The following is a 57,671-nucleotide window of genomic DNA, read 5'->3' on the forward strand; positions in this document are numbered from 1 at the left end:
AATATTTGAAAATAAATTTTAGTGTGTTGTTTTTATATCCAATCATCAAATCGTTTACTTGGCGTCGGATTCTTCAGTATGTCACAAACAGGAACAAAATGCAAGTGATTTGTTTTTTACTCTAAACTAGCATAAACCCTAGCTCAGCTGCGACAAAGATTGACATTATACGTAGCTGTTAAAAATATTGCAAGGTCTTTACATGTAATAATACAAAAAAACCAAGCAATAAAACTATTAACGGCCCTGCAAGCCAAGTAAATTGTGCTCTACAGAAGTTTGTGCCTTTTTAGCAACGAGTTATTTTCGCAATCAACGTCGTGCTTGAATTATAGTTAGCAAGACCATTATCCAATCATGCTCACTTCTTTACTACCGTCCATTATTGTTACTAGTCGATAGGAAAATATTAGCAAACAATCGGCGCAACAATCATAGATATCCAGATACTACTTTGCCATTTCCCCTATCCGAGTAGTTCACTACCGTTGAGATTCAGTTTTTATTAAGGGGCAGTAAATCTAAAAACTCTTTGCGTAAATCCGAGTTTTTCAAAAAAGCACCGCGCATTACGCTATTGATCATTTTGGAATTCATATCCTTCACACCGCGCCACTGCATGCAAAAGTGATCCGCCTTCATGACAATGGCTAAGCCCTGAGGTTTCATCTTATCGTTCAGCAGATCGGCTAATTGCACAATTGCCTCTTCTTGAATTTGCGGGCGCCCCATTACCCAATTGGTGATACGAGCATATTTTGATAAGCCAATTAAATTCGAATTTGAATCGGGTAAAACGCCAATCCACACCTGGCCCATAATCGGGCAAAGATGATGTGAGCAAGCGCTACGCACCTGAATCGGCCCAATAATAATCAACTCACTGAGCTTTTCAATATTAGGAAACTCAGTAATTGGCGGCATCGAGTGATAGCGCCCCCCAAACACTTCGCGCACATACATTTTAGCGACTCGGCGCGCCGTCTCCTGCGTATTATGATCAGTATCAATATCAATGACTAGGCTTTTTAAGACCTCAGTCATTTTCTCCTCAACTTCCGCTTGCAACTGATCTAATTCACCCTCTTCAATAAAATCGGCGATATTATCATTTGCATTAAAACGAGCGCCGGCATGTTGTATGCGTTGTCTGATGATATTTGAAATATATTTAGAATCCGAGTCACTCATCGGAACCCCTTAAGCTAATCAATTCTTTAAACTTGGAGCCTCTATTGTATGATGCACAGCACGAATTAACAGCTTTTTTTGTTATTTAAACTAATTCAGCGCTGATCAACTATACGCATCATTGCCTTGCGCAAATAACCGATGATTATTAAGTTGAAGCTAGACACGAATAAAATCACACTCAATTAAAGGGTAGCTACTAGCATCAGGCAACTCATAATGCCACCATTCCGATTCGATTTCTTTGAAACCAGCGTGTAGCATAATAGCTAGCAAGATCAAACGATTTCGCTGTACCTCAAGGGACAACTCTGCAACATCATGATGAGAACGGTGACTCATATCATCAAATCCAGTCCCCATATCCAGTACTTGCCCGCTTTGATTATCAATTAAGGTGACATCAATCGCCGTACCGCGGCTATGATTGGAGCCGATTTCAGGTGGTACTATATACATAGGATCCGGTAAAGCTTGCCAGAGTTTGGCTTGAGCAGCTGGTGGTCGATAGCCATCATAAATCAATAAGGTATAGCCTGCCCGTTGCGCATGCTCTGCTGCTTTTTTAACTAAAGGCGCTACGTCTCGGTGAATTGCACAGACTGCATCCTGATAAATACGCTCATTGGTTAAATTATTTCTTGTCGCATACACCAGCTCCAACTTCACACCAAACTCAGTCTCCGTGATTTCGACTAAGGCTGGCGCTAAGCTGCGATGATGAGGTTGATTTTGTTGTATTGTACAGGCAGTGCTCATTGTCAATTCCCTTTTGACTTCCTCCCCTCCCTAAAGGGAGGGGATTCCTACAACTAGACGGTCAAGCCCGACCGCAAATCTTAGAGGTGGCTACCGCCTTGCAATTCACACCTTGCATCTAAGATTCTTATTTCAAACTAACCCTACCGTTAAGATTGTCTGTTGACACGAGCTAGTTTGAGAGTGTGTGTGGAATACCATCTACTAGCCAAAACACTGCGTACTCGCAATTTATACTTGTCTTAGCTGTTTTTTGTAGATGGTTTTGATTTAATAGCTGATTGATTGTAGCAACTTTTTCGCCTTATATCCACCCCCTGAAATGGGTGGTTTTACGGCGTCTGATGATAAAATAGCATCGCGACTCAAGGCGCTTGCAAACTTATCGATACGCTATCCGTGATTTGATTATTATCCACAGAGTAGCGTTAACTGTCATCGGCATTATTCCTTATTAATAAAAATAACCATCAGCTAATTGAGCGCCGATCAATCATATTAGCGGCATCTGCCAATCAATCGCCCTTTACCCTTCGCTTAAATAAATAAACGCCGGTAAATCACTAAAGACTACCGGCGTTTAAGTTAATGCCTTAATGGAGCACTGTATTAATCAATAAACACTCTGGCATTCATAAACATACGCATCCAAGGCGTCAGATCGCCACCGCTATCCTTAGGCCCCCACGACTTAGGTGCCCACGACATCATGGCGCTACGAACGACTCGCTCTGGATGCGGCATCATAATGGTAAAGCGACCGTCCTCGGTTGTCACCGCCGCAATGCCATTGATACTGCCATTTGGGTTAAATGGATAAGCCTCAGTAATCACGCCACTATTATTTACGTAGCGCAGTGCGGAAATGACATTATCCGAATCGCCCTGCTGGGTAAAGTTGGCGTAACCCTCACCATGTGAAATCACTATTGGCGCTTGTGTACCGGCCATATCCTTAAAGAAAATAGAATTGGAATCACTCACTTCAGCCATGACCAAACGAGCCTCATGACGAGCGGATTGGTTACGGGTAAAGCGCGGCCAATACTCCGCACCCGGAATGATATCGCTTAAGCTGGCCATCATCTGGCAGCCATTACACACACCAAGGGCAAAGACATCCTGACGATTAAAGAACTCCGTAAACTGATCCAATAGCTTAGGATTGTAACGAATCGTCTTAGACCAACCCTCACCCGCTCCCAACACATCACCATAGCTAAAACCGCCAGCAGCAACAAGACCCTGCAGCTCGGACAGATGGATACGATCTTCTAAAATATCCGTCATATGCACATCGTAAACGCTAAAGCCTGCCTGATGGAAAGCCCAAGCCATTTCGATCTGGCTATTAGAACCCTGCTCACGCACAATGGCTACCGCAGGGCGAGCTTTATTAATGTATGGTGAGGAGATATTTTCTTGTGGATCAAAATCTACTTTGGCATGTAGACCGACATCATTTGTGTCCTTCCAACGATCGAATTCAGCCTGCGCCGTGCGTGGATTTTCGCGTAGCTTAGCGATTTCATAACCCACTTCACTCCACGCAGTACCTAATTCTACACGTGGATACGACAAGATAAGCTCTCCATCACGGAATACCTCGATCGTATCCTTATCATTTAAGCTACCGATCGCATGGCTGCATAGTGATAAGCCGGCCTCACGCAATACCTGTAACACCTTATCGCGGTCCTCGGCACGTACCTGAATCACCGCGCCTAGCTCCTCATTGAATAGGGCCTTAACCGTGCTCTCATCACGCTGTACACGGACTTGCTCCGGGCGTATTTTATAATCACCCCAATCCTGCACCGCACCGTCAAAAGTCAACATATCCACATTAATTGACACACCGGTGTGACCAGCAAAAGCCATTTCAGCAATGGTCGCAAATAAACCACCGTCCGAACGGTCGTGATAAGCCAAAATCGCCCCTTCGTCTGCCAGACTACGAATCACGGCAAAGAAGGTACGCAGTTTGTCTGCATCCTCAATATCAGGTACTTCATTACCGAATTGACCGATACTATGCGATAAAACCGAGCCGCCTAAACGCTGCTTACCCTCGCCCAAATCAATCAGAATTAAAGACGTTGGCCCCTCATCGCTAACTAATTGCGGAGTCAATGTTTTGCGCACATCCTCTACCTGAGCAAAGGCGGTCACAATCAATGACACCGGTGCGATCACATCCTTTTCTAGCAGTTCAGTTGAATCCTCAGCCGCTTGCTCGCTCCAAGCCGTGCGCATTGACATCGAATCCTTGCCCACTGGAATCGAAATATCCAAGGCCTGACAAAACTCACTCGCAGCCTCTACCGCAGTGTAAAGGGCTGCATCCTGACCAGGGGTACCGCATGCTGCCATCCAGTTAGCTGATAGCTTCAGGCCGTCCAAATGCTTAATATCGGCTGCCGCAATATTGGTAATGGACTCGGCAATAGCCATACGGCTAGCAGCCGCACTGTCCACTATCGCTAGCGGTGTACGCTCACCCATGGACATGGCTTCACCATGGAAATGTTCAAAATCAGCCAAGGTCACAGCACAATCCGCAACCGGAATTTGCCACGGACCAACTAACTGGTCGCGTGCGGTTAAACCACCGACATTACGGTCACCAATGGTGATGATAAAAGACTTACTGGCTACCGTTGGATGACGCATAACCGCCAAAGCGACTTCGCGCAAGTCCAAATCAACGACATCAATTGGCTCGAGCACCAAAGGCTCACTCTTAACATCACGCTGCATTTTAGGCGGCTTGCCTAAAATCACATCAACCGGCACATCCACTGGGCGCAACTTGGTTGCGGGCGCTGAACTGGTGCTGCCCTCTTCACCTGGCAGACCCTCGCCCTCAACCACACGCAAAATACGCTCCTCTGTGGCAATACCAATCACCGCATAAGGGCAACGCTCACGTCGAGCAATTTCATCAAAGAGCGCTAAATTTTCAGGTGCACTCGCCATCACATAGCGCTCTTGTGACTCATTACTCCATATCTCGGCAGCAGACATCCCACTTTCTTCAAGCTGCACCCGCGCTAGATCAAAGATAGCGCCACGACCAGCGTCATTTACCAACTCTGGAAAGGCATTGGATAAACCACCTGCGCCCACGTCGTGTATAGCAATAATCGGGTTATTTTCAAGTAATTGCCAACACGCATTAATCACCTCTTGAGCACGACGTTCAATCTCAGGGTTACCACGCTGCACTGAATCAAAATCTAAAGACTCAGTATTAGTTCCAGCAGCCATACTGGAGGCGGCGCCACCACCCATACCGATGCGCATGCCAGGACCACCCAACTGAATCAACAAAGCACCGTCAGGGATCGGATCTTTAAAGCAAAGCTCTGCGTCAATACTACCCAAGCCACCGGCAATCATGATCGGCTTTTGATAACCCCAACGACGACCGCCGACGGTTTGCTCAAAAGTACGGAAATAACCGAGGATATTAGGGCGACCGAATTCGTTATTAAAGGCAGCGCCGCCTAAAGGGCCTTCAATCATAATATCTAAGGCAGAAGCAATACGACTCGGCTTACCGTGAGAATCCTTTTCCCACGATTCCGCTAAATTTTTCAGCTGTAAATTAGCCACGGTATAACCGGTTAAGCCGGCTTTAGGTTTAGCCCCACGACCGGTTGCGCCCTCGTCACGAATTTCACCACCGGCGCCGGTTGCCGCTCCCGGAAAAGGAGAAATAGCCGTCGGGTGATTATGCGTCTCCACCTTCATCAAGGTATGCGTAAGACGCTTTTTAGGCTGATAACAAAAACCGCCATCAGCACATTTTGTCGCAAAAAAACGTGTTGCTTCAGCACCTTCCATAATGGCGGCATTATCCGCATAAGCCACCACCGTACCACGGGGGTTATGCTTATGCGTATCACGAATCATGCCGAATAACGTCTTTTCTTTAGCCTCACCATCAATCGTCCAAGAGGCGTTAAAAATCTTATGACGGCAATGCTCACTATTGGCCTGGGCAAACATCATCAATTCCACGTCGGTAGGATTGCGATTTAAGCCGACAAAGGCATTAAGCAAATACTCCACCTCATCCTCAGATAAAGCTAAACCCCATTCGACATTGACTTTTTCCAATGCCGCTGCCCCCTCTTCTAAGATAGGCACAGTGCGCAAAGGCTTAGGTTCTAGATCTTGAAACAAGGTCTTGGCATCAAAATCATCACCAATTACCACCGTTTCCGTCATGCGATCATGGATCAGCTTAATAAATTGCTGCAATTTCTCAGGTGTTAAACCATTGCCAGTCCAAAAACTCTTTTCTGGCGTCACCACCATATGAATGCCACGCTCAATGCGTATAATGCTGTCAAGACCGCAATTATGGGCGATATCAGTGGCCTTAGAAGCCCAAGGAGAGATGGTACCCAAACGCGGGATAATGCGTAATTCCACATCATGCTTGGCAATTTGTGGCTCCAACACCTTCGCATCACGAGTTAATAGCTCTATAACGGCAGCTTGTTGCTCTGCAGATAATGGCTCCTCGCTATACACATAATGTTCAAAACGCGTAAAAATTTTATCAACCGCTAAACCTAAGGCTTTAACCTGCTCCTTAAGACGAGCTTTAGTCGATTCTGGTAGTGCAACTGCACCTGGGACAATCAAATAAGATGACACGTGATTTACCTAATCAAAGAAAAAGGAGTAAAAGCTCCTGGCTCACATAAAATGGTCATAACAGAGCGGCAGAAGCTTGGTAAAAACAATTAGCTGTATTTTAGCCTTTTTTGAGTGTTTACTGTAGGTTTCTCTTTTTACAAAAAAAATTGTAAAATTTTGTTAATCTAGGCGGAGAGCGGTCTTTGTTTTAACATTTAAAAAACACCAGACTACCATTTCATCTTAAAATTCAATCACTTAAGCTGATTTATTAACATCTATAAATGAGCTTAAGAAGAGTCGCTAAGTTATTAATAAATAAAGACATTTGATAAGTGTCTATGTATAATAGGAAGCTCTTACCCCTCAACAACACACCTTAATAAATATAGTTATGTTGACTTTGCACAAAACCTTCTTAGCTAAGCGAGCAGGCGCTGCCCTCTTGGCGCTTTGCTGCGGCTTCGGCGCCAGCAATGCATTAGCCCAAAATCTAAACGGCCTTAGCAATGCACCGGTTATCGGCCCCGTGGACAATGGCGGCGGTATTATCAACTCAGAAATCGCCTTGGTGGTCGGTCTCAATGACAATCAGGTACTGTATTCAAAAAATGCAGATGTAATTCGCCCGATTGCCTCAATCAGTAAACTACTGACGGCATTAGTCATCACGCGCTCAGGTCTACCACTAGATGAAAAAATCACTATCACCGCAGATGATATTGACCGTGTTAAGAAATCCAGCTCTCGCTTAAGTGTCGGCACTACCCTAAGTCGTCGCGAGATGCTGTTATTATCTTTAATGTCCTCCGAGAACCGCGCCGCACATGCCTTAGGTCGCACCTACCCCGGCGGTATGACGGCTTTTGTGAATGAGATGAACTCCGTCGCTCGTCAGCTCGGTATGACTCGTAGTCGCTTTGTGGAACCAACCGGCTTATCACCAATGAATGTTTCCACGCCCAATGACTTAGTCCGTTTGTTACGTGCAGTTGGCAAGGACAGCTTGATTAAACGCTTTTCAACCAGCGATGACTATAGTGTGATTACCAGTAACGGTCGCACGGAAAAGTATCGCAACACCAATCGCTTAGTTCGCAATAATGACTGGTCTATTCATATTTCCAAAACCGGTTATATCCGCGAGTCTGGTCAGAGCTTAGTGATGATCACCGAGTTTGAAAAACGTCCGGTAGCCGTCGTATTACTTAATGCCGAAGGGACATTAACCCGCTTTGCCGATGCCGTACGCGTGCGTCATGTCGTACAAAATGACTACCCGAGTTTATTTTAGCCTAGCGCTTAAGTCGCAAAGACAGTAAGAAGGCCTGCACTATCTGTGCAGGCCTTCTTACTATAAGCAGATAAAAATCAATTAATTAAGGCTTGATAGCGATTTTCAAAACACCGTCTTCCTGATTCATGAACATATCATAAGCCGCAACAATATCGTCCAATGGTCGCGTATGGGTAACTAAAGGCTCTAAATCGACCGCACCGGACTCAATCACGTTCAGTAGACGACGCATACGCTCCTTGCCGCCTGGGCATAACGCTGTTTTAATCGTATGATCTCCCAAACCAGCGGCAAAGGCATTAATCGGGATCACCACGTCTTCAGAGTAAACGCCTAAACTAGATAAGGTGCCACCCGGCTTGAGTACACGTAGCGCCTGCTCCCAAGTAGACTGCAAACCTAGACATTCGATACTAGAATCTACGCCGCGCCCCTTGGTCAACTTCATGATCTCATCAACCACGTCCACCTCTTTAAAGTTAAGCGTCACGTGAGCACCCATTTTTTTAGCAACTTCCAAACGATCGTTATTACCGTCAATGGCGATAATTAAGCTAGCACCGCGTAAACGCGCACCCGCAGTTGCACATAAACCAATAGGACCTTGGGCAAAAATAGCCACAAAATCACCGATTTTAATATTGGCATTTTCCGCACCGACAAAACCGGTCGACATAATATCGGGACACATTAATACCTGCTCATCAGCCAAACTATCTGGCACGGGGGCAAGATTAGCCTGCGCGTCAGGCACTAATACATACTCCGCCTGCGTGCCATCAATCCAGTTACCGAAACGCCAACCGGCAGTGGCCTTATAGCCATGGCAAGAGCAAGTACCGTCTTCTTTAATCCAAGAACCATCCTGCGAAGGGAAGCCGTCTTGTGAAGGATAAGAGGTAAAGGTCGGGCAAATAGCGCCAGCGATCACACGCTGCCCCTCTTCGTAACCCTGCACATTACTACCGAGCTTTTCAATAATACCCACCGGTTCGTGACCAATCGTTAAGCCCGATTTGACCGGATACTCACCCTTAAAAATATGAATATCGGTACCGCAAATCGTGGTGGTAGTAATGCGAAGTAAGGCGTCATTAGGTCCAACATCGGGGATAGGCTTATCCACTAGCTCAATACGTCCGGGGGCAATTAATGCTGCTGCTTTCATCATAGCCATAAAGTCTACTCCTTAATCGTAGATGTAGCAAAATACTTTAGATATAAAGTATCAAAATCGAGATAAAAGTTATAATATATCAATAAGTTAGGAAGTCTTTAAGCTGCAAAATCATGCTAACTGAAAAACACCAACTCAGTCAAGCATCAATTAATTCTAATTTACTAATATGTCAATCCGATGACGAAAGGATTGCTATCCTGCCTGAATATACTGTATATTTATACAGTATTTTAATATATCGTATAATCTTTAAAAAGTGATCGCTATGAAGCTGAGTTTCTTGGGAGAGAGTCTGACGCCAGAGTTGCTTAAGACCGTCCATCAACCCATACCACTATTTTTAGAGCGCATACCGGCGGGTTTCCCCTCGCCCGCCCAAGACTATCTGGAACAACATCTGGATCTTAATGAGCTTTGCATCAGCCATCCTGAGGCGACCTATTTTGTACGCTGCGAGGGTGATTCTATGATTGAGGCGGGGATTCATAGCGGTGATATTCTAGTGGTCGACCGTGCGCTTAATGCAGTACACGGTGATATTGTCATTGCCTCGGTCTATGGTGAGCTCACTGTCAAGGAGCTACGTTTACGTCCACAAGCCGGGTTATTTCCACGTAATCGTCAGTATCAACCGATCTTGCTCAAGGAGCCTGAAGCCTTGGAGTTATTCGGGGTAGTAACCTACGTTTTACATGCTTTGCGCCCTGCTCATGCCTAGTCCTACAGATACTACCCAGTGCCCGCTATTGCACGCTGAGCAAGTGTTTGCTTTGGTTGACTGCAATAGTTTCTACGCCAGCTGCGAAAAGCTATTCAGACCGGATTTACGCCATCGTCCTGTGGTGGTCCTGTCGAATAACGACGGTTGTGTGGTGGCTCGCTCTCCGGAGGCCAAGGAACTAGGTATCCCCATGGGAGCACCATTTTTTAAAGTAAAAGACTTTATTAAGCAACACCGCGTTAGTTTTTTTTCATCGAACTACGCCTTTTATGCCGATATCAGCCGGCGGGTGATGTCCTTACTGAGCGAAATGGCACCAGCCATTGAGGTGTATTCGATTGATGAAGCTTTTTTAGACCTATCCTCTGTGGCTGAGCTCCAGTCGATTGCGGATTTTAATCACTACGGACAGCGCATTCGTGAGCGCATTGATCAGTGGGTGGGGATACAGATCGGGATAGGCATTGCGCCCACTAAGACCCTAGCAAAGTTAGCAAATCACGCAGCCAAAAAGTATCCTGCAAGCCGCGGTGTCGTGACCTTATTGGCACCAGAACGCCGTGACAAGCTGTTAAAGCTCACGCCGGTGGAGGATGTTTGGGGCATTGGCAGACGCCTCTCACAGCAGTTATATCAACTCGGTATTAAAACGGCATGGGATTTAGCCTGTTTACATCCAGACTGGGTGCGGCAGCAGTTTTCCGTGGTATTAGAACGTACAGTACGTGAGCTTAATGGCGAGTCTTGCCTCCACCTAGAGGACATGCAAGCGAAAAAGCAGATTATCAGTAGTCGCAGCTTCGGTCGCAGCATCACTCAGCAAGAAGAAATGCAACAGGCGGTTAGCGAGTATACAGCACGGGCTGTCGCTAAGCTACGCCAAGAAAAGCAACAAGCCAAACAGCTGAGTGTATTTATTCAAACCAACCGCTATAAGCAAGAAACACGTTATTATTACAATAGTGCCGTTGGTGATTTGCTTTTAGCCAGTGATGACAGTAGAGAATTTATCACCTTGGCCTTGCGCCTACTACAACGGATTTGGCGTGATGGCTATCACTATTATAAAGCCGGTGTGATGCTCAGTGATTTTTATACAGCACAATACTATCAAACACAGTTGTTCGATGATGAGGTGCAAAATATACGCGGACGCTATTTGATGCAAACCATTGACCGCCTAAATCATCAGCTACCGGGAAGCATTCGCTTTGGCAGTCAAGGTCTTAGCCAAAACAACCGCACTTGGTCGATGCAACGTCGCTACCTCTCCCCTGCTTACACCACACGATGGCAAGACATCCCACGGGTGCGTTAGTTAAGTGCCTAGGATCTTGGATCCCAGGCACTGAAAGCGCACTCTATACATGCACCCTGTCAATATAGCAATAGCAGGCGGAGCCTTATATTATTCACCGATAAAGGCTGGGCTAGCACCGCTGTAGTTCATGAACTTAGTATGTTCACCCACAAAGGTTAAACGCACCGTGCCGATAGGACCGTTACGCTGCTTACCGATAATAATTTCAGCAACCCCCTTATCAGGTGAGTTTTCGTTATAAACCTCATCCCGATAAATAAAGATGATCACATCCGCATCCTGCTCAATTGCCCCGGACTCACGGAGATCAGACATAATAGGACGCTTATTGGGGCGACTTTCCAAACTACGGTTAAGCTGTGACAAGGCAATCACCGGACAATCCAGCTCGCGTGCGAGGCTTTTTAAGGAACGGCTAATCTCTGAAATCTCATTAGCACGGTTCTCATTGCGACTAAAGCCACTGCCCGACATTAATTGCAAATAGTCGACAACGATTAAGCCTAGACCACCATGCTTACGACTAAGGCGACGCGCACGGGCACGTAAATCGATAGGATTCAGACCAGGCGTTTCATCAATAAAGATTTGCGCATGCTGCAAACGATCCACGGCACGGGTTACCTTGACCCAATCCTCATTATTCAAGGTCCCCTTACGCATTCGTTGTTGGTCAATTTTGCCTACCGAACCCAACATCCGATGCGCTAATTGAGCCGCCCCCATCTCCATGGAAAAGACCAGCACCGGTTTTTTTTCAACCAAGGCCACATGCTCCACAATATTCATAGAAAAAGAGGTCTTACCCATGGCAGGACGACCCGCCACAATGGTTAAGTCGCCACCATGCAGACCGGCTGTTTTAGCGTCTAAATCAATAAAACCGGTAGGTGTACCAGTCACCTCCGAGTCACTACCGCGCTGCGACAACTCGGTCAAATTATTAATCACCTCCAGCATTGCATCGCTGATGGCCACGAACTCAGCGCTCTTTTTATTGCTATCCTCGGAAATACGGTAGATTTTGGCCTCAGACTCATCGAGAATCTCACGCGCTGAGCGACCCTGAGGATTTAAGGCGGCGGTCCCAATCTCATCCGAGGCACTTAATAAACGCCGCAGAATCGAACGCTCACGAACAATTTCTGCATAGGTGCGAATATTCGAAACCGATGGGGTATTTTGCGCTAAGGCATTTAAATACACTAAACCACCGACTTCCTTATCCGTACCTTCGAGCTTTAATGCATCGTAAACGGTCAAGACATCGGCCGGCCGATCCATACTGATTAGGTTTTGAATATGACGCCAAATAATGCGATGATGGTGTCGATAAAAATCATCCTCACCCAGCACATCACCAACCTGCTCATTAGCCAAGTTATTAAGTAATAAACCGCCTAAAACCGATTGTTCTGCTTCAATCGAATGCGGTGGTAAGCGCAAATTATCCAATTCATGATCAGGCTGGCTCGGCATACTCATCATCGCACTATCAATCGGCTCCGTTGCCGGCATCACATCGTGCTGCACCTCGACCATGGACATTGCCGTTGCATCCTCATAAAAGGGTTCGGCAAAAATATCCTCAGGCAAATCAACTCCCTGCGCTTCAACAGGATGCTCGGAATCGTCTATAAAGGGATGCTCAATATGCTTGGACATAGGCGTTAAAAAACTCGATGATTAAAAACCAAAATAGCAGTAACGATTATATCGCTACTGCTATTTTTATACAGATTAGTGTAATCTCAACTGAGATTGTAACTAGGCCATCTCACCAATCACGTTAACTGTGATGTTAGCAGCGATGTCTGCATATAAATGGATAGTTACAGGGTACTCACCTACTGCTTTTAACGCACCGTCCGGCATACGTACTTGACTTCTTTCCACCTCAAAACCAGCTTGTTCAAGTAAACGAGCGATATCGATATTGGTCACAGAACCGAATAAACGACCGTCAACACCCGCTTTTTGAGTAACGTCTAATTTGTAATCAGCTAGTTTATTAGCCAATGCTTCAGCAGCCGCCACGCGATCGGCCTGAGCCTTTTCAAGTTCGGCACGACGTGCTTCGAACTCCTTGATAGCAGCATCAGTAGCACGCTGCGCTTTACCCTGAGGGATTAAGTAGTTACGCGCATAACCATTGCGCACGCGAACCACATCACCTAATTGACCAACCTTACCGATGGTTTCTAATAAAATAACTTGCATCTTGCCACCCCTGATTATTTATGACTGTCAGTAAATGGTAACAACGCTAAGAAGCGCGCACGCTTGATCGCTGTATCTAACTGACGCTGGTAGTGTGCCTTCGTACCGGTTAAACGTGCTGGAATCACCTTGCCGGTTTCAGTAATGAAATCGCGTAAGGTATCGATATCTTTGTAATCGATTTGTTCTACACCTGCTGCTGTAAAGCGGCAGAATCTACGACGTTTAAATAATGGATTTTGCTGTGGAAAACGACTTTTTCTGTCTCTTCCTCTTCTTGCTTGTGCCATGCTAATTACCTATAAATATGGTTGGGATACTAATCCCGATATTCTTTAAAACTATACGATAATCGAATTGCTTGCTACGACTGTAAAGCGTTGAATATGCAGTATTAATCTGCGGGAGTCTTTGCGAGTACTATTTAAAAAGCCCTCAACTTCTATAAAACTACCCAATTCAAGTCTACTTAAAGCCTCGGCGACTTCGCCAATTGCTCTGGCTTCCAATTCAAAGTCTAACTGCCTTGGATGCGCTGCCTCTATCACTTCGGATTGGTGTCTCAATACTAAATCTAACACACTGAGACCGGCTGGCGTATAGCGCAATGGTTGAACCTCGCTCAGGAGAAGCCGTAATTGAACCCTATTCATGCTAGCGGCTTGTAGCTAATAGCAAACCGACAAACAAAGGAGCTTACTCCTCTGCTTCTTCCTCTTCGTCTTCGTCGACTTCTTCGAGCTCAACATCATCATCTGCAGCAGCGCTGTCGTCTGCAGCAGCGGATTTGCGAGCTTCATCACGCTCAACTGACTTCATCATGATCGATGGCTCAGTAATGGCCTTGTCAGTTTTGATGATGAGGTTACGTAGAATCGCATCGTTATAGCGGAAAGAATGCTCTAACTCATCTAACACGTCTAAACCGCACTCAATATTCATGCAAATATAGTGTGCTTTAACTAACTTCTGAATAGGGTAAGCTAATTGACGACGACCCCAGTCCTCTAGACGGTGGATTTTACCACCCTTTTCAGTAATCATGGCTTGATAACGCTCAACCATGGCCGGCACCTGCTCGCTCTGATCAGGGTGCACGATAAACACTACTTCATAGTGACGCATATTAACTCCTATGGATATTTAGTAAAGCCCCTATATGCAAAAAGCTTTACATAAAAAGCCCGTCTCTGATGAGGTGGTTTTAATCTTAAAACTTAGTGACCACTTCACTAAAAGATCGAGCAAGAAATCGATAATTATATAGATTTAATCGCTATATATCAAGCCCTTATGAGATAACCGCTTGATATCTGTGGCTTTTGTGTATTTTTTCAGCGACTGAGCGATGCTTAAGCACCGCCAACAGCCTTAGCGACATGATTCAGCCCTGCCCTCAAGCATGGCATAGGCCGAATGATTATGAATGGATTCGAAATTTTCCACCTCAACACGATAAGCGATCATGCCGGGCCATTGGTGTAGACGAAGTGCCACATCACGGATCAGATCCTCAACGAATTTCGGATTATCGTAGGAATACTCCGTCACATACTTTTCATCCGGACGCTTTAGTAACGCCCACAACTGACTCGAACCCTGCTCTTCGATGGCGCGAATTAAGTCATCTAATACATAGTCACTGCCTGCTTCTAAGCGGACCGTCACATGGGAACGCTGATTATGCGCTCCATAGTCGGAAATCGCTTTAGAACAAGGACACAGGCTCATGACTGGCACCACCACCTCGGTAATCAAGCGCACGCCGTCAGTGGTAGCGATAGCTGTCCACGTGACTTCATAATCCATCATGCTAGCCACACCACTAACTGGTGCTTTTTTAGTAATAAAGTAAGGGAAAATCACGCGAATTTCACCCTCCTCGGCATTTAAGAGGGGTAGCATTGCAGTCGCCATTTGCTTAAACAATGTCGCATCCATGCCCTGAGCGTGGTACTCATCAATCAAGCCCATAAAACGCGACATATGAGTGCCTTTTTCAGTAGCAGGCAATAACACCGTTGTTTCCCACATACCCACCGTAGCCAAAACATCCCCTTGGCCATTTTTTATTGTCAATGGATGCTTTACTTTGCGCACACCCACACGATCAATCTGGATACGTCGCAAATCCGTGCTGCCCTGCACATCAGGCATCACAGCAGCTGTTGATTCAGTTAATTTCATTTAATTCCTACAAATAAAAGCTAAGCAGCTATGTGCTGACACTAAGGCTTTAAAAGCTCAGCAAAGCGCTGTTCTACCGACTGTTCAATGCCCTTGGCATCTAACTGCAAGTCCGCACGCAAGGCGTTTTGCTCACCATGATCGATAAATAGGTCCGGATAGCCTAATTGCAAGACCGGTAAATTTATATCATGCTGATTAAGGAATTCTATCACCGCGCTGCCAGCACCCCCCATCAAAGCCCCTTCTTCTAGTGTGACAAAGGCTTGATGCGATTCAGCTAAGGCAAGCAGTAACTCCTCATCCAGTGGCTTAACAAAGCGCATATCAATCAAGCTAAGGTCATGCTTGGCAGCAACTTGCTGCGCCTCATGCAATAACGGACCAAAGGCGAGCAGCGCAATCCTTGACCCTTGGCGTCGCGTCACCGCCTTAGCAAGTGCGACGCACTGCAACTCATTCGTCGTCTCCGCACCAATCCCTGCTCCCCGCGGATAACGCACAGAGGCCGGCCCATCGTATTGATAACAGCTACTTAATAAAAGTCGGCACTCTGCCTCATCTGAAGGCGTCGCAATCACCATATTAGGAATACAACGCAAGTAAGCAATATCATAATTTCCCGCATGCGTAGCACCATCGGCACCGACGATACCGGCACGATCTAAAGCAAAGGTGACGTCCAGATTTTGCAAAGCCACATCATGAATTAACTGGTCATAGGCTCTTTGTAAAAAGGTAGAATAAATCGCCACCACTGGCTTTAAGCCCTCACAGGCTAAACCAGCGGCAAAAGTGACGGCGTGCTGCTCTGCAATGCCCACATCAAAATAACGCTCGGGAAAACGCTTTTCGAATTCGACTAAACCACTGCCCTCCCGCATCGCTGGCGTAATGCCGATGAGCCTCTGGTCGCTCGCCGCCATATCACAGAGCCACTGACCAAAGACCTGGGTAAAGGTCTGTTTACTAGGGGCAGTTGAGGCCTTGATCCCCTCGGAAGGATTAAATTTACCAGGACCGTGATAAAGCACAGGATCCTGCTCTGCTAGTCCGTAACCCTGCCCTTTTTTGGTAATCACATGCACAAACTGCAAGCCGCCTAAACGTCTGACATTATCCAATACTGGCAATAAAGCCCCTAGATCATGCCCATCAATGGGACCGATATAATTAAAACCGAATTCCTCAAATAAGGTATTGGCCCCCATGAAGCTTTTGGCCTGATCCTTGACATGCCCCTTAAAGCGACGAGCAAACTCCGCCATCGGCTCAGGCAACTGCTTAAGCACCACTTTGCTCATATCACTTGCCTCTTTATAAAATGGCAAGCCACTAGAAATCAAACGACTGAAATACTTATTTAGCGCACCCACCGGTGGCGAAATGGACATATCGTTATCATTTAGCACCACCAGCAAATTAATGTCACGCGTATCACCGGCATTATTCATCGCTTCAAACACCATGCCAGCGGTCATTGCACCATCACCAATCACGGCAATATGCTGTCGCTTAGTCAGACCCTGATTACGCGCTGCCACTGCCATGCCAAGGGCCGCCGAAATTGAGGTCGAGGAATGTGCCGTACCAAAGGCATCATACACTGATTCAGAACGCTTAGGAAAACCAGAAATGTGATGTTGCTGTCGAATAAAAGGTAATTCATCACGACGCCCGGTTAAGACCTTATGCGCATAAGCCTGATGCCCCACATCCCAAATCAAACGATCGTCGGGCGTGTTAAAAAGATAGTGTAAGGCAATGGTCAACTCCACCGTGCCTAAATTGGATGAAAGATGACCGCCGGTATTTGCGACCGACTCTAGGATATACTGACGCAACTCCTGCGCCAGCTCAGGTAATTGACAGCGATTAAGCCTTCTTAAATCATCCGGGGACTCAATTTTGCTTAAGAACTTATTCATAACAATCCCTAGCTTTGACGGTGAATAATCAAATCCGCTAAAGCTCTTAATCGCTCAGCACGTGATCCCAATGGACGGATCGCCTCCAACGCTTCATGATGCAGGGCTGCGGCATAGTCCTTGGCCTCTGACAAACCTAGCATGCTGACATAGGTGGGCTTATTATCCTGCTCATCCTTGCCAGCTGTCTTACCCAATACACTGGTATCAGCCGTCGCATCTAAAATATCATCCACCACCTGATACGCTAAACCCAACTTCTCGGCATAGCCTTTAAGCGCAGAATGATCCTCGTAATTGGTCGCTACGGTAATTGAACCCAAGAGCACACTCGCTTGAATCAAGGCGCCAGTCTTAAGCTGATGCATCAACTTAAGGCGCGCTTTGCTAATCTGCTGATCGACGGAAGCCAGATCCATATACTGACCACCCACCATACCGCGACTACCGGAAGCGATGGCTAACTGCTGCATCGCCTTAATCACTAGGGCTGGCGCCACTGGCATGGTAGCAATCACTTCAAAAGCAAGACTTTGTAGCGCATCACCCACTAATAAGGCATTCGCCTCACCGTATTTAACGTGGACGGTGGGCTTACCGCGACGTAACTCATCATCATCCATACAGGGCATATCATCATGCACTAGCGAATAGGCATGAATTAACTCTACCGCTGTAGCCGCTGCGATTAAGGCCTTTTTCGACTGCTCAACCTGCTCACTAGGATGCGCTACCTCACCGGCCGCCAACACTAAAGCCGCACGAATACGCTTACCGCCGGAGAGCGCAGCGTAACGCATCGCCTCGTGCAAGCCGGCCAGATAAGGACTCTCATCCACTACCGTCAAAGCCTGCTCCAAGGAGGACTCCATCGTCGGTACTACATACGCACTTAACCAATGGTCAAAGGATAACTCCTGACTCATTTACTCATCCTCACCGTCTTGCTCAGCTTGTGCTAAAGGTCTCAGCTGATTGTCCTGCAATACCTGAACCTGCAGCTGTGCATCATCCAGCTTCTGCTGACAAATACGACTTAGTAACATACCGCGCTCATAGGCTTTGAGCGCCTCATCTAGCGACAAGACTTGATTCTCCATCGATTGAACAATGGCCTGTAATTCCTTCATCGCCACTTCAAATTGCTCGGGCAATTCCTGCTGCTCAACGTGCAAAACTGATTTGTCCTCAGACACCTCAGCCTCCTAAAATTTCACTAATCCAACATTGTACGAAAATCCGTGCTTTTTGTCGCTATTTTTCAAAATTAGCAATGAACAATGGCTTAGATGATTAAAAAACCTTATAATTTTTGGTCTTATTTTTGCTTTTCAAACACAGCAATTTATCGACTCATGACCCTTGGTGAGTCGGTCTTCTTAATTTTCTTCTTATCATTCGGGGGGTTCTGATGAACGATAAAATCCGACAAGCTTCTCAACAGCTCATTGCCGAAGCCGATATTCCTGTTAATTACTATTTTGATGATGAGGTGTTTGCCAAGGAGCAAGAGCTTATCTTTAAAAATAGTGCTATTTATATTGCTAACGAATCCTATGTGCCCGAAAATGGTGACTGGTTCGCTTTAGCTCAAGATAATGCTGGACGCATCCTACTTCGTAATGGCGACCGTCTAGAGTTATTATCGAATGTCTGTCGTCATCGACAAGCCATTATGCTAGGTGGTCAGGCGGGTAATGTCACGGATCCCACCAACAATCGCGGTAATTTGAAAGCAACTGGCGGCAATATTGTCTGTCCACTACACCGCTGGACCTACGACAAATCGGGCCAGTTACTGGGCGCACCACACTTTAATGAGCAACCCAGCTGTAAAAACTTAAGTCGCTTTGAGTTTAAAAATGTCAATGGCATGCTTTATGAGGGACCGCGTGATCCCGGCGCCGATATGGCGGCACTACTTAGCCTAGAGGAGTTTGACTTCTCCGACTATCAATTCGACCATATGGAAGTCCACGAATGTAACTACAACTGGAAAACCTTCATTGAAGTGTATCTTGAAGATTACCATGTGGAGCCCTTTCATCCAGGTTTAGGTCAGTTTGTTACCTGCTCCGACTTGCGTTGGGACTATGGCGAGTTTTTCAGCTCGCAACGAGTCGGGGTACATCAAGCCCTAGCTAATCCAGGTTCGGCCGCCTACCAGCGTTGGCATGATGAGTTATTAGCGTTCCGTGGTGGCACCGCCCCCGATTTCGGTGCGATTTGGGTCACCTACTTCCCCACGCAAATGATTGAGTGATATCCACACGTTTTAGTACTGTCAACGCTCTACCCGGTGAGTCCACAAAAAACGCTTAATCTGGTGGAGTTTTACTATCCTGAAGAAATCCGTGCCTTCGAACGCGATTTTATTGAAGCACAAAAAGCCGCTTATATGGAAACCGCCATTGAAGATGATGAGATCGCTGAGCGCATGGATGCCGGTCGTCTAGCGCTGATGGAGCGCGGGGTGCAGGAATCAGGTCCCTATCAATCACCGATGGAAGATGGTATGCTCCACTTCCATCAGTGGTATAAAGGCATGATGCAGATAAAATAAGTCACTGCTAAGCCCATGCAATTTATCCGCATGGGCTTAGTTATGCTAGTGACTGCTATGCTAATGACCGGTTGCTACCGGCCGCTTCGGATCGCTAATCCACTCACTCCAAGAACCAGGATATAGCTTAGCCCCCTTGAGACCCGCTACCTCCATTGCCAGTAAATTATGACAAGCACTGATACCAGAGCCACATTGAGCCACTACCTCACTGGGCGGACGGACACCCAATAACTGACTAAACTCCTGGCGCAACACCTCAGCTGACTTAAACTGACCGTTTGCCTCCAAATTCTCGCTAAAAGGCCGATTCACTGCACCGGGGATATGCCCTGCCACGGCATCCATCTGCCCATCTTCGCCGCTAAAGCGTGCTGCTGCACGCGCATCTACCACTAAAAAGTCCTTGAGGCGAATATTAACCTCCACCTCATCCGCATTGACCCGACCACCGACCAAACGCGGTGCGTCTTGCCATTCAACGGCCGCCGCATACGCCACTGCGCCCTGCTCCAACTGCCCGCCGACCGCCTGCCAAGCAGCCATATCGCCATTTAACACCTGCACATGAGCACAACCAACCCAACGCAACATCCACCACAGACGCGCAGCAAAAATACCATTACTGCCATCATAAACAACATAGTGATCACTGGATTGCATACCACGACTTGCTAATAAGGCCGCAAACTCGGCGCGCTCGGGTAAGGGATGACGACCATTGGTGCCATTAGGACTTGCGGATAAATCCCTATCCACATCAAAAAACACGGCGCCCGGTAAATGCCCTTCTACATAGGCACGACGCCCCCACTGAGGATCCTGTAAACTGTGGCGTACATCAATCAGATGCACTTTGCTGGCATCACTTTTGCTGTCTAACAAGGTCTTTAAATCAGCGGCTGAAATCAAGGGGTTCATGGTGGTCTCCTTTAAAAATGGATTGCTCTTATCATTATTGCTTTAGTATAGACAAGATTATTCCAAAACACGCTAAAACAATGCGTCTCCTTAAGAATTACTCTCTCAATGCTTGCGAGGCACTCGCTTTACGAACGTTAAGCATGGTAGCCCATGCTGACAAAGCACCGGCGCCAATCACACCTAAAATACCGAGCCAAACCCACAGGTCCGGCACATCCTCCCAAAACAGCACCCCTAAAAAGACAGCAAAAACAATGGTCATATACTGCAGCACCGCTGATAAAATCGGTGAACCTGAACCATAAGCCTTAGTAATACAAAGCTGCCCCACCAAGCCGCTTAAGCCCACCACCAGCAAAGCGGCCCATGCCTGTGCTGAGAGCCCTTGCAGATCATTACGATCAAGCGAGACTAAACCAACGGTTGTCACCACCACCGCAAAATAAAAGACGGTCAACCAAGTCGATTCACCCAATTGCCCTAATGAACGCAGTTGCATCATTGCCACCGCTGCACATACCGCTGAGCCCAAACCCATCACAATCGCAATTAACTGGTCCTCAGAAAAACTCGGTCTCAATACCAAAAGCACACCGGCAAAGCCCAGCAGACAGGTAAACAAGCGAAACCAATCCCTTTTTCCCTCAACCCCCTTGATAAAGACCCATAAGCCTATAAATATAGAAGAAGAGTAGTTTAAGGTGGTCGCTGTTGCTAGTGGTAGCACCGTATAGCAGTAAAACACCAAGCTTAAGGCCGTCACGCCAAATAGATTACGCAAAAAGTGTAATCTATAGCTAAGCGGCTTTAGCGAATGCTTGGTAACCACTGCCCATACAAATATCAAGATCACGGAGGGCAGACCGCGGGCCACAATTGTCAGCGCTAAGGGCACCTGCAAACCACCGAGAAACTTAACCGCCGCCCCCATACAAGCAAACATCAACGATGCTAATAACATCCAAAAGGAATGCATAGAAAATCCTTAACAATAGCTAAAAGCTGACATTTAGATAACATTTGGTGCTTGCCATTGTGAAGCGTATGCACCTAAAATTTACGATTAATTTTATCCCTTTTCCTACCTATTAAAAGTGAAAATCCTATGATGCGAATCGTTTTATTTCTTGCAACAAACTTGGCAATTATTTTAGTGCTGTCAATTACGACTAGCCTCTTCGGTTTAAACCGTTGGATGTCTGAGCAGGGGATTGATTACACTGCCCTACTCATATTTGCCTTGATTGTCGGTTTTACTGGCTCGATTATTTCTCTACTGCTGAGTAAGCCCATGGCTAAAATGAGCACGCGGGCACGGGTCATCAATCCACAACAGCCAGCGAATCGCCAAGAGGCCTGGTTGGTGGAAACCGTAGCACAATTCGCCCAACGTGCTGGTATCGGTATGCCAGAAGTGGCGATTTATGAGGGCGCACCCAATGCTTTTGCCACCGGTGCTTTTAAAAACGATGCCCTGGTTGCCGTGTCCACTGGTTTATTACAAAGCATGGATGAGGAAGAGGTCGCCGCCGTACTAGGCCATGAGATTGCGCACGTGGCAAATGGCGATATGGTGACCATGACCCTGATTCAAGGGGTGGTAAATACCTTCGTCATCTTCTTAGCGCGAGTGGTGGGCTTCTTTATCGACCGTGCAGTCTTTAAGAATGACCGTGAAGGCACAGGTCCCGGTTATTTTATTACCGTGATTGTTTTAGAGCTTGTGTTTGGTCTATTGGCCTCAATTATCGTGGCCTGGTTCTCACGTCAACGTGAATTCAGAGCAGATGCGGGGGCAGCTCAATTGATGGGCACACCACGTTCCATGATCAAGGCCTTACAGCGCTTGCAGCAAATGCAAGAAGGTGAATTACCCAAAAACATTCAGGCCTTAGGCATTTCCAATCATGTCAAAATGGCAAATTTATTTGCCACGCACCCGCCATTAGCAGTGCGTATCCAAGCCTTAAGTAACTAATCAGTGCAAGCACCGTCTCAAATCAGATTAAGACGGTGCTTTTTAATCTACTAAAAGTCGCAACGGCGCTTACTGAACCCTAATTTCATCTCACAGCAATACCATCAACTGCCTGCCATTTACTCGGCATCACGCCAATTTTCACCCACCGCCACTTCAGCGATCAAAGGTACGCTGAGTTCAGCCACACCACTCATTAATTCGGGCAAGGCTTGACGCATTAAGTCTTTTTCAGCTTCGGGTACTTCCAAGACAAGTTCATCATGCACCTGCATGATCATTAAGCTCTTAAGCTTTTTCTCATCAATAAATTTTTGTACGGCAACCATTGCCATTTTAATTAAATCGGCCGCCGTGCCCTGCATTGGCGCATTAATGGCTTGACGCTCAGCATTGGCTCGACGCGGTCCCTTGGCGCCCTGAATTTCTTTAAACCAGAAACGTCGACCAAAAACGGTTTCTACATAGCCCTGCTCCAACGCTTCTTGTTTAATGCGCTCCATATAATCAGCAACGCCTGGATAGCGCGCAAAATAACGATCAATATAAAGCTTCGCTGCATCTCGGCTAATATCCAACGTTTTAGCCAAACCAAATACGCCCATACCATATATCAGCCCAAAGTTAATTGCTTTAGCTGAGCGACGCTGATCGGCAGTCACCTCATCGATACTAGCTAGCGAGAAAATCTCCGCTGCCGTACTGCGGTGAATATCTTGACCCTCCGCAAAGGCTTTGCGTAAGCCCTCGTCGCCAGAAATATGTGCCATCACGCGCAATTCGATTTGTGAATAATCCGCCGCCATTATCACCTTGCCCGGTTCTGCAATAAAAGCCCTGCGAATACGACGTCCTTCCTCGCTACGCACCGGAATATTTTGCAGATTTGGATCCGATGAGGAGAGACGTCCCGTTACCACGGAAGCTTGGGAATAACTCGTATGCACTCGTCCGGTCGCCGGCCAAATCATGGCGGGTAGCTTATCAGTATAAGTAGACTTCAATTTAGCAAGGCTACGATATTCAAGAATAAGTTTAGGGAGAGGATAGTCCTCGGCTAAGCGGTTAAGCGTTTCCTCATCGGTTGAGGGAGCACCCTTGGGTGTTTTTTTAATGACTGGCAAAGCCATTTTCTCGAAGAAAATCTCGCCCAGTTGCCGTGGTGAATTCAGATTAAAGGCTTCCCCCACCATCGCATGCGCTTCTTGTTCCAATTCATCAAGACGCTCAGCAAAGGCACGACTTTGTTCATTTAAGGATTTTTCATCAACCCTAACCCCATTACGCTCAATCGTGGTCAACACCGGGGAAACCTGCATTTCTAGCTCATAAATACGCTTAAAACCTGGCTCCGCCTCAATTAAGGGCAGCATCACCTGCATTAACTGTAAGGTTACATCTGCATCCTCACAGGCGTATTCGGCGGCCTTCTCGATCGCTACCTGATCAAAGCTAATGGCTGAGGCGCCCTTGCCACAAATCTGCTCATAGCTAATGCCACTGCGCCCTAAGTAACGCTGCATCAGCTCCTCCATGCCGACTCGCTTCGAGGAATCCAGCACATAGCCCATCAGCATGGTGTCATGCTGAATACCGCCTAATCGTACACCCTCATTTGCTAACACATGGGTGTCAAATTTGGCATTTTGCAACACCTTTTTAGCTTGCTCACTTTCTAGCCAAGGGCGCAGCTGTTCTAACACCCATGCTTTACTCAGTTGCTGCTGTTGCTCGTCCAACACCGAGCTTTGATGCCCGACCGGAATATACCAGGCCTGACCCGGCTTAACTGACATGGACAAGCCAACCAAGCGGGCAGCCATTGAGTAAAGACCATCGGTTTCCGTGTCCAAAGCCACTATCTCAGCCTGCTGAAGCACAGCACGCAAATCCTTTAGTTGTGCTTCAGTGGTGACGGTTTGATAGTCAATCACTGCTGGTGCTGCAGGCACCACATCAGCCTCAACCCTCGCATCCTGCGCCGGAATCGCTTCTGGATCACCAGTTAATTCACGTAACCAGGTGCGGAAACCGTATTTTTGAAAAATATCAATTAAAGTGGCTTTGTCCTGCGCCAAGGGACGGAGATCGTCCGGCGTATCAATGGCCTCCGGTAAATCGCAATCATCTTTAATCGTGACCAAGCGGCGCGTCATTTCAAAGGTGGGAATAAACTCACGCAAATTTTGGCCTACCACCCCCTTGATGTTATCGGCATGTGCGATGATACTATCCAAGGTACCGTATTCCTCAAGCCATTTAACAGCGGTTTTAGGACCTACCTTAGGTACCCCAGGGATATTATCTGAGGTGTCCCCCATCAACATTAAATAGTCGATGATCTGCTCCGGCTTGACACCATAACGCGCCTTGACTCCCTCAATATCCATCACCTGATTACTCATGGTATCAATTAAGGTGACGTGCTCATTCACTAGTTGCGCCATGTCCTTATCACTGGTGGAGATAATCGATTCAATGCCGTTATCCGTGGCTTTTTTGGCCAGGGTAGCAATCACATCGTCGGCCTCAACCCCCTCGACCGCAATCACCGTCCAACCCATGGCACGGATGGCATCGTGAATCGGTTTTATCTGAGAACGTAAATCATCGGGCATGGGTGGCCGATTACCTTTATACTCTTTATAGATATCGTCTCTAAAGGTTTTACCCTTAGCATCGAAGACGCAAGCCATATAATCAGGATTATAATCTTGATTTATCTTGCGCATCATATTCATGACGCCGTAGATTGCCCCGGTGGGCTCACCCAGGGCATTCCGTAGGTTCGGCATCGCAAAAAATGCGCGATATAAATAGCTTGAGCCATCAACAAGTAATAAGGTTTTTTTCATGTCCATCAATAAAGAAAATTTAACTGTAGACTCCGATCTTACAGTAGAAGATAAGGCTGAAAACGCTAAACAAGTCAGTCGCACGGAAATGAAGCAAGTCGAAGCTTCAAAAGCTGATACGGTCAATGGTCAGGTAGCTGAAATTTCTCAGGAGCTGGCGACCGCAGCACAACACCTACTGCATATCAATAAGGCCGTGAGTATTTTCGGCAGTGCACGCACAGCAAAAGACTCTTTGTACTATAACAAAACCATTGAGATCAGTAAATTGCTCGCTCAAGCGGGCTTCAGCATCATTTCTGGTGGTGGCCCGGGGGTGATGGAAGCGGCCAATAAGGGCTGTTTTGAAGCGGGTGGCCACAGCATCGGTCTCAATATCAAACTGCCGCATGAGCAGCATGATAACGTTTACCAGTCCGAAAGTCTTTATTTTAAATACTTTGTTTCCCGCAAAACCACCTTCTTTATGAATAGCGCAGCCTATATTATGATGCCGGGTGGCTTTGGTACCATGGATGAGGTATTTGAGACCTTAACCCTAATACAAACAGGCAAAGCGCATCGTGCGCCCATCGTTTTTGTAGGCAGTGAGTTCTGGCGCGGCCTTGTGGATTGGATTAAACAGCAACTACTGGCTAATGGCTACATCTCTGCACCTGATTTAGATTTATTTATTATTGAAGATGAGCCGGAGAAAATTGTCGCCTATATAGAAGACAGGTATGAAACATACTGCCAAAGTACGATCTGCTTTGGCTTACGCTAAGACCCATTCAGCAGGTGCTTGTTAGGGCGCCTCCTCAGGCTCATTCTTAGCATTCGGATCCAGATTCAGTGGACCGCTCAGATTATCACGCTGGGCGGCGGCTGAATTATCAGGGTGCGTGCTACCCTGGCGCGCAATGTCCTCCTGCTCTTGAGCTGGCGGACGACAAATCAAATGTACCGATTGAGCCTGTATCCCCTGACTGCGTAGCTCAGCTTTCAAGGCTTCACTAACATAGCGTTCACGACGCACCTCAACAGCGACCACCTCCCCCTCATACTTAGCGCAAGCTTCACGTAAACCCTGCTCACACACCATCGCATCAGCCTCAACGCAAGTAAGCTCAAAATGCACATCACCCTCGGTATACATAGGCTTGGTCTTGCAAGCAGTCAGCGCCAAAGCCATCAGAGCACAAAGGGTAAAACGATAAAAGTGTGCGGAACGTTGAAGAGTCATAGTCAGTATTATTGATTATTCACACCCCGGATAAAGAACCGTAAAAAAGCCAATCAAGGGTATAATGAAGTATTTACTTAGGCTGATTAAGCATGCAATCAGCGCTAGCAGGAAAAGCAGCCTCAATTATAACTGCTTTTTTCAGCTAAGAAACGCTAACTTTGATCACTATTCTCTCTAGAAGTCTATCTATGCAAGAACATTACCATGCTTCTGCTGTTGAAAAAGAAGCACAGACCATTTGGCAAGAACACGATGTCTACCGTGTGGTAGAGGGCACCAAAAACGCCGCCGGCGAAGAAAAACCTAAATTCTATGCTTGCTCCATGTTGCCCTATCCTAGTGGTAAGCTCCACATGGGTCATGTTAGGAACTACACCATCAATGACGTCATGGCACGCCAACTCAGAATGCGCGGCTATAACGTCTTGATGCCGATGGGCTGGGACGCTTTTGGTATGCCTGCGGAAAATGCCGCCATCAAATCCAAGGTATCACCTGCAAAATGGACTTACGATAATATTGCCTATATGAAAAAGCAGATGCAGTCCATGGGCTTAGCCATTGACTGGTCTCGTGAAATGTGTGCTTGCGATCCAGAATACTATCGCTGGAACCAATGGCTTTTTCTTAAAATGTTGGAAAAAGGCATTGCCTACCGTAAAACCCAAGTGGTTAACTGGGATCCTGTCGATCAAACCGTCTTAGCGAATGAGCAGGTGGTTGATGGTCGCGGTTGGCGCTCTGGAGCCTTAGTTGAAAAGCGTGAGATTCCCGGCTATTACTTAAAAATCACTGATTACGCCGAGGAGCTACTGGATTACACCAAAAACCACTTAGACGGCTGGCCTGAGCGGGTCCGTTTGATGCAGGAAAACTGGATTGGTCGCAGTGAGGGCGTGCGTTTTGCCTTTACTCATGACATTCGTGATGGCGCTAATCAGTTGATTCAAGACGGCCGTCTGTACGTCTTTACGACGCGTATTGATACCATTATGGGGGTGACTTTCTGCGCCGTGGCACCGGAGCACCCATTGGCGGTTGAAGCGGCGCGACGTGATGACAAGGTTGCCGCGTTTATTAAAGAAGCAATTAAAGGTGGCACCAGCGAAGCAGATTTAGCGACCAAAGAAAAAGAAGGTGTGCCTACCGGTCTCTATGTCACTCACCCTATTACCGGCGACAACATTGAGGTCTGGGTTGGTAACTATGTCTTAATGAGCTATGGTGACGGCGCTGTTATGGCCGTACCGGGGCACGATGAGCGTGACTTTGCCTTTGCACTGAAGTACCAACTACCGATTGTGCAAGTCATTGATATTGAGGGCCGCGCCTATTCGACGACACAATGGCAGGACTGGTATGCGGACAAAGAAGGGGCCAAGCTGATCAATTCCGGCGAATACAACGGTCTCAGCATTAGTGAAGCAGTCGATAAAATCGCCGACTTGATGGTAGCCAAGCAATTAGGTGAGAAAAAAGTCACTTGGCGCATTCGTGATTGGGGTATTTCCCGCCAACGTTATTGGGGCACCCCTATTCCTATTATTCACTGCCCTAGTTGCGGTCCAGTACCAGTGCCTGAAAAGGATCTACCAGTGGTATTACCGGAGCATCTTATTCCCGATGGTAGTGGTAACCCCTTAAATAAATGTGAGGAGTTCCTGCAGGTAACGTGCCCTTGTTGTGGCGCAGATGCCAAGCGTGAAACTGACACCATGGACACCTTTGTGGACTCTTCGTGGTACTTTATGCGCTATGCCTCCGCTGCCAATCACGAAGCCATGGTAGATGAGCGCAATAATTACTGGATGCCGATGGATCAGTATATCGGCGGGATTGAGCATGCGGTGATGCACCTGCTTTATGCACGCTTCTGGACCAAAGTGATGCGCGACATGGGTCTCTTAGCGTATGACGAACCATTTGTTAAATTGTTGTGCCAAGGAATGGTACTCAACCATATATATTCACGCCGCAATGCACTTGGTGGCATTGAGTATTTTGCCCCTTCCGAGGTGGACAATATCTTAGATGCCAAGGGTAATATCATTGGTGCCAAATTAAAAAGTGATGGCTCCGAGATCAGCTACGACGGTATCGGCACCATGTCCAAATCCAAAAACAATGGTATTGATCCACAACACTTAATTGATACCATGGGGGCAGACACAGCACGTTTATTTGTGATGTTTGCGAGCCCACCGGAGCAAACACTTGAGTGGTCTGGAAGTGGCGTGGACGGCTCCAACCGCTTTTTACGTCGCCTTTGGAATTATTGCTACAAGCACCAAGATGAGATTCGACAGGCTCAAGATAACATCGACTGGGCGGCTCAAGAGGAGCTGGCGCAAGCCATCAAAGACTTACGTCTTGAGACTTACTCACTCTTAAAGCAAGCGGATTATGACTATAGCCGAATTCAGTACAATACTGTCGTCTCGGCGAATATGAAGTTGTTAAATGCATTAGAAGCGGCGCAATTGCCAGCAGGTGAGTTGGCGCAGCACGCAATTCGTGAATCGGTATCAATTCTTTTACGTATGCTCTATCCGGTGGTGCCACATATTACTTGGCATCTCTGGCGCGCCCTGGGTTTTGCCGAGACTTATGGTGATTTACTGGATGCACCATGGCCAGTCGTGGATGAAGCGGCACTAGTGGCTGATGAAATCGAGTTAGTGCTACAGATTAATGGTAAATTACGCGGTTCCATGATGGTGCCTAATGACGCCGATCAAGCGCTGATTGAACAAACAGCACGTGAACATGAGGCGGTTGAGCGCTTCCTTGAGGGGCGTCCGATTAAGCGGGTCATTGTGGTGCCGGGACGATTAGTGAACGTGGTAGGATAAGCATGAGTTATCAGCGATTGAGCGCTGCTAGAGCTCAAGCTTTAGCACCCACCGTTAAGCAAGCGGCTGCTTTTTTAGTACTCCTGATGTTGGTGGTGAGTCTGGCAGCATGCGGCTTTAAGCTGCGTGGCGCTACGCCCCTGCCCTTTACTAGTTTATATACCAACATCAATAGCCAGAGCTCTTTTGGCAGCCAGATTATTCGTGGTATCCGTGCCAACTCACCGCATACCCGAATTGTCGACACGGCCGAAGCGTCCGAAGTACGATTATTACAACTTAATAATCGCCGTACTCGCAAAGAGGTATCACTGACGGTAGACGGTAAGGTAGAGGAATACGAATTAGGCCTCTACATCAGCTTTACCCTAGTTGATAGTGCTGGGAATAGCTTATTAGAGCCAACCACCCTCTCCAGTCTACGTTTATTACCCTATGATGAGGATAATGCCGACGCCAAAGCGGCTGAAATGCAACAACTTTATGCCGATATGGAGCGTAATATCGCTAATTCTATTTTGCAACGAATTACCTCAGATGAGGTAATTCAGCGTTATCGAGCATTACACACGCATTAATGGCCAAGTTTAATCCTGCTACCATCAATCTGCAAGCAGCACCGGCACCACTCTATTGTGTGGTCGGTGATGAACTGCTGTTAAGAATTGAAAGCGTCGATACGCTCCGACATTGGGCGCAACAGCATGATTACAGCGAACGTAGTTCGCTTAGCCTTAGCGCCACCGACGATTGGGGTGTGATTGAGGAGTTTACCCAAAGCCTGTCACTATTTGCGGAACGTAAAATTCTGGAGCTCGTCATCCCCACCGGTAAGCCCGGCACCAAAGGCGCTCAGGCCTTAATACGTTTAGCCGAGGAAGTCAGGCAAGGACGTTTGGTGGATACGGTGGTCATTATCAGCTTACCGAAATTAGATTTTCAGACGACAAAAGCAAAATGGTGGCAAAGCCTTTCCGCAGCAGCCGAGGTTTATGAATTACCGATTATTCAACGAGAGCAACTCCCGGCTTGGATTAGCGAGCGTTTAAAACGCCAACAGCAACGTGTTGACAGAGAAACGCTAGCGTGGATTGTGGATCGTGTAGAGGGCAATCTCTTTGCCGCTCATCAGGAAATCATCAAACTCGGTCTGATGTATCCCGAGGGTGACATTAGCTTTGAAGCGATTCAACAATCGATTCAAGATGTGGCACGTTTTGATGTGATGTCACTCAGTAGTGCCATGCTGCAGGGGGATGCCACTCGCACCCGACGGATTATTGAGGGCTTGGCGGCCGAAGGTGAAGCCCTGCCTTTGATCCTGGGTTTTATGATGATAGATATTCGTCATCTATATCACTTAGCCGTGGCTCGTTCCAAGGGCTTAAACCCGTCAAGCCAACTACGCTCGCTCTATCTACGCCCACCCAAATCAAACTTGATTTTACAGGCACTAGAACGCTTAAGCTTAATGCAGCTGATGGGCTTGATTCAACATGCACATGATGTGGATCGCATTTTAAAGGGTATCCCAGTGGAGGGGCGCTTAAACGATCCCTGGCAAGAGCTGCTACGGCTCGCACTAAAAATCGTTAATCCTCAAACGGTATAGCCATTTTTATCATTATATTTTAAATTTCAACTACTTAATCGCCTTATGAACACTCAGTCTACTCACTCTTCCGACTTGTCCGTACAGGACTATTTGCGCCAATTAGGTAAACAAGCCCGTGAAGCATCACGCAGTCTGATGCGTCTCAGTGATCAAAAAAAATCAGCGGCATTGCTAAGCTTAGCCGATTTGATTAATGATAATAAGGCCTTTTTATTAGCTGAAAATGCCAAGGATGTGGCCAAGGCCAAAGCCAATCAACTCGAGGCTGCATTATTAGATCGCTTAACCCTAACTGAAAAATACCTTGATATTATGCAAACGGGTTTGCGTCAAATCGCCACTATGCCTAATCCAGTAGGCTCACTGTCAGCCACCACGGTACGTCCAAACGGCATGCGGGTAGCGCAAATGCGTGTGCCCATCGGCGTCATCGGCATTATTTATGAATCGCGCCCTAATGTCACGGTTGATGCGGCGGCACTCTGTCTAAAGTCTGGTAATGCTTGTATTTTACGAGGCGGCAGTGAAGCCTTTTACTCTAATCAGGCCTTTGCTAAGTTAATTGCTCAAAGCCTTAAAGCTAATGATCTGCCGGAGTATGCGGTGCAAGTAGTAGCGACTACCGATAGGGCTGCCGTGGGTGAATTAATTCGTCTCAGCGAATACGTCGATGTGATTATTCCACGCGGCGGTAAATCCCTCTTAGCGCGCTTGGCTGCAGAAGCCAAGGTGCCGATGATTATGCACCTGGACGGTAATTGCCATATGTATTTGGATCAGTATGCTAATCATCAGATGGCGATTGATTTGGCTTTTCATGCCAAAACACATCGCTATGGTATCTGCGGCGCCTTAGAAACATTATTAATTGATGAAAGTATTGCGGCAGCGATTTTGCCCGAACTAGCTCGAAAGTTTCAAGCGCATGGGGATGAGATGCGAGTTTGTCCACAAAGTAAAGCAATCTTGGTAGCTGCGGGCTTGCAATCGAATGAGCAAGCAGCCATCAAGGATGCTACTGAAGAAGATTGGGCCACGGAGTTCCTCGGTCCAATTATTGCCATTCGCATCGTTCAATCGATTGATGAAGCCATTGAGCATATCAGCCAATACGGTTCCGGTCATACCGAGTCAATTATTACTGACAATCTGCAGCGTGCCGAACATTTCCAGTTAGCCGTTGATTCCAGCTCAGTTTACGTCAATTTACCGACGGTATTTGCGGATGGTTTCGAATACGGTTTAGGCGCTGAAATCGGCATTTCCACCAATCGCTTACATGCACGTGGCCCCGTCGGGCTAGAGGGGCTGACTACCTACAAGTGGGTATTAAATGGCAATGGTCAACAGCGTGGCTAAGCTCAAATTCATGTTCAATTATTAAGGAAAGACTCATGGCTTATCTCTGGTATAAGGTGTTACACATCGTTTTCTTTGCTTCATGGTTTGCTGGCTTATTTTATCTGCCACGCATCTATGTCAACTTGGCTAGCCAGACACCCGGCTCCGAGGGCTACACCCTGCTTTTGGGCATGGCAAAACGTCTGTTACGCTTTATGAGCATCATTGCTGTGGTCAATCTGATATTCGGTGTGTTGCTCATTAGTGTTATCGGCATGAAGCATGGCTGGTTGCATTTCAAATTACTGTTGGTGTTTTTTGTTTTTGTTTACCATTACTATTGCTATGTGATTTATCAACGCTTTGCGACGCAAAGCAATCAACAAACGCATCGCTTTTATCGCTGGTTCAATGAGATTCCTGTGATTTTAATGCTGGCAATTGTGTACTTAGTTATTTTCAAACCTTTTTAGTGGCGGGTAAATTAGCCTATGACAACACATGATTCTTCCAAAAGAAGCACCCTATCACTTAATCCCGATGCTAAAAAGGGTACCACCTCAGCTCGTAAAGCGGCTCGTCAACGTACCGGACCACGCGCCCGTCGTTTAGAACAGGCGGCGTACGAACAGGGACAAGGCAAGATTTCTGCGCGCACCCTCGCACGCACTGGCGTCAGTCCGGAAAAATTAAAAACGGATAAAAATCTTGCCTACCGTCTTTCAAAACATGGCATGACGGAGCAACGCCTAGCCAAACAAGCAGCCGCCAAAGAAGCGCATCGCCCCCAGCGTCAGCCAGCCGATGTGCCCACCAGCGCATGGAACCCGCAGCGCAAGAGCGATGTTGAAGGAGCGCTGCGCCGCCGTGAAGCCCGAGGCGTCAGTAACCAGCGTCGTATGCTTAGTGAGAGCCGTCCCACTACGCCGCACCTAGACCCGAGACCGGGTCGTCCAGCCCCACAAGGCATTAACTATCAAGCCGAGTCACCAGAGCTTGTAGCCACTGCCTTTGCGACTTGCCCTCAGGGTTTAGAAGAAGCATTAAGCAAGGAACTACAGCATTTAGGCTTTAAGGAGATTAGCGCAGGCCGCTCTGGCGTTTATTTCCAATGCGATTGGTTGGGTATGATGAAGGCTAATTTATACAGTCGTTTAGCCACCCGCATTTTATTGCAAGTAGCGCAAGCAGAAGTCCAGCATGAAGAGGATATTTATGCCTTGGCACTGCGCACGCCTTGGGAGCACTTCTTTGGCCCTGAACACACCTTAAGAGTGGATACCTCAGCCATACGGAGCCCGATGCAAAGCCTACACTTTTGCAACCTAAAAGCAAAAGATGGTATTGTCGATCGCATTCGTGAAAAAGAAGGCGCTCGCCCATCCATTGATACCGTCAGACCAGATGCCAAGGTGCATCTATTTCTCTATCGCAATCAAGCCACCCTCTATTTAGACACCTCCGGTGAATCGCTCTTCAAGCGCGGTTGGCGCATCGATAAGGGCTCGGCACCACTACGCGAAAACCTCGCTGCCGGCATGTTAGCACTCTCCGGTTGGGAACCTGGACAAACACTGCTAGACCCCTTTTGCGGTAGTGGCACCATCTTAATTGAGGCCGCTTGGTGGGCACAAAACGTACCGCCTGGTTTGCATCGTCCGTTTCAGTTTATGCGCCTACGCAATCACAACCGACCGCTGTGGCATGAATTACGAGATGCGGCCTTTAGCCAGATTAAACCGAGCCTGGATACACCATTGTATGGCTCGGACATTTCCCCTGAGGCGATTGAGGCAGTACGTGCCAATATGGAAAGAGCAAATCTCAACCCCAATACCATTAAGTTGCAAGTCGCTAATGCATTAACCATTGAGGCCCCTTGCCCAAGCGGCGTGATTATCACTAACCCACCCTATGGGGAGCGTCTAGAAAGTGGTCAAGATGATATTTGGCTGCCTTTTTCTGGCCGTTTAAAGCAGCAGTTTGACGGCTGGCGAGTCAATATTATTAGCAGTGATTTGGAGCTGCCTAAGAAGTTACGCCTCAAAGCGCAACGCCGTATCCCGCTCTACAATGGTAATTTAGAAACTCGCATGTTTGTGTTTGAGATGGTGCGCGAGAGTTTTCGCGATCAATAAATTAAGCATAGCCCTATGACTGAAAACAAGCTAAGTCCACACGCTGATGTAACTGTTACGACCGCAACAACCGATCGTTATCCTCGACGTTTAAAGCTCTTTGCCAGCATGATGTATGAAGGCATGTTGCTCTTTGGTTTAATTTTTGTGGGCGCCTATATTTTCGATACACTGACTCAAAGCCATGAAGCAGAACGCTTAATGTGGCAACGCCAATTAGCCCTCTTTCTATTACTCGGCGCATACTTTTTACTTTCTTGGTTCAGACGTGGGCAAACGGTGGCAATGAAGGCTTGGGGGATTGTACTGCATAATAAACGACAGCCACGCCTTAGTTGGCTTCAAGCCATTGCTCGTTATGTCCTCATGTGGGTGTTACCCTTAAGCGGGGCCTTTATAGTGCAACAGATCGCGCTGGCGGTGGGTTGGAATTCGATTAGCATATTTATTATTTTCTGCCCCTTTTTAAACTTAGTGCCGACCCTCTTTCGCCGGGATCGTCAAATGTTACACGACGTCTTGGTCGGCACTGAGCTGATAAATAATAAAAAATAGCTACTAGCTAAAAATTCTAAAAATGTTAAAATTAGAAGTAATATTGCAAAAATCTGTGTATTTCGTAGGCTTTTTATCGCATTTACTTCACTTCTTATACCATGACTGATCAACATCAAGACCTATACCAGTCGTACCGATGGTTGGTGCCTGAGCAATTCAATATTGCCGATTACTGTTGCCACCGTTGGGCTATTAACCCCCAAGAAGTGCGTCATCAAGCTGCCATTTACTTTGAAGACCAAGTGGGTCAATTGACGATGTATTCCTATCGTCAACTTTCCGAGCGTGTCAATAAATTAGCCAATGGCTTAGTGCGCATGGGTGTGCAGCCCCAAGACCGAATTATTATCAGCTTACAGCATTCTGCTGATAGTGCGGTAGCGGTGCTTGCTGCCTTCACTGTCGGAGCGATTGCGGTTCCGTTAACTGCTGGCTTAAGTAGCTATCAATACGCCCCTCGTGTCATCGATAGTCAGGCTAAAGTAGCCATTATCGATAAGCATACCTTGGCACCCTTTATGGCGTCCTTGGATAATCACACCCTGGTTAAGCAAATTATCGGCGTCGACACCGAGGACGATCGTCTGATTTCGCTTGAGACCTTATTAGCACGTCAGCCGAGCCAATTCAATCGGATTAATACACTTGCCGATAGCCCAGCCATGATGGTCTATCCCCAACCCGAACCCAGTCCGGAGCCTTTGGATCGTAAGATCAAGCACGAGATTCCCTTTGATCCAAATCTCAAAGCCACCATCTTAAGTCATCGCACCTTAATCGGTGCACTGCCCGGCTTTGTTGCTTCACAAAACTGGTTCCCTCAGGAAAATGATATTTTCTGGTCCTCCTATGATTGGAATAGCGGCCTCGGCCTAATCAATGCCTTATTGCCCGCCTTATACTTCGGCCATTCGATTGTGGGTTGCCCTAGCGGTCGCACCATACCCCGTCTCTTTACCCTACTAGAGCATTATCAAGTGACTAATATCCTCACCACAGCGGAGGAATTAGAGCGCATTCGTGATTATGATGAGACCTTGCCTGCCTTTGATTTAGCCATTCGCTGCATTGCCATTCCCGATCATGAAAAAACCACAAGCTTAAATGCGTGGGTTAAGCGGCGTTTTAATGCCACGCTGAATGGTATCTACTCGGATGTGGCTTTTGTTTATCTGGCAGGCGACAGTGCCGAAAAATGGCCTGATCGTGAAAACAGCATGGGCCATATCTACCCCGGTCGTCGCTTCAGTATCATTGATGATGAGGGGATGCCGGTTGCCGTCGGGACCAAGGGAGTATTAGCGGTCGCTGCGATTGATTATCATGGCCACGATGATCCCGGTCTTGCCACGCATTATTGGCAACAAGCGCAAATTCACGAAATTGAGACAGTAGACGGCTGGTATAGCACCGGCATTGCCGCTTACCAAGACGAAGACGGCTATATTTTTAGAGTGTAGCCATTCTATTTCACTGAGGAGAGCAAATGGCCATCTATGAATTAGGCGATCTTAGACCAAGCATTGATCCCAGTGCCTTTGTGTTTGAGGGAGCGATTTTAATCGGTCAAGTGACGCTCAAGGCGAATGTCAGCATTTGGCCAGGGGTAGTGATCCGGGCTGATAATGACAGCATCATTATTGATGAGAACTCCAATGTGCAAGAAGGGTCAGTGCTGCATATTGATCGCGGCACCCCACTCTATATTGGCAAAAACGTCACCGTAGGTCATAAGGTGATGCTGCATGGCTGTACCATCGGTGACGGTAGTCTCATTGGCATGAGTGCGACGATTTTAAATCATGCGGTTATCGGCAAAAACTGTATTATCGGCGCCGGTGCCTTGATTCCTGAGGGTAAAATCATCTCGGATAATTCGGTTGTCGTTGGCGTAGCCAAGATTGTGCGCGAGGTCACTGCAGAGGATCTGGCGCGTAGTCACGAGGGTACGCGTCATTATGTAGAGCAAGGCAATAACTATCGTGAAAAGTTGAAACGCATTGATTAGAGCAGCCTCTAACACACAGTCCCAGCCATTCCCTTGCCCTTGAAAAAAAGCACGATAGCCACATATAGTGCTTTTAGCCCTTTTATAAGCGTATTGTATCTATCCGTTTTTCGCTATACAGCATTAGCCCTATTCTATGAGTGATTTATTAAAAAAGTATCTATTTGCCGATCGCAGTTTGCGTATTCAAACCGCCAATCTTCAACAGACTTGGCAAGATGCTCGTCAGCATCAACAACACCCTAAGGTGATTGAAAAGCTCTTAGGTGAGCTTTGTGCCGCAGCAGTTTTATTAGCTTCAAATATTAAGTTTGAAGGTAGCCTGGTATTGCAACTGCAGGGCGATGGTCCGATTGCACTGATTGTGGTTGAATGCGGCTCCGATTTGCGTTTACGAGCGACGGTCAAGTTGCGTCAAGAATATGCCATTAAAGAAAATGCCACTTTTCAAGAATTACTGAACCCTAATCGTAGTGGTCGTTTTGTGGTAATTTTAGATCTTAAAGACCGCCAAGAGGGTCAACAAGCTTATCAAGGCATTGTCGATTTACAGGGTAATAGCGTTGCCGAAGTCTTGGAAAACTACATGCGTAGCTCCGAGCAATTAGAAACCTATATACGCCTTGCTGCCGATGATAACAAAGCTAGCGGCATCCTATTACAGCGCTTAGCTAGTAGTGGTGGCATCAGTATTGATAAAGAAAAGGCGGCGGAAAACTGGGAAAAAGCAGGTCATTTTATGCAGACCGTCAGCAGCCAAGAGCAATTAATGCTTGACGAGGATGAATTAGTGCATCGCTTATTCTGGGAAGATCAACTGATCAAAACGGATGCTGACCAGCCCATCCAATGGTACTGTAGTTGCAGCAGACAAAAGGTAGCCGATATGCTTCATATGCTAGGGATTGCTGAGGTCGAGTCGATTTTAGAAGAGCGCAGTGCAGTTGACGTGAACTGCGATTACTGTGGCAAGCCCTATCACTTTGATGCCATTGAATGCGCTCAGCTCTTTATTGATAAAGATAAATTAGCGGCACACAGCAGTCCTACCACGCATTAAGTCATCAAGGCATTTTATCCCTTCTAGGCGGTGCTCGCAGAATTGCTCCAGCACCACAGGACGAGTAGGGCGGCTAGGCTTTGAGTGAGGTCCTATGAAGCCAACGCCTGCCCTCGCCGCTTTTGTTCAATTAGCCATAAAAGCGCGATGGCACATCGTGCGAAGCACATAATACGTAGTCTTGTGTATTGTTGCTGCACATCGATTAAGGCATACTTTTTTTATGAAAAAATATGCCTTAACCTCCTCCACGCTCCGCTCTCAGCAAGGTGTTGCCGTGATTGAATTTTTAGTCACAGCCGTACCCGTGCTGCTACTGGGATTAGGTGCCACTGAAACAACTCGCTGGTATATGCATAAGCAGCATGTACGGCTTGCGCTACTTGAAGCACAACGGGTTGCGGCGGTATCGCATGCCAAACCGGAGCGGATCATTGCTAGCTTTGAGGAGGCTTTAAAGCCCTTATTTGCACCAGCAGGTCGTCACGCCAGTATTGAGGCTCGTCGCGATGATTACTTAGCCGAAGTGAGTCGCAACAGCGGCACCTCGCCCTGGCGCATCACCATTACCTCACCCACCACTGCACATTTTAAGGATTTCAGTCAGGCCGACTTGCCTATTGCGCGTAGCACTGGTTTTGCCGCCATTAATAATAATTACCAAGCCGAGCAACATCAAGCCAAACCACGCGGTCTTAACTCCCAAGAAAGTATTTTTGAAGCCAATATTCTCAGCGTGGATCTCATCTATCCCTATAAGCCCCTCGTGCCAGGTGTCGCTACCCTGATGAAGTTACTCCAGCGTAGTGATTCAGCACTTCAGCAAAGCTATCAAGATGCTGGTTATTTGGCAATGGCGCTAAGCGCTCATATCGGCATGCAGTCACACCCCGTACTATGGCCTAATAGTCCAGACGCCAAGGTGATTTGGCAGCATCAGCTGGCTGACAATGAGCGCTTAATTCGTGCCACAACGGATAGCTTGCAGCCAATCAGCAACTGTAACGGTATTTGGTGTCCATTATCCTCTAGCCAAAAGGCGTCTGGCGCAACAGCTGCTAGCGCGCCAAACAGCAGCGGAGGCGCTCACGGTAGCTATCCTGAGCGGCCCGATTATCAAGCTCCTGGTGGCGGACAAGTGGCAACGGAGGACAGCTCAATCAAGCCAAGTGATAACTCAGCCATGCTCGGCGATAGCTCCGGCAGCGGTAGCAGTCAGCTTGATGATCCGCTTTGCGGCACTAGTCTATGCTGCGTTTAATTGCTACGACAGCATAACGCATGCGCATCAAGCCTAAGCTAACGATTAGCATCGTTCTGTCAATTTCACGCTGAAGCATGCCACTTGCTGATGCACGATGATTCAAGTAAAAAAATCAAATACTCACGTATCAGACTGACACTGAGCTTAATATCTTTGATTTGCATCAAAAAACAAATAATTTGTTAAAATAATAACCTTGTTGATTCAACTAGTGATGACTAGTTATTTTCATAGGTAGTGGTATGAGCAAAACCATCATTCTTGATGATAAGTCGGTGCACTGTAGTCAGTGCATGAGTAATCATCTCTGTATGCCGGCCGGTTTAAATGCACAGGAGACGGAAAAACTAACAGAGCTGGTTAAGGAGCGTATCCGTATCCCCAAAAATCAAGTCTTATTTCAAGCCGGTGATTCTTTCAGCGCTATTTATAGTGTGCGCTCTGGCTCGCTCAAAACGCAATTAGAAAGTGAAAATGGTCACATACAGATCACCGGTTTTTCACTACCTGGTGAGTTGATTGGCTTTGATGGTATTGCCACCCAAACGCACTCCTCTACCGCTATGGCCATGGAGGACTCTGAGGTCTGTGTTATTCGTTTAGATGATTTAGATCGTTTAGCTCAATCCATCCCCGCGCTTAATTCACAGTTACGTCAACTGATGGGTAATGAAATTAACCGCTCTCACCATATGGCCTTGCCCTTAGGCTCACTAAAATCCGATCAACGCGTTGCCGCCTTTATTTTAAATATGGTGGATCGCTTAGCTCGTTTAGGTTATTCATCCAGTGAATTTATTCTACGCATGACACGTGAGGAAATTGGGGTCTATTTAGGTTTGACCTTAGAGACAGTTAGTCGCTTGCTGTCGCGCTTTGCCCGTGAAGGCTTAATCACGGTGGAACAAAAAGAGATTAGAGTATTAGACCGTGCAGGCTTACAAGCCTTGATAAAGAAAGAGAATCACTGATATCAACAGTGAATTACACTTATTTAAAAAGACCATGACAGTATCAGGCTGCCATGGTCTTTTACTATGAAGTATTATTTTTCAAACTGTGAGCGCAAATGCTCAGGAATTGGACGATCGACTGGCGGCAGAAAGCGTGGTGCCTCAGCATCGGCACTACGATCAATCTTTAAACCCTGGCGGTTTTGCTTATTCACCAAAGGGATATCCCTATCCTGAGTAAAGGCTAAATAAATCGTAATAATACACGCCACAACAACAATCGCTGGTCCTGCCATCAGGAACCATGGCCAACGCTCCTTGTACCATGGTTTACTTACTTGAGGCTCAATCGCGCCTACTTGATTTAATCCTTTTGAAGACATAATAAAACCTCAATTATTCGGGTACAAAGAAACTGCTGGATTTATCGATTTTGAGCTGCTTGCCCTCATCAATACTACGCACATGGAAGTCCATATCATAGCGACCTACCGCACTACCCTCTACTGGAGCACGCACAATCAGTGGAATCCATTGGTTGGTACGAGGTGAAACAACGATCGTATTAGAGCCACTATTCTCAAGATTGACATCCAGTTGTGACAGGGCAGGAGAAACAGCATCGATCCTAAACTCACGGGTCTCGGAACTCATATTGACTAATAGAACGCGGTAAACGTTTTCATAGTAACCACCTGGCACCTCTCGACCTAATGAATTACGGTCACGCACCACATCGAAGCGCAACTCGTTACGTAGGGCTAAGGAGGTCACAATGCTAGTAATAAAAATAACTAACAAGGTCAAATACACTAAGGTACGTGGTTTAAATAAACGCTTACGCTCTTCCTTCTTAGTCAGTCCCATCTTGATGCTGTTTTCAGAGGTATAACGAATTAAGCCGCGAGGATAATTCATTTTATCCATCACATCATCACAGGCGTCAATACAGGCGCCACAGCCAATACACATATACTGTAGACCATTGCGAATATCAATACCGGTAGGACAGACCTGTACACAGAGTGTACAGTCAATACAGTCACCTAAACCTAAAGCCTCAAGATCCGCCTTTTTGGAGCGTTTACCGCGTGGCTCACCGCGCTTCTGATCATAGGTTACGATCATTGTGTCCGCATCGACCATCACACTCTGGAAGCGCGCATAAGGACACATATAACGACAGACGTTTTCGCGCAAGAAACCAGCGGCTAACCAACAGAAACCACCATAGAGGAAAATCCAGAACCACTCCCAAAAACCAAGATCTAGTTTTAATAAGTTCGGAAATAACTCACGAATCGGTGAGAAATACGCAACAAAGGTAAAGCCCGTCCAAAAACCAACTAAGACCCATAAAATATGCTTAGTCGCCTTGATTCTAAACTTGCGTGCGCTCATCGGTGCTTCATCTAAGCGCATACGCTGAACTCGATCACCCTCTACCCACTTCTCTATATACATAAAGATCTCCGTGTAGACGGTCTGCGGACAGGCGTAACCACAGAATAAACGGCCGGCAATCGCAGTAAAGAGAAACAGCCCATAGGCCGAAACGATCAAAATAATGGCCAGATAGAAGACATCTTGAGGCCATAGGACAAGACCAAATAAATAAAACTTACGCTCGACCAAATCAAATAACACGCTTTGGCGACCGTCCCAGTTGATCCAAGGTAAGCCGTAGAATAACACCTGGGTAAACCAGATTAAGGCAATACGCCAATTATTAAAACGCCCCTTTACTGAACGCATATAAATTTTTTGCGTCAAGTCAACGAACTCAACCTCATCACCGTCCAGATTAGAGGGGATATGACCAACCACCGCAGTCTTTGGCTTGTGCTGGGCCTTGGATTTAGCATTTGCTGCGTGCTGACTATGACTTTCTGCTGCTTGAGGCTGCCACTCAGGCACCGCTTGGGGCTGCTCTGATGGCTTTTGAGATTTATCTTCGCTCATAATTTACCACGTCAATTGATTTATATATATCTAGATATTATACAGCCCAATTATCCTTGCGAACAATTGGGCTGAAATACAGGTGAAGTTTAGGATATAAAAATACGAATAAAATTACTCGTTATTTGATAAACCCCAAACATAAGCAGTTAACACATCAATTTGCTCAGGTGTTAAGTAGTGCTTTTGTGGAGGCATAATGTTAGTACGACCTTCCATAATCGTTTTAACAATGGTCTGGTGTGAAGAGCTACCTAACCAAATATCATCGGTTAAGTTAGGCGCACCTAGTAATGGATTGCCTGTAGCATCGACACCGTGACATGCCACACAAACCTTATCATATTGCTGTTTACCCTTAGCAATGAGGGTAGCGTCAGCATTAAGACCAGAAAGTGAACGCACATAATGCGCAATGGCATTGGCATTTTCTGTTTGTTCACCCGCAGTGGCACCCAAGGCCGCACCTAATGGCGCCATTAAACCAACGCGACCGTCAGTGATCACACCATGAATGTATTCTGGTGTACCAGCACCTAACCAGTCATTATCAGTTAAATTAGGGAAGTCAGTTGCACCTCTAGCGTCAGAGCCATGGCACTGAGCACAGGTATTGAGGAATAAACGCTCACCAATAATACGGGCCTCGGGATCCTTGGCTAGTTCCTCTACGCTCATATCCTTAAAGCGAGCATATACTGGTGCAATACTTTCGCGTAATTGCTCCTGACCCTGCTCTACCTCATGCGCCGCTTGCCAGTTTCTAAGGCCACTCCATGAACCTACCGCTGGGTAAAGTACCATAATGCCCACACCAATCACGGTTAGACCGAGATACATAATAATCCACCAACGAGGTAGCGGATGGTTCAACTCTCGAATACCGTCCCACTCGTGACCCGTATCCTCAGTTACAACCGTTTTTTGACCTAGCCAAGAACGTTGAGTCCATAAAAGCCAAAGTACAAAGACTACCCCCAAGATTGAGACGACTGCGACCCATAACGCCCAGCCACTATTAACAAAATCACTCATGATCCTTGTCCTTGCGCTCACTATCAGCGCTTAAATTTTTTTCGTCCTCTAGACTAAACGGCAGTAGGGCCGCTTCCTCGTTATCCTTGCGGCGTTGCTTGGAAAAAGCCCACCACACAATACCGAGGAAAACAACAATTGCCAAAAAGGTTGCAATACCGTTAAGCGCACCCCACATAGTTTAGCTCCCTCTAATTACTTCGCTTCAGCTGTTGTATCACGTTGGCGCCATGCGTTCATATAGCCAACACCAAGACTCTGAAGAAAAGCCACCACGGCATCCTCTTCAGTCTTACCGACTAGGGCTGCTGGTGCCTTCTCGATTTCTTCTTCAGTGTACATAGGCTTACCGTCATGATGCTCACCTAGCCAGTTAAGCGCACGCATCCGGGCTTGTACATCAAAACCCTCGACACTCTTATGCTGCAACCAAGTATAAGCAGGCATATTAGACTCAGCAACCAAATCACGTGGATTACGTAAATGCACGCGATGCCATTCGTCCGAGTAACGACCACCCACACGAGCCAAGTCTGGCCCCATACGGCGAGAACCCCATAAGAAAGGATAGTCGTACACCGTCTCACCGGCTTCAGAGTATGGACCGTAACGCTGCACGTCAGAGTTTAACAGACGAATCTGCTGACTATGACAGCCCACACAGCCCTCTTTAATATAGATATCACGACCGATCAACTCTAGTGGTTGATGCGGCTTAACACCCGCTGAAGGCTGGGTAGTTGAGTGTTGATGGAACAATGGAACAATTTGCACAAGTCCTGAAACACCTACCGTGATAAGGGTCAACACCATCAACATCGGTAGATTTCTCTCAATCATCCCGTGAGAGAAAAATTTAACTTTTTTATCATCAGACATTTTTAAAACCCTTTATCTTCAAATTATGCATTTGCTTCAGCAGCCACAACAGGTGCCGGCTTACCATGAGATGGCGCAGGTACCGGTGGGTTAACACCAGTGCGACCGATAACCGTAGCTAAGGTATTGAAAAGCATAATCACAATACCGGTTAAGAATAAACCACCACCGATTAGACGCATAATTAATAAGATTTTCTTCGAAGCGAGTGCCTGTACAAAGCTGTAAGTTAAGGTACCGTCAGCTTCAATAGAACGCCACATCAAGCCTTCCATCACACCGGCAATCCACATAGAGGCAATGTATAACACAATACCAATAGTAGCTAACCAGAAGTGTAATTCGACTAATGATTTTTTGTACATCTGATCACGGCCCCATAAACGAGGAATCATGTAGTAGATAGAACCGAAAGAAATCATCGCAACCCAACCTAAAGCACCGGAGTGTACGTGTGCAACCGTCCACTCAGTATAGTGAGATAGGGAGTTAACCGTACGAATAGCCATCATTGAGCCTTCGAAGGTAGACATACCGTAGAAAGACAATGAAACCACTAGGAATTTCAAGATAGGATCGGTTCTAAGCTTATGCCATGCACCGGACAAGGTCATAATACCGTTAATCATACCGCCCCAAGATGGCGCTAATAAGATTAAGGAGAATAACATACCTAAACTTTGAGTCCAGTCAGGTAGTGAAGTGTATAGCAAATGGTGAGGACCTGCCCACATATAAGTAAAGATCAAGGCCCAGAAGTGAACAATGGATAAACGATAAGAATAAATCGGACGCTCGGCTTGTTTAGGCACGAAGTAGTACATCATACCCAAGAAACTGGTCGTTAAGAAAAAGCCTACTGCGTTATGACCATACCACCACTGTGCCATCGCATCCTGTACGCCAGCATAGTAAGAGTATGATTTGAATAAACTCCAAGGCACTTGCAGGTTATTAAAGATGTGCAACATAGCAATGGTAATAATATATGCACCATAGAACCAGTTTGCCACATAAATATGCTTAGTGCGACGCTTAGCAACAGTACCGAAGAATACGATTGCATAAGCCACCCAAACCAAGGTAATTAGGATATCAAGTACCCACTCGGTCTCAGCATACTCCTTGGATGAGGTGTAACCCATCGAAAAGGAAACCGCAGCTGCAGCCCAAATAATCATCCAGCCATAAAAGGTAAAGCTGGCTAACCACGGGGCAAACAGCGTGGTATGACAGGTACGTTGTACCACATAGTATGAGGTTGCAAATAATGCACTACCACCAAAACCGAAAATCACCAAGTTTGTATGAACTGGACGTAAACGCCCATATCCAAAAAACTCGTTAAAGCTCAGCTCCGGGAACACTAGCTGGCTAGCAATAAATACACCCATTGCCATGCCGAGCACACCCCAGATAACTGTCGCGATCGAGAACTGTCGGACTATCTTATAGTTAAAGGTTTCCGACCCAATCACATTTTGAGTACTCATAGTACCTACCCTCTTTGTAAACAAAAAACTTATTAATACTAGTAAAGCTTGATTGCGGAAGAAGCGCTTTATAGTATGGGTTAATAAGAAAGAAACTAAGCTAGTTGTAACAAAACCCAGTCCCAAGTTATAACATTTTACTACAAAAGCTAAGCATTATGTATTAACTAAAAACCTTGTTCTGATGTAAATCAAAGTTGAAGTGCAGATATTACCCTATTCTGTGGAACTTTTTATGATTATTCCGCTACTCAATGATTTTAAGAAAGCTTAGGGTGTGCGCTAGCAGGATGACATTGAACCATCAGCGATGACTTATTTTATGCTGATCGCCATTTAGATGACTCGTACTATCATCATCATAAAGAATGGAATCACCCTTTTCATCAATATCATCATATTGGCCCTTAAATACCGCCCAATATAAAAAGAAACTGATGAAGCCAATAAATACAATCGTTAGGCTACCGAGAATTAAATAGATTTTCATACTGAATCGCTTCCAGCTATCTTAAGTCCTAGCATACGTATTGATGGTTCTCATCATCTCTACTGCATTACTGCGTTTCTTGCTTCCGGCTCAGAGCGAAAGCGCTTATATAAGCGCCAGCCCATGAGACCAACCCACATGGAGGAGATAAACATAATAATGGCAGCTAACCACGGCGACACCAAACCAATCATTGCCAGTGGCGTCATCAACAGATGAAAAACAATGGAGACAGTTAAACAAAAACGTGCAGTGTGACGTGTTCTCTGTAAGATTGACTCAAGCAAGGCCTCATCAACTTGTGATGCGGCAGCGGCATTAATTAACACAGTACGGGCAGCGGCGTAGCAAGACGGCACCGACATAGCCATTGCACAGGGGCAACTCATCACAAACAGTGAAACCGTCACTGCTAGGGCATGAGCCGGATCAATATAAAAATACCACACTAAACCACTGACCACCGCCAGGGCTATCTGTATCATCACAAAGTAAAAGGCATAACGATCCGCATGCGCCATGTCCTCATCACGACACTGCTTAATTCTGTCGAGCACATGGTGCTCACCAGCGATATATGATGACTGCACGGCAATATACTCTAAATAACGTGCCGTCAACAAAAAGGCAATAAACATTACGATAGAATCGTAATACACCTCACCCTGATGATAAATGGTGGTATGCACGCTAGGAAAAAAGGCCACGGCAATTCCCAACGCCACGGGTAAATTCATATTGACCATGCTATGGCGATGCGCAAACTCACTATCGGCAGCAAAGAGTCCCTTCCAGATGGGTACTGCACAATAAAAAAGTACCGGAATAGTCAGCAACAAGCCGATCCAATTTAATAATACCAGAGCAACCTCAAGCGACTCTTGAATATCCGTGCCCATGTACTGATGCTTGAAGTAGCCAGGCGCAGCAAACATCATCACCTGCATCATAATCAACCACGACAAGCCTAAACGCACCACCATGCGGCGACGCTCTAAACGCTCAGCCGCTGGCAGATCCTTTGGTATGGCAAAAATTGAAACCGCTTTCATTAGTCGTCGTCTAAAACCTAATTAAAAATACCATCGGACAGATAGCGGTCACCTCGATCACACACGATGAACACCACTGTACCACTGGTCAGGCGCTTAGCTGTGCGAATCGCTGCGACTAGCGCACCAGCAGAGGAAATACCACCAAAAATACCCTCGCGCGCTGCTAAATCCCGCGCCATTTGCTCAGCCTCGGCCTGCTCAATCGGTTCAAAAACATCAATCATCTCAGGCTTAAAGATCGCTGGCTGATACTCCGGCGCCCACTTACGGATACCAGGAATCGAAGCACCGGGCGCTGGTTGCGCACCGATTAATTGGATGGATGGATTTTGTTCCTTTAAATACTTGCCGGTGCCCATCATGGTACCGGTGGTACCCATGGCACTCACAAAGTGGGTAATTTGACCCTGCGTTTGCTGCCAAATTTCAGGACCGGTTGACGTATAGTGAGCTGAAGGATTATCAGGATTACTAAACTGATTGAGAATCAGCCCCTTGCCCTCGCTTTGCATCTGCTCAGCTAAGTCACGTGCATACCCCATACCACCTTTAGCCGCCTCAGTCAGGATTAATTCAGCACCATAAGCCTTCATTGAAGCCCTACGCTCAAGCGATAAATTATCCGGCATGATTAAAATCATTTTATAACCACGAATCGCGGCTGCCATGGCCAACGCAATGCCGGTATTACCACTGGTGGCCTCAATTAAGGTATCACCTGGTTTAATTTGACCCCGTGCCTCAGCCTCGGCGATCATCTTAAGTGCGGGGCGATCCTTAACCGAACCGGCGGGATTATTACCCTCTAGCTTAGCTAATATCACGACCTGATCCGACACGCCGAATTGCTGCGGCAAGCGCTGTAAACGAACTAAGGGGGTATTACCTACCACTTGGTCAATGGTGGGATAATGAACTGATTTTTCAGACATAGACTTAAGGCACCGAAATAGTTAACAAAAAGCAAGCTATATGCAATTACAAGTAATCATTTTAACACTTAAGCCAGCTTCTGCTGCTAAAGTTTGCTATCAGCTAGCGCACGCCATGCCCAGCGTCCTTAGCAGTGGCATACAAGCGACTACTTTGGCTTGACCCAATAAGGTTCTGCGCTGACGGATGAGGACCTACCTTGCACACGCTTTTTGACCGCCACCACTTCCTGTGCTACCTGCGATTTCAGGGTGGCGCAGGATAACAAGGATGGCTTTGGCTGCCCTGAGGTTTCCCCATGAGCAATAATCAATCCGGCTTCCACCAGCTTAGCGGCTCGCTTTTGACCTAAGCCCTTAACCCGCAGGGCAAAGTCCTCAAGCGACTCAAACGCACCAGCACGCTCCCTCTCCTCAATAATTCGCGTCGCTGTTTTTTCACCAATTCCCTTAATACTTTGTAATTCTGTCTTGGTCGCGGTATTGACATTCACCGTTTGGGCAAAGGCCACTGACGCGCCAATAAGAAAAACACTAATAAGCACTCCCAAAAAAGATAATCTGCTACACATAACAATCCCCATCATCAATTAAAAACACTTAATTAATTATGGGGAAAGCAAATAGTAAATGTGTTTAAGTGGCTATTTTTAGCCAGTCGACTAGCCGCCGCTTAGTGGTTTAGCTCTGTGCCAGCAAGTGCTTGACGTACTCGGCCACTCCCTCTTGTACCCGCTTAAAGCGATGTTGATAGGCACCCACTTGTCTAAGCTTATCAGTATTCGCTTGCGTAAAGCTTTGGTAACGCCCCTTTAGATCCTCGGGAAAATCAATGTATTGCAGAAGACCTTGAGCGATCTGCTCCTCCAAACTAAGCGGTGCCTCTCCGCGCGCTTGACGTACCGTATTAATCACCGTATGAGCAATATCATTAAATGGTTGCGCTTGCCCAGTACCGCAATTAAAAATACCACTGATTTGCGGATTTTGCATAAAATGCAGATTGACGTTGACTACGTCTTCTACATAAATAAAGTCACGCACTTGCTCACCAGGACCGTAACCATCATATTCACCAAATAAGCGCACCCGCCCTTCAGTCATAAACTGATTAAAATGATGAAAGGCAACCGAGGCCATGCGGCCTTTATGCTGCTCGTGCGGACCATAGACATTAAAGTAACGCAAACCAACAATCTGCGCCTTACGCTCAGCCAAGCGACGGCGCACCACCTGATCGAAGAGGAATTTAGAATAGCCATATACATTTAATGGTCCCTCTGACGCTAACTCTTCAGTAAAGCGCTGTTTGGCCCCATAGGTAGCGGCTGATGAAGCATATATGAAGGGAATACCTCGCTGCTGACAATAATTTAATAACTCCAACGATACTTGGTAGTTATTATCCATCATATAGCGACCATCGCGCTCTGTGGTATCGGAGCAAGCCCCTTGGTGAAAGACAATAGAAATGGAGGGCAACTGATCAGCCAGCAGCTCCTGGCGGAAAAGATCCTTATCCTTATAATCGGCAATTTGATGATTGCGTAAATTCACAAATTTATCGCCTTGCAATAAATCATCAACCGCCAAAATATCATCTAAGCCCTGTTGATTTAAGCCTTTTAGCAATTGACTACCAATAAAGCCAGCGGCCCCAGTTACAACTATCATAACAATTCCTCTGCACTAACAATCGATGTCCCTAACTTGCCTACCACGATACCGCCAGCCTTATTTGCCCACTTAATTGATTCAGACCAGCGCATACCAGCCGCACGAGTCACGGCCATGGTAGCTAACACAGTATCGCCAGCACCGGACACATCAAAGACCTCTTTCGCTTCAGCATTCACATGATGCACGCCATCTGCCGCAAATAAGGTCATCCCCTTTTCAGAACGAGTAACCAGCAACGCCTCTAAGGCCAGTTTCTCGCGTAAGGCTTGTGCCTTTTGCACTAACTCCTCTTCATCTTTCCAGGTACCCACTGCTTGCGTCAATTCCAACTGATTAGGGGTCAATAGACTGGCATGTCGATAAAGTGAGTAATCCGTCCCCTTCGGATCGACCAAAACCGGCACCTGATGCTGATTAGCAAGTGCGATCATGCTTCTAATATCTCTTAAAACGCCCTTGGCATAGTCTGATAACACCAAAATATCATGTTCAGCAATCAAATCAACAAGATGTTGATAAACACTTCTTAGACTATGATCAGTGGGTGGATGCTCAAAATCAACCCGCAGCATTTGTTGCTTTCTGCCCAAAATTCGCATTTTTAAGGTGGTACTAATGTGCTGATCTAGGCTAAGCACTGCATTAACACCCATATCATCGCACAGACTTTGCAAACGCTCGCCACCCTCATCAACGCCAATGACCCCCAACAAGGTTGCTTGGCCACCCAAACTAAGCACGTTACGTGCTACGTTAGCGGCACCGCCTAAGCGATCCTCCTTTTTGACCACACGAACAACTGGCACCGGCGCTTCAGGTGAGATGCGATCGACCTCACCAAACCAATATCGGTCTAGCATCAAGTCGCCGATGACTAAAATTTTTTTATTTTTAATTTGAGCAATAGGATAAGGGCTCATACTACTTTCCCTCTAAGCGCTTGGTTGAATACGTTTCCCATTGATTACAACCAGGGCACTGCCAATAAAATGATTGAGCTTGAAAACCACAAACACGACATTCACGACGATCTAAACGCTGTGCATGTTGATGGATAATTTTATATAGAAAATCCACCTGTAGTATCTCGGCTAAGGCACTGGACTCGCTGGCGGTGAAACCCGTTTCTGCTACTGACGAGGCTTTGAGTTCGGACTCAAAAAATTTACTTAAACCAAGTAAAGTAGGATGCGCCGCTAAGGTTTTAGCAGCAAAACGACGCGCCACCTCATCATCACCTTGTAGACGATAGTGCTTAAGTAGTATCACAAATAGATCAAGCGAAAAATGTGCTTCAAAATGACGTGCTAATAACTCAAGCCCTCGCGCTAACTGATCCGTCTGTTGATAATTTTGTAATAACTTCTCAGCCACCAAGCTACTATAACTAGGTGCATCATTCAGTACACTCTCAAGCTGCAATCGTTGATTCTGAGTTTGTCCTTGTTGTGCAGCAATCTCTGCTCGCAGCATGGCTATACGCGCCATGGACGCTTCACTACGTTGTTCAAGCGAATCCACCTGCATCGCGTGTTCTGCTTGATCTAGATGCTTAATCGCCTCATTCAGATTAGCGGGTTGCGTGCGTAGTGCCTGCTCAACCAATTCACAATGATAATGAACCAGGGCTGGCACCGGCTCGTTTAATAGCGCTTTGAGTCTTTCAACCATTTCGATGGCTTTAGGCCAATCATGCACCGACTCGTAAATACGAATCAGATGACGGATGGCGGAAACACTCAGGCTCTGACTATTCATCACCCGTTTAAAAGCCTCTTCGGAACGATCAAACATCCCGGCTTTAAAATAGTCCTGACCAATTTGATATAAAGCCTGCTCCTGATCCTTACGTGGTAAATCGGCACGATTCAAGAGACTCTGATGTACACGAATCGCCCGTTCAATCTCACCGCGACGTCGGAATAAATTACCTAATGCAAAATGCAACTCGGTGGTTTCTGTATCAAGTTTAGCCACCTCGATAAAGGCATCAATCGCTTTATCGTGATCCTCATTTAATAAAAAATTCAGACCTTTAAAATACGAATCTGGCAACTGCCGCGTCTCCGAGAGCATTTGTTTGAAGTCTACTCTAGCGGCTATCCACCCCAATGCAAACACAATGGGAATTAAAATAAACCACCAAACTTCGAAATCTACACCTGCTTCCATGGTTTATGATTTGCTATTAGGCTGCAAGGCAATAAAAATATCAGGACCATTGGCGTTAGCTGCTTTTGCATGATCTTCTTGCACCTGTTCGCGGACTTTAGTGGCGGCCTGACGGTGCAAGCTAGCAATCTCATCTTTTAGCTTAGCCTGTTGATACTTACCCCGGAAGTAAGACGGCGCCATCAAGAAGTAAGCGAAGACTGAACCCGCTACAAAAGCAATGAGAAGCACGAGAATCAGTGGCACCCCCTTGGCGCGTAAATCCGCAAAGAAATTCACATCCACCAGATGGGTATTATTAAGCGCAAACAATAAAACAAGAACAAAGATGATTATGCGAATAATCCAAACCAAATACTTCATCGACTTCACTCCGGAAATTTATTTATCGTCTATTGTAATAGGAATTAGCAAAAAACTTAAGTAAATAGCGATTATTCTAGCCGAAATAAAAAAACCCGAAATCGGGATGGTTCCAGACTTCGGGTTTAGCGAAAAGATTGCAGTACAGCAAACGATAAATTAACCGATAGCTTCTAATTGACAGTTATCTTGATTGACTCCGGTGGCAGTCCCCGGCGTAGCTGATAACTCCTCTTGGAAGGTCGCATCAACTCGTTCGCGCAACTCCTTACCGGCTTTAAAGTGTGGCACCTTTTTGCCAGGCACCATCACTTTTTCACCTGATTTAGGGTTACGACCGACACGAGGGGCTCTCTGCGACAAGGAAAAACTTCCAAAGCCACGCACCTCAATACGCTTACCCTCAACCAAGGCATCAACCATGGCATCAAGAATGGTATTAACTGCGTAATCAATGTCGCGAGCCGGCAGCTGTGGAAAAGCAGCTGCCAAAGCCTCAATTAACTCAGATTTCGTCACTGTTACTCTTCGTCTTTAGCTTCATCAAGCTTAGCTTTAAGTAAAGCACCTAAGCTTGTGGTACCGGATTGAGCAGCTGAGCCTTTGATGCTCTCCAGTTGTTCAGCAGTTTCTGCATTATCACGTGCCTTAATAGACAACTGAATTGCGCGCTGCTTACGATCCACATTAAGAATCATTGCTTCGACTTCATCACCCTCTTTAAGTGCGGTTGTCGCATCCTCTACGCGACCGCTAGAGATTTCCGAAGCACGTAAGTAACCCTCAACATCTACTGATAAAGTAACGACTGCGCCTTTAGGCTCAACCGATTTAACCGTACCTTTAACAATGGCACCTTTATCATTAGTAGAGACGTAGTTATTGAACGGATCACCTTCTAACTGCTTAATACCTAAAGAAATACGCTCTTTATCGGTATCAATCGCAAGCACAACCGCCTCAACCTCGTCACCTTTTTTGTAGTTACGAACCGCTTCTTCGCCAGACTCGTTCCAAGAAAGATCAGATAAGTGAACTAAACCGTCGATATTACCAGGTAAACCGATGAATACGCCAAAGTCGGTAATTGACTTAATTGCGCCCTGAACCTTGTCGCCACGGTTAAAGTTGGCAGCGAAATCCTCCCACGGATTCGAGCGGCACTGCTTCATGCCAAGTGAGATACGACGACGATCTTCGTCAATATCCAACACCATCACTTCAACTTCTTCACCTAAGCTGACAACCTTACGAGGATCAACGTTTTTGTTAGTCCAATCCATTTCAGAGACGTGAACTAAGCCCTCGATACCAGACTCAACCTCAACAAAGGCACCATAGTCAGTTAAGTTAGTTACCTTACCGAATAAGCGTGTGCCTTTAGGGCAACGACGAGATAAGCCAATCCAAGGATCCTCACCCAATTGCTTAACGCCGAGTGATACACGGTTTTTCTCGCGATCGAATTTAAGTACCTTAGCCTCGATTTCCTCACCAACGGAAAGTACTTCAGACGGATGACGAACACGACGCCATGCCATATCCGTAATATGTAATAGACCGTCAATCGCACCCAAGTCAATGAAGGCACCGTACTCAGTAATATTTTTAACAGTACCTTTAACTACTGAACCCTCGGTGAGCGTTTCTAATAGCTTCTCGCGTTCTTCGCCCATGGTCACTTCAAGTACTGCACGACGAGATAGTACAACGTTATTACGCTTACGATCTAATTTGATTACTTTAAACTCGTAAGTCTTACCTTCGAAAATGCTGGTGTCTTTAACAGGACGTAAGTCAACTAAAGAACCTGGTAAGAAAGCACGGATACCGTTAGTCATCACAGTCAGACCGCCTTTAACGCGACCAGTGATAGTACCGTTAACTAACTCGCCTGATTCTAGTGCTTTTTCTAACTGTAACCATGCAGATAAACGCTTCGCACGGTCACGCGAAAGAATGGTTGAACCGTAGCCATTTTCGATAGAGTCGATAGCAACTGATACGAAATCACCTACCTCAACCTCTAACTCACCCTGATCGTTTAAGAACTCTTCGATAGGGATTAGGGCTTCAGACTTAAGACCGGCGTTAACAGTCACTAGGTTGCGGTCAATGGCCACAACTTCGGCTGAAATAACTTCACCGGATTTCATTTCTTGATCGTTAATGCTTTTCTCGAATAAATCGGCAAAGCTTTCGCCACCTAGGGCGTCTTGGAAGTTTAAGGATGTCATTAAATTAATAATCCAAAGGCAATCAATGCCTAATAAAAATACACGTCGATGCAAGCACCGACGGAGTTAACAAACTTTTGCGCAGAAAATACTAACTACCTGCGCAAAAGACCAAAAATCAATTGCAACTAATTGCAGTGCACTAAAGCTACTCAGCCGGATCAATGCGGTGATACCAATGCTTCAGCACAACGGCCACCGTCTCATCAATATCCAACTCCGAAGAATCTACCGTAATTGCATCGTCAGCTGGCCTAAGCGGCGCATACTCACGATTCATATCACGCTGATCGCGCGCTTCTAAATCTGCAATTAAACTACTAAGTTTAACTGAAAAACCCTTGTTCATCAACTGCTTATAACGTCTTTCAGCTCTTTTTTGCACGTCCGCAACAAGGTATATTTTTAAATCCGCATCGGGAAACACTAAGGTCCCCATATCGCGACCATCAGCCACTAGACCTGGGGCACGGCGACAATTACGCTGGCTTTGCAATAAGGTCGCACGCAGCTTAGGATACACCGCTATTTTAGAAGCGATCGCACCCACTTGCTCACTACCGATGCTCTCGCTTACATTCTCATCGTGCAAAAACACACCCTCAGGTAAGAATTTAATTGATAATCCTGCGGCCACGGCAGACACTGCATCCTGGTCATCAAGGTCCACCTTTTTCTTCATACAGTCTAAAGCTGTTAAGCGATAAAGTGCACCAGAATCCAAGGCATACCAGCCCAACTCACGCGCCAATAATGTCGCCACGGTACCTTTACCAGAGGCGCTGGGGCCGTCAATCGTAATCACCGGGATATTGCTGATGGTATCCATTATTTCCTCATTCTTTGTATGATTGGTTGATTTTAACTTATTTCAAGAGTCGCTTATACTCTTGGAAGTAAGTGGGGAAGGTCTTATTCACGCAGGCTGGATCCATAATGCGCACCTTGGCATCTGCAAATATCGCTAGCGAAAAGCACATCGCCATACGGTGGTCATCATAGGTCTCAATCGCAGCGTCTTGCCAGTGCTGTGGCGGCGTGATTTTAAGATAATCAGGTCCTGATTCTACCGTCGCACCCATCTTCGCTAATTCGGCATGCATCGCCTCAATGCGATCGGTTTCCTTAACCCGCCAGGAAGCAATATTCCTCAAAACACAAGGACCATCTGCATAGAGTGCCAATACCGCCGCTGTCATCGCTGCATCAGGAATCAGGTTAAAGTCTTCATCAAAGGCCTTAACCCTAGGAAAGCCATCTCCCTGATGAGCGCTCACCTCCACATAATCCGCCCCATATCGCAACTCAGCACCAATTTTTGCCACAAAATCCGCAAATAAAATATCACCCTGTATGCTTTGCTGATTAATACCATAAATACGAATTGGGCCTGCACCCAGTAGACCTAAAGCCAGAAAATAGGAAGCTGATGAGGCATCACCTTCAACCCAAATTTCCCCCGGTGATTGATAAACTGCATCGGCAGCAATAATATAACGCTGCCAGTTCTGATTTTCCACCTTCACACCAAAACGTTGCATCAGATTTAGCGTAATACCGATATAAGGCTTAGAAATCAGCTCCCCTACCACCTCAATTTCAATGGCTTGATTAAGTTTTTTTGCCATGATGGGTGCGGCCATCAGCAATGCAGTTAAAAACTGTGAGGACACAGTGCCTGCCACCTTAATCACCGTATTTGCTTTCAAAGTAGGACTTTCGATTTGTAATGGCGGATAACCTGGATTTTGCAAATACTCGATATTTGCACCAATACCCTGCAGCGCTTCAACCAAGTCGCCGATTGGACGCTCATGCATTCTGGGAATACCATGTAAATGATAACTTCCACCACTCACCGCTAAGGCAGCTGTGAGCGGACGAATCGCCGTACCTGCATTTTGCATAAACAGATCGGCATTTTTAACTGGAAACTCAGCCACACCATGTACCTTAACCGAGTGATTGCCTAAATCCTCAATGCGTAGACCGAGCTTTTTTAAGGCTTCTAGCATAACCGTGGTATCGTCCGAATCCAATAGCCCATGCACGGTGGTACTACCTTTTGCTAAAGCCGCCAATAACAAAACCCGATTGGAGATACTTTTTGAACCAGGTAAATGAATCTCACCTGCAGCTTTTTTCACCGGCGCTAAATCCAAATAAGCCACTGACTGAACCACGGTCACCTCCGAAACTGTTTATTTTAAATTTAAATGAACAAATCTAGCACTATGATTTTAATTGCCAGTTTTTTCTCGCAGATGAGGCAGTATTAAACCATTCGTACATTTTATCCTGCTGCTCATTTTGCAGATAAACTTTTGCTTCATTTAGCTGCCGTATAAAATCATCAAGCTGCGCTAACATGGCTTCTTTATTAGCGAAGAAAATATCACTCCACATTTCTGGCGAACTGGCAGCAATGCGAGTAAAATCCCTAAAACCCGTTCCCGCCATGGCTAAAAATAACTCCCGATGCTCCGAGGCTAATAAACTGTTCATATAAGCCGCACTAATATAATGTGGAAAATGACTGGTAGCAGCAAAAATCCTATCGTGTATTTGTGCATCCATAC

Annotated in this window: 53 protein-coding genes and 1 pseudogene (1 of these 54 running past the window's edge); 18 read left to right on the forward strand and 36 right to left on the reverse strand. The window is 46.5% G+C overall.

What is annotated here, in order from left to right:
- Positions 1-495 precede the first annotated feature (495 nt).
- The 3 genes from folE to purL form a co-directional block, all read right to left on the reverse strand.
- Positions 496-1,191, reverse strand: a complete 696-nt coding sequence (folE, locus tag HMPREF3179_RS05060) for a GTP cyclohydrolase I (protein ID WP_018027461.1) — start codon at positions 1,189-1,191, stop codon at positions 496-498.
- 159 nt (positions 1,192-1,350) lie between these two features.
- Positions 1,351-1,950, reverse strand: a complete 600-nt coding sequence (gene ddpX / locus HMPREF3179_RS05065; protein ID WP_018027462.1) for a D-alanyl-D-alanine dipeptidase — start codon at positions 1,948-1,950, stop codon at positions 1,351-1,353.
- Between the two features lie 609 nt (positions 1,951-2,559).
- The gene (gene purL, locus HMPREF3179_RS05070) at positions 2,560-6,621 is read right to left on the reverse strand and encodes a phosphoribosylformylglycinamidine synthase (protein ID WP_070469914.1); all 4,062 of its coding nucleotides are present in this window, start codon (positions 6,619-6,621) and stop codon (positions 2,560-2,562) included.
- A 376-nt stretch (positions 6,622-6,997) separates the two neighbouring features.
- Between purL and HMPREF3179_RS05075 the strand changes: the two genes are divergently transcribed.
- Positions 6,998-7,897 (forward strand): serine hydrolase, encoded by a 900-nt coding sequence (locus HMPREF3179_RS05075; protein WP_018027184.1) that lies wholly within the window; start codon positions 6,998-7,000, stop codon positions 7,895-7,897.
- An 85-nt stretch (positions 7,898-7,982) separates the two neighbouring features.
- Here the strand turns inward: HMPREF3179_RS05075 and HMPREF3179_RS05080 are convergent, their stop codons facing one another.
- Positions 7,983-9,077, reverse strand: a complete 1,095-nt coding sequence (locus HMPREF3179_RS05080) for an NAD(P)-dependent alcohol dehydrogenase (RefSeq protein ID WP_018027183.1) — start codon at positions 9,075-9,077, stop codon at positions 7,983-7,985.
- Positions 9,078-9,345: 268 nt separating this feature from the next.
- Here HMPREF3179_RS05080 and umuD point away from each other — a divergent pair, with 268 nt between their 5' ends.
- Positions 9,346-9,798: a translesion error-prone DNA polymerase V autoproteolytic subunit gene (gene umuD / locus HMPREF3179_RS05085; RefSeq protein ID WP_018027182.1), complete on the forward strand. Its 453-nt coding sequence runs from the start codon at positions 9,346-9,348 to the stop codon at positions 9,796-9,798.
- Positions 9,791-11,119: a Y-family DNA polymerase gene (locus HMPREF3179_RS05090; protein ID WP_070469943.1), complete on the forward strand. Its 1,329-nt coding sequence runs from the start codon at positions 9,791-9,793 to the stop codon at positions 11,117-11,119. Before umuD ends, HMPREF3179_RS05090 begins: the two co-directional genes overlap by 8 nt.
- A gap of 90 nt (positions 11,120-11,209) precedes the next feature.
- Here HMPREF3179_RS05090 and dnaB read toward each other — a convergent pair whose 3' ends face one another.
- From dnaB to HMPREF3179_RS05135, 9 genes are all read right to left on the reverse strand, one after another.
- Complete coding sequence (gene dnaB / locus HMPREF3179_RS05095) at positions 11,210-12,601, reverse strand: replicative DNA helicase (RefSeq protein WP_371419257.1); 1,392 nt, start codon at positions 12,599-12,601, stop codon at positions 11,210-11,212.
- A 288-nt stretch (positions 12,602-12,889) separates the two neighbouring features.
- Positions 12,890-13,342 (reverse strand): 50S ribosomal protein L9, encoded by a 453-nt coding sequence (gene rplI, locus HMPREF3179_RS05100; RefSeq protein ID WP_018027179.1) that lies wholly within the window; start codon positions 13,340-13,342, stop codon positions 12,890-12,892.
- 14 nt (positions 13,343-13,356) lie between these two features.
- Positions 13,357-13,632, reverse strand: coding sequence for a 30S ribosomal protein S18 (gene rpsR, locus HMPREF3179_RS05105; protein ID WP_018027178.1), 276 nt, complete (start codon positions 13,630-13,632; stop codon positions 13,357-13,359).
- 51 nt (positions 13,633-13,683) lie between these two features.
- Positions 13,684-13,995, reverse strand: a complete 312-nt coding sequence (priB, locus tag HMPREF3179_RS05110; protein WP_018027177.1) for a primosomal replication protein N — start codon at positions 13,993-13,995, stop codon at positions 13,684-13,686.
- Between the two features lie 43 nt (positions 13,996-14,038).
- Positions 14,039-14,467 carry a 30S ribosomal protein S6 gene (gene rpsF / locus HMPREF3179_RS05115; RefSeq protein WP_018027176.1) on the reverse strand — a complete coding sequence of 143 codons (429 nt, stop codon included), beginning with the start codon at positions 14,465-14,467 and terminating at the stop codon, positions 14,039-14,041.
- A 246-nt stretch (positions 14,468-14,713) separates the two neighbouring features.
- The gene (gene folE2 / locus HMPREF3179_RS05120; protein WP_070469915.1) at positions 14,714-15,529 is read right to left on the reverse strand and encodes a GTP cyclohydrolase FolE2; all 816 of its coding nucleotides are present in this window, start codon (positions 15,527-15,529) and stop codon (positions 14,714-14,716) included.
- Positions 15,530-15,570: 41 nt separating this feature from the next.
- Positions 15,571-17,457, reverse strand: a complete 1,887-nt coding sequence (gene dxs / locus HMPREF3179_RS05125) for a 1-deoxy-D-xylulose-5-phosphate synthase (RefSeq protein WP_048767940.1) — start codon at positions 17,455-17,457, stop codon at positions 15,571-15,573.
- An 8-nt stretch (positions 17,458-17,465) separates the two neighbouring features.
- Positions 17,466-18,383 carry a polyprenyl synthetase family protein gene (locus tag HMPREF3179_RS05130; RefSeq protein ID WP_070469916.1) on the reverse strand — a complete coding sequence of 306 codons (918 nt, stop codon included), beginning with the start codon at positions 18,381-18,383 and terminating at the stop codon, positions 17,466-17,468.
- Positions 18,384-18,653 (reverse strand): exodeoxyribonuclease VII small subunit, encoded by a 270-nt coding sequence (locus tag HMPREF3179_RS05135; RefSeq protein ID WP_070469917.1) that lies wholly within the window; start codon positions 18,651-18,653, stop codon positions 18,384-18,386.
- Positions 18,654-18,868: 215 nt separating this feature from the next.
- Here HMPREF3179_RS05135 and HMPREF3179_RS05140 point away from each other — a divergent pair.
- Positions 18,869-20,020: pseudogene (locus HMPREF3179_RS05140) on the forward strand (aromatic ring-hydroxylating dioxygenase subunit alpha).
- Between the two features lie 60 nt (positions 20,021-20,080).
- Here the strand turns inward: HMPREF3179_RS05140 and HMPREF3179_RS05145 are convergent.
- The gene (locus HMPREF3179_RS05145) at positions 20,081-20,941 is read right to left on the reverse strand and encodes a sulfurtransferase (RefSeq protein ID WP_018027170.1); all 861 of its coding nucleotides are present in this window, start codon (positions 20,939-20,941) and stop codon (positions 20,081-20,083) included.
- 97 nt (positions 20,942-21,038) lie between these two features.
- Complete coding sequence (locus HMPREF3179_RS05150) at positions 21,039-21,920, reverse strand: DMT family transporter (protein WP_018027169.1); 882 nt, start codon at positions 21,918-21,920, stop codon at positions 21,039-21,041.
- Between the two features lie 129 nt (positions 21,921-22,049).
- Here HMPREF3179_RS05150 and htpX point away from each other — a divergent pair, with 129 nt between their 5' ends.
- On the forward strand, positions 22,050-22,922 hold the full coding sequence (htpX, locus tag HMPREF3179_RS05155) for a protease HtpX (RefSeq protein ID WP_070469918.1): 873 nt from the start codon (positions 22,050-22,052) through the stop codon (positions 22,920-22,922).
- Between the two features lie 119 nt (positions 22,923-23,041).
- Here the strand turns inward: htpX and polA are convergent, their stop codons facing one another.
- Complete coding sequence (polA, locus tag HMPREF3179_RS05160) at positions 23,042-25,777, reverse strand: DNA polymerase I (protein ID WP_070469919.1); 2,736 nt, start codon at positions 25,775-25,777, stop codon at positions 23,042-23,044.
- Here polA and HMPREF3179_RS05165 point away from each other — a divergent pair.
- Positions 25,776-26,543 carry an LOG family protein gene (locus HMPREF3179_RS05165; RefSeq protein WP_018027166.1) on the forward strand — a complete coding sequence of 256 codons (768 nt, stop codon included), beginning with the start codon at positions 25,776-25,778 and terminating at the stop codon, positions 26,541-26,543. The two genes, polA and HMPREF3179_RS05165, sit on opposite strands and share 2 nt — an antisense overlap.
- A 21-nt stretch (positions 26,544-26,564) precedes the next feature.
- Here the strand turns inward: HMPREF3179_RS05165 and HMPREF3179_RS05170 are convergent, their stop codons facing one another.
- Positions 26,565-27,002: a hypothetical protein gene (locus HMPREF3179_RS05170; RefSeq protein WP_141743443.1), complete on the reverse strand. Its 438-nt coding sequence runs from the start codon at positions 27,000-27,002 to the stop codon at positions 26,565-26,567.
- A 191-nt stretch (positions 27,003-27,193) separates the two neighbouring features.
- Here HMPREF3179_RS05170 and leuS point away from each other — a divergent pair, with 191 nt between their 5' ends.
- The 12 genes from leuS (at position 27,194) to fnr (ending at position 40,812) form a co-directional block, all read left to right on the forward strand.
- A complete protein-coding gene (gene leuS, locus HMPREF3179_RS05175) occupies positions 27,194-29,857 on the forward strand; it encodes a leucine--tRNA ligase (protein WP_070469921.1) in 2,664 nt (887 codons plus the stop codon).
- A gap of 2 nt (positions 29,858-29,859) precedes the next feature.
- Entirely contained in the window at positions 29,860-30,435 is a 576-nt protein-coding gene (gene lptE, locus HMPREF3179_RS05180) for an LPS-assembly lipoprotein LptE (protein WP_070469922.1), read from the forward strand.
- A complete protein-coding gene (holA, locus tag HMPREF3179_RS05185) occupies positions 30,435-31,469 on the forward strand; it encodes a DNA polymerase III subunit delta (RefSeq protein WP_070469923.1) in 1,035 nt (344 codons plus the stop codon). Before lptE ends, holA begins: the two co-directional genes overlap by 1 nt.
- Before the next feature lie 45 nt (positions 31,470-31,514).
- The gene (locus tag HMPREF3179_RS05190) at positions 31,515-32,831 is read left to right on the forward strand and encodes a glutamate-5-semialdehyde dehydrogenase (protein ID WP_048767931.1); all 1,317 of its coding nucleotides are present in this window, start codon (positions 31,515-31,517) and stop codon (positions 32,829-32,831) included.
- Positions 32,832-32,866: 35 nt separating this feature from the next.
- Positions 32,867-33,286 (forward strand): CopD family protein, encoded by a 420-nt coding sequence (locus HMPREF3179_RS05195; RefSeq protein WP_048767930.1) that lies wholly within the window; start codon positions 32,867-32,869, stop codon positions 33,284-33,286.
- Positions 33,287-33,304: 18 nt separating this feature from the next.
- Positions 33,305-34,951 carry a THUMP domain-containing class I SAM-dependent RNA methyltransferase gene (locus tag HMPREF3179_RS05200; RefSeq protein WP_070469924.1) on the forward strand — a complete coding sequence of 549 codons (1,647 nt, stop codon included), beginning with the start codon at positions 33,305-33,307 and terminating at the stop codon, positions 34,949-34,951.
- 15 nt (positions 34,952-34,966) lie between these two features.
- Positions 34,967-35,506 (forward strand): RDD family protein, encoded by a 540-nt coding sequence (locus tag HMPREF3179_RS05205; RefSeq protein WP_083290698.1) that lies wholly within the window; start codon positions 34,967-34,969, stop codon positions 35,504-35,506.
- Positions 35,507-35,607: 101 nt separating this feature from the next.
- On the forward strand, positions 35,608-36,969 hold the full coding sequence (locus HMPREF3179_RS05210; protein WP_070469925.1) for an AMP-binding protein: 1,362 nt from the start codon (positions 35,608-35,610) through the stop codon (positions 36,967-36,969).
- Between the two features lie 26 nt (positions 36,970-36,995).
- The gene (locus tag HMPREF3179_RS05215; protein WP_070469926.1) at positions 36,996-37,517 is read left to right on the forward strand and encodes a gamma carbonic anhydrase family protein; all 522 of its coding nucleotides are present in this window, start codon (positions 36,996-36,998) and stop codon (positions 37,515-37,517) included.
- Positions 37,518-37,653: 136 nt separating this feature from the next.
- Positions 37,654-38,577 (forward strand): Hsp33 family molecular chaperone HslO, encoded by a 924-nt coding sequence (locus HMPREF3179_RS05220; RefSeq protein ID WP_070469927.1) that lies wholly within the window; start codon positions 37,654-37,656, stop codon positions 38,575-38,577.
- Between the two features lie 223 nt (positions 38,578-38,800).
- Positions 38,801-39,838 (forward strand): TadE/TadG family type IV pilus assembly protein, encoded by a 1,038-nt coding sequence (locus HMPREF3179_RS05225; protein ID WP_070469928.1) that lies wholly within the window; start codon positions 38,801-38,803, stop codon positions 39,836-39,838.
- Between the two features lie 245 nt (positions 39,839-40,083).
- Positions 40,084-40,812, forward strand: a complete 729-nt coding sequence (gene fnr, locus HMPREF3179_RS05230) for a fumarate/nitrate reduction transcriptional regulator Fnr (RefSeq protein ID WP_070469929.1) — start codon at positions 40,084-40,086, stop codon at positions 40,810-40,812.
- Positions 40,813-40,886: 74 nt separating this feature from the next.
- On the opposite strand, the gene HMPREF3179_RS05235 is transcribed toward fnr, so the two are convergent.
- From HMPREF3179_RS05235 to HMPREF3179_RS05325, 19 genes are all read right to left on the reverse strand, one after another.
- Positions 40,887-41,177 carry a FixH family protein gene (locus HMPREF3179_RS05235; RefSeq protein WP_065420995.1) on the reverse strand — a complete coding sequence of 97 codons (291 nt, stop codon included), beginning with the start codon at positions 41,175-41,177 and terminating at the stop codon, positions 40,887-40,889.
- Positions 41,178-41,190: 13 nt separating this feature from the next.
- Complete coding sequence (gene ccoG, locus HMPREF3179_RS05240; RefSeq protein WP_070469930.1) at positions 41,191-42,756, reverse strand: cytochrome c oxidase accessory protein CcoG; 1,566 nt, start codon at positions 42,754-42,756, stop codon at positions 41,191-41,193.
- 114 nt (positions 42,757-42,870) lie between these two features.
- The gene (ccoP, locus tag HMPREF3179_RS05245; RefSeq protein ID WP_070469931.1) at positions 42,871-43,791 is read right to left on the reverse strand and encodes a cytochrome-c oxidase, cbb3-type subunit III; all 921 of its coding nucleotides are present in this window, start codon (positions 43,789-43,791) and stop codon (positions 42,871-42,873) included.
- Positions 43,784-43,969: a CcoQ/FixQ family Cbb3-type cytochrome c oxidase assembly chaperone gene (locus HMPREF3179_RS05250; protein ID WP_018026120.1), complete on the reverse strand. Its 186-nt coding sequence runs from the start codon at positions 43,967-43,969 to the stop codon at positions 43,784-43,786. Before HMPREF3179_RS05250 ends, ccoP begins: the two co-directional genes overlap by 8 nt.
- Before the next feature lie 17 nt (positions 43,970-43,986).
- A complete protein-coding gene (ccoO, locus tag HMPREF3179_RS05255) occupies positions 43,987-44,670 on the reverse strand; it encodes a cytochrome-c oxidase, cbb3-type subunit II (RefSeq protein WP_070469932.1) in 684 nt (227 codons plus the stop codon).
- Positions 44,671-44,693: 23 nt separating this feature from the next.
- The gene (gene ccoN, locus HMPREF3179_RS05260) at positions 44,694-46,163 is read right to left on the reverse strand and encodes a cytochrome-c oxidase, cbb3-type subunit I (RefSeq protein ID WP_018026122.1); all 1,470 of its coding nucleotides are present in this window, start codon (positions 46,161-46,163) and stop codon (positions 44,694-44,696) included.
- Positions 46,164-46,467: 304 nt separating this feature from the next.
- On the reverse strand, positions 46,468-46,653 hold the full coding sequence (gene ccoS / locus HMPREF3179_RS05265) for a cbb3-type cytochrome oxidase assembly protein CcoS (protein ID WP_018026123.1): 186 nt from the start codon (positions 46,651-46,653) through the stop codon (positions 46,468-46,470).
- Positions 46,654-46,712: 59 nt separating this feature from the next.
- Positions 46,713-47,705 (reverse strand): P-type ATPase actuator domain-containing protein, encoded by a 993-nt coding sequence (locus tag HMPREF3179_RS05270; RefSeq protein WP_070469933.1) that lies wholly within the window; start codon positions 47,703-47,705, stop codon positions 46,713-46,715.
- A 17-nt stretch (positions 47,706-47,722) separates the two neighbouring features.
- A complete protein-coding gene (gene cysM, locus HMPREF3179_RS05275) occupies positions 47,723-48,640 on the reverse strand; it encodes a cysteine synthase CysM (RefSeq protein ID WP_070469934.1) in 918 nt (305 codons plus the stop codon).
- A gap of 149 nt (positions 48,641-48,789) precedes the next feature.
- Complete coding sequence (locus tag HMPREF3179_RS05280; protein WP_070469935.1) at positions 48,790-49,212, reverse strand: ComEA family DNA-binding protein; 423 nt, start codon at positions 49,210-49,212, stop codon at positions 48,790-48,792.
- A gap of 109 nt (positions 49,213-49,321) precedes the next feature.
- Positions 49,322-50,314, reverse strand: a complete 993-nt coding sequence (gene rfaD / locus HMPREF3179_RS05285) for an ADP-glyceromanno-heptose 6-epimerase (RefSeq protein ID WP_048767917.1) — start codon at positions 50,312-50,314, stop codon at positions 49,322-49,324.
- Positions 50,311-51,240, reverse strand: a complete 930-nt coding sequence (rfaE1, locus tag HMPREF3179_RS05290; RefSeq protein ID WP_070469936.1) for a D-glycero-beta-D-manno-heptose-7-phosphate kinase — start codon at positions 51,238-51,240, stop codon at positions 50,311-50,313. The genes rfaD and rfaE1 overlap by 4 nt, the downstream gene beginning before the upstream one ends.
- Before the next feature lies 1 nt (position 51,241).
- Entirely contained in the window at positions 51,242-52,492 is a 1,251-nt protein-coding gene (lapB, locus tag HMPREF3179_RS05295) for a lipopolysaccharide assembly protein LapB (RefSeq protein ID WP_070469937.1), read from the reverse strand.
- A 3-nt stretch (positions 52,493-52,495) separates the two neighbouring features.
- Entirely contained in the window at positions 52,496-52,855 is a 360-nt protein-coding gene (locus tag HMPREF3179_RS05300) for a LapA family protein (RefSeq protein WP_018026131.1), read from the reverse strand.
- Between the two features lie 159 nt (positions 52,856-53,014).
- Complete coding sequence (locus tag HMPREF3179_RS05305; protein WP_018026132.1) at positions 53,015-53,374, reverse strand: integration host factor subunit beta; 360 nt, start codon at positions 53,372-53,374, stop codon at positions 53,015-53,017.
- A 2-nt stretch (positions 53,375-53,376) separates the two neighbouring features.
- Positions 53,377-55,092: a 30S ribosomal protein S1 gene (rpsA, locus tag HMPREF3179_RS05310; protein WP_070469938.1), complete on the reverse strand. Its 1,716-nt coding sequence runs from the start codon at positions 55,090-55,092 to the stop codon at positions 53,377-53,379.
- A gap of 148 nt (positions 55,093-55,240) precedes the next feature.
- Entirely contained in the window at positions 55,241-55,921 is a 681-nt protein-coding gene (gene cmk / locus HMPREF3179_RS05315) for a (d)CMP kinase (RefSeq protein WP_070469939.1), read from the reverse strand.
- Positions 55,922-55,958: 37 nt separating this feature from the next.
- Positions 55,959-57,275, reverse strand: coding sequence for a 3-phosphoshikimate 1-carboxyvinyltransferase (gene aroA, locus HMPREF3179_RS05320; protein WP_070469940.1), 1,317 nt, complete (start codon positions 57,273-57,275; stop codon positions 55,959-55,961).
- A 49-nt stretch (positions 57,276-57,324) separates the two neighbouring features.
- Positions 57,325-57,671 carry the final stretch of a prephenate dehydrogenase gene (locus HMPREF3179_RS05325; protein WP_018026136.1) on the reverse strand. The gene runs 610 nt beyond the window's last position, so 347 of the gene's 957 nt are visible here — the last part of the coding sequence; its start codon lies off the right edge, out of view — the gene reads right to left on this strand; the stop codon is at positions 57,325-57,327.

It is taken from the genome of Oligella sp. HMSC09E12, from assembly GCF_001808505.1.
GTDB classification, from domain to species: Bacteria; Pseudomonadota; Gammaproteobacteria; order Burkholderiales; family Burkholderiaceae_B; genus Oligella; species Oligella urethralis.

Excerpts from the sequence above, each read along its gene's own strand:
- dnaB (WP_371419257.1), bottom strand. The coding sequence starts at position 12,601 with ATGCCGAGCCAGCCTGATCATGAATTGGATAATTTGCGCTTACCACCG.
- HMPREF3179_RS05195 (WP_048767930.1), top strand. The coding sequence starts at position 32,867 with ATGGCTTATCTCTGGTATAAGGTGTTACACATCGTTTTCTTTGCTTCA.
- rplI (WP_018027179.1), bottom strand. The coding sequence starts at position 13,342 with ATGCAAGTTATTTTATTAGAAACCATCGGTAAGGTTGGTCAATTAGGT.
- umuD (WP_018027182.1), top strand. The coding sequence starts at position 9,346 with ATGAAGCTGAGTTTCTTGGGAGAGAGTCTGACGCCAGAGTTGCTTAAG.
- folE2 (WP_070469915.1), bottom strand. The coding sequence starts at position 15,529 with ATGAAATTAACTGAATCAACAGCTGCTGTGATGCCTGATGTGCAGGGC.
- ccoS (WP_018026123.1), bottom strand. The coding sequence starts at position 46,653 with ATGAAAATCTATTTAATTCTCGGTAGCCTAACGATTGTATTTATTGGC.
- HMPREF3179_RS05170 (WP_141743443.1), bottom strand. The coding sequence starts at position 27,002 with ATGACTCTTCAACGTTCCGCACACTTTTATCGTTTTACCCTTTGTGCT.
- HMPREF3179_RS05190 (WP_048767931.1), top strand. The coding sequence starts at position 31,515 with ATGAACACTCAGTCTACTCACTCTTCCGACTTGTCCGTACAGGACTAT.
- HMPREF3179_RS05090 (WP_070469943.1), top strand. The coding sequence starts at position 9,791 with ATGCCTAGTCCTACAGATACTACCCAGTGCCCGCTATTGCACGCTGAG.
- rfaE1 (WP_070469936.1), bottom strand. The coding sequence starts at position 51,240 with ATGAGCCCTTATCCTATTGCTCAAATTAAAAATAAAAAAATTTTAGTC.
- HMPREF3179_RS05210 (WP_070469925.1), top strand. The coding sequence starts at position 35,608 with ATGACTGATCAACATCAAGACCTATACCAGTCGTACCGATGGTTGGTG.
- cmk (WP_070469939.1), bottom strand. The coding sequence starts at position 55,921 with ATGGATACCATCAGCAATATCCCGGTGATTACGATTGACGGCCCCAGC.
- fnr (WP_070469929.1), top strand. The coding sequence starts at position 40,084 with ATGAGCAAAACCATCATTCTTGATGATAAGTCGGTGCACTGTAGTCAG.
- lptE (WP_070469922.1), top strand. The coding sequence starts at position 29,860 with ATGAGTTATCAGCGATTGAGCGCTGCTAGAGCTCAAGCTTTAGCACCC.
- HMPREF3179_RS05300 (WP_018026131.1), bottom strand. The coding sequence starts at position 52,855 with ATGAAGTATTTGGTTTGGATTATTCGCATAATCATCTTTGTTCTTGTT.
- htpX (WP_070469918.1), top strand. The coding sequence starts at position 22,050 with ATGATGCGAATCGTTTTATTTCTTGCAACAAACTTGGCAATTATTTTA.
- rpsF (WP_018027176.1), bottom strand. The coding sequence starts at position 14,467 with ATGCGTCACTATGAAGTAGTGTTTATCGTGCACCCTGATCAGAGCGAG.
- ccoN (WP_018026122.1), bottom strand. The coding sequence starts at position 46,163 with ATGAGTACTCAAAATGTGATTGGGTCGGAAACCTTTAACTATAAGATA.
- HMPREF3179_RS05235 (WP_065420995.1), bottom strand. The coding sequence starts at position 41,177 with ATGTCTTCAAAAGGATTAAATCAAGTAGGCGCGATTGAGCCTCAAGTA.
- HMPREF3179_RS05145 (WP_018027170.1), bottom strand. The coding sequence starts at position 20,941 with ATGAACCCCTTGATTTCAGCCGCTGATTTAAAGACCTTGTTAGACAGC.
- HMPREF3179_RS05130 (WP_070469916.1), bottom strand. The coding sequence starts at position 18,383 with ATGAGTCAGGAGTTATCCTTTGACCATTGGTTAAGTGCGTATGTAGTA.
- HMPREF3179_RS05220 (WP_070469927.1), top strand. The coding sequence starts at position 37,654 with ATGAGTGATTTATTAAAAAAGTATCTATTTGCCGATCGCAGTTTGCGT.
- HMPREF3179_RS05215 (WP_070469926.1), top strand. The coding sequence starts at position 36,996 with ATGGCCATCTATGAATTAGGCGATCTTAGACCAAGCATTGATCCCAGT.
- HMPREF3179_RS05225 (WP_070469928.1), top strand. The coding sequence starts at position 38,801 with ATGAAAAAATATGCCTTAACCTCCTCCACGCTCCGCTCTCAGCAAGGT.
- lapB (WP_070469937.1), bottom strand. The coding sequence starts at position 52,492 with ATGGAAGCAGGTGTAGATTTCGAAGTTTGGTGGTTTATTTTAATTCCC.
- folE (WP_018027461.1), bottom strand. The coding sequence starts at position 1,191 with ATGAGTGACTCGGATTCTAAATATATTTCAAATATCATCAGACAACGC.
- cysM (WP_070469934.1), bottom strand. The coding sequence starts at position 48,640 with ATGTCTGAAAAATCAGTTCATTATCCCACCATTGACCAAGTGGTAGGT.
- HMPREF3179_RS05280 (WP_070469935.1), bottom strand. The coding sequence starts at position 49,212 with ATGTGTAGCAGATTATCTTTTTTGGGAGTGCTTATTAGTGTTTTTCTT.
- holA (WP_070469923.1), top strand. The coding sequence starts at position 30,435 with ATGGCCAAGTTTAATCCTGCTACCATCAATCTGCAAGCAGCACCGGCA.
- HMPREF3179_RS05270 (WP_070469933.1), bottom strand. The coding sequence starts at position 47,705 with ATGAAAGCGGTTTCAATTTTTGCCATACCAAAGGATCTGCCAGCGGCT.
- rfaD (WP_048767917.1), bottom strand. The coding sequence starts at position 50,314 with ATGATAGTTGTAACTGGGGCCGCTGGCTTTATTGGTAGTCAATTGCTA.
- ccoP (WP_070469931.1), bottom strand. The coding sequence starts at position 43,791 with ATGAGTGATTTTGTTAATAGTGGCTGGGCGTTATGGGTCGCAGTCGTC.
- HMPREF3179_RS05205 (WP_083290698.1), top strand. The coding sequence starts at position 34,967 with ATGACTGAAAACAAGCTAAGTCCACACGCTGATGTAACTGTTACGACC.
- ddpX (WP_018027462.1), bottom strand. The coding sequence starts at position 1,950 with ATGAGCACTGCCTGTACAATACAACAAAATCAACCTCATCATCGCAGC.
- HMPREF3179_RS05165 (WP_018027166.1), top strand. The coding sequence starts at position 25,776 with ATGTCCATCAATAAAGAAAATTTAACTGTAGACTCCGATCTTACAGTA.
- rpsA (WP_070469938.1), bottom strand. The coding sequence starts at position 55,092 with ATGACATCCTTAAACTTCCAAGACGCCCTAGGTGGCGAAAGCTTTGCC.
- ccoO (WP_070469932.1), bottom strand. The coding sequence starts at position 44,670 with ATGTCTGATGATAAAAAAGTTAAATTTTTCTCTCACGGGATGATTGAG.
- HMPREF3179_RS05075 (WP_018027184.1), top strand. The coding sequence starts at position 6,998 with ATGTTGACTTTGCACAAAACCTTCTTAGCTAAGCGAGCAGGCGCTGCC.
- polA (WP_070469919.1), bottom strand. The coding sequence starts at position 25,777 with ATGAAAAAAACCTTATTACTTGTTGATGGCTCAAGCTATTTATATCGC.
- dxs (WP_048767940.1), bottom strand. The coding sequence starts at position 17,457 with ATGAATAAGTTCTTAAGCAAAATTGAGTCCCCGGATGATTTAAGAAGG.
- HMPREF3179_RS05250 (WP_018026120.1), bottom strand. The coding sequence starts at position 43,969 with ATGTGGGGTGCGCTTAACGGTATTGCAACCTTTTTGGCAATTGTTGTT.
- leuS (WP_070469921.1), top strand. The coding sequence starts at position 27,194 with ATGCAAGAACATTACCATGCTTCTGCTGTTGAAAAAGAAGCACAGACC.
- priB (WP_018027177.1), bottom strand. The coding sequence starts at position 13,995 with ATGAATAGGGTTCAATTACGGCTTCTCCTGAGCGAGGTTCAACCATTG.
- rpsR (WP_018027178.1), bottom strand. The coding sequence starts at position 13,632 with ATGGCACAAGCAAGAAGAGGAAGAGACAGAAAAAGTCGTTTTCCACAG.
- HMPREF3179_RS05150 (WP_018027169.1), bottom strand. The coding sequence starts at position 21,920 with ATGCATTCCTTTTGGATGTTATTAGCATCGTTGATGTTTGCTTGTATG.
- HMPREF3179_RS05200 (WP_070469924.1), top strand. The coding sequence starts at position 33,305 with ATGACAACACATGATTCTTCCAAAAGAAGCACCCTATCACTTAATCCC.
- HMPREF3179_RS05080 (WP_018027183.1), bottom strand. The coding sequence starts at position 9,077 with ATGGCTATGATGAAAGCAGCAGCATTAATTGCCCCCGGACGTATTGAG.
- ccoG (WP_070469930.1), bottom strand. The coding sequence starts at position 42,756 with ATGAGCGAAGATAAATCTCAAAAGCCATCAGAGCAGCCCCAAGCGGTG.